This is a genomic window from Kutzneria buriramensis (assembly GCF_003387475.1).
In the GTDB taxonomy this organism is placed as follows: Bacteria; Actinomycetota; Actinomycetes; order Mycobacteriales; family Pseudonocardiaceae; genus Kutzneria; species Kutzneria buriramensis.
This window is the reverse complement of record NZ_QUNO01000013.1, coordinates 170242-225535: the sequence shown is the minus strand read 5'-3', so window position 1 is coordinate 225535 and position 55294 is coordinate 170242. Positions and strand designations below refer to the sequence as shown.

Below are 55294 nucleotides of genomic sequence, written 5' to 3'. Positions count from 1 at the left end.
GCTGGTGTTCTTGCGGACCTGTTCGGCCAGCGCCTGAATGCGGTGGTCGGGATCTTTGTGAGCCAGGGCGTCGGCGATCGCAGGGATCTGCGCGACCGTGTACGCGATGTCAGTGGCGCGCTGCTTGTACTCACCGTCGAGGGTCTTGTCGGTGAGGTTGGCGTAGAGCACGGCGCCGGCCGCGCTCGTCACCAGCAGGATCGCCAGCACACAGAGCAAGATCTGGGTCGCCAGCGGACGGGTACGCCACATGGCCACTCCGATCTGCCACGTCTCGTCGGGGCGTTGGCGCATGACATCACGCTGAAACACCGATGCCAAGCCATCGGTCCGTTTTGCGGCAATCGCGACTGAACGGAATGAGCAAAACCCCTCGAAAAGCACTCCTCGACGGGTATCGAGCTCAATATGTCGGCCCGCCTCCGGCCTGCCTACCGTCCTGCGGCAACCAGAACGAAACACGCCGGCAGTGACGGAGGGAATCCTACCGTGCGCGCAGAGAAATCACCGCCCGCCATCGAGCTTCGGCGGGTGACCAAGCGGTTCACCACCGACAGCGGCGCCCCGTACACGGCGCTGCGCGACCTCGACCTCACCGTGGACGAGGGGGAGTTCTGCGCGGTCGTCGGGCCGACCGGCTGCGGCAAGTCGACGACGCTGACCCTGGTGTCGGGTCTGGAGCGGCCGTCGGCTGGGTCGGTGGCCGTGCACGGCCGACCGGTGGACGGCATCACGCCGGGGGTCGGTTTCATGTTCCAGACCGACGCGATCCTGCCGTGGAAGTCCGTTGTGGACAATGTCTCCGCCGGCCCGCGGTTTCGCGGCGTGCCGAAGAAAGAGGCGTTGGAGTCGGCTCGCGACTGGATCAGGCGGGTGGGCCTGGCCGGGTTCGAGGACCGCTTCCCGCACCAGCTCTCCGGCGGCATGCGCAAGCGCGTCGCGCTGGCCCAGAACCTGATCAACGAGCCGCGGGTCATCCTCATGGACGAGCCGTTCTCCGCGCTGGACGTGCAGACCAGGGCCAAGATGTCCGACGAGCTGCTGGCCCTGTGGGATCTGACCCGGCCGGCGGTCGTGTTCGTCACGCACGACCTGGAGGAGGCCATCGCGCTGGCCGACACGGTGGTCGTGCTGACCGCCGGGCCGGCCGCCACGATCAAGGCCCGGTTCCGGGTGGACCTGCCCCGGCCCCGGGTCGTCCAGGAGATCCGGTTCGATCCGCGGTTCCTGGACATCTACCACCAGATCTGGGACGCCCTGCGCACTGAGGTGGACATCGCCTACTCGCAGAGCACCCGGCTGGACGACGACCGGAGGGCGTCGTGATGACCGCGCAGGAGGCACAGGTTGAGGTGACTGCGGTGGAGTCGGCGCACCGCCGGGCCGCGCGTCGGCATCGGGTTCTGGTGCACCTGACGCAGTTGGCCGTGCTGGTGGTCGTGCTCGGCGGCTGGCAGCTGACCGTCCAGGACAACCCGCGCAGCGTGATCCTCTACGGCGTGCCCTCGGGCATCCTGGGCCGGCTGACGACGTGGGTCACCGAGGGCACCGCGATCGGCTCGCTGGGCGACCAGATCGCGACGACCCTGGAAGAGGCGCTGATCGGGTTCGCGATCGGCACCGCGCTGGGCATCGTGTGCGGTGTGGCGCTGGGGCGGGTGCGGTTTCTGTCCGAGGTGTTCGGCCCGTTCATCAAGGTGCTCAACGCCATCCCGCGCATCGTGCTCGGCGCGGTGTTCGTGCTGGCCTTCGGCCTCGGTATCGAGTCCAAGATCCTGCTGGTGATCGTGCTGGTGTTCTTCGGCGTGTTCTTCAACGCCTTCCAGGGCACCCGCGAGGTGGACCGCAACTTCATCGCCAACGCCGGCATCCTCGGCGCGTCGCGCTGGCAGGTGACCAGCCAGGTGGTGCTGCCCTCGGCGTTCACCTGGATCATCGCCAGCCTGCACGTCAGCTTCGGCTTCGCGCTGATCGGCGCGATCGTCGGCGAGTTCCTCGGCGCCACCTCGGGCCTCGGGGTCCTGATCAAACAGGCCGAGGGCACGTTCGACGCCAACGGCGTCTGGGCGGCGATGGTGATCATGGCCGTCGTCGCGCTGGCCGCCGAGTGGCTCATCACCCGACTGGAGAACCGGCTGTTGCGCTGGCGTCCGGCCCAGCTGGCCGGCCCCGACCTGTGAGCACCCGACCTGTTAACGCTGTCCCGCCGTCAAAGGAGATCGCTGTGTTGAAGAAGTCGTGGGTCGGGCTTGCGGCCGCCGCGCTGGTGCTGGCCGGGTGCGCGAACAACGCGTCGCAGACCGCGAGCGGTGGCTCGTCGTCCGGCGGTCCGGGCGACAAGGTGTCGATCATGGTCGGTGGTCTGAACAAGCAGATCTACCTGCCCTTCATGCTCGCCCAGCGGCTGGGCTACTACAAGGACCAGGGCCTCGACGTCACGCTCCAGGACGAGGGCGCCGGCGTCGACGCCACCACCGACATGGTCGCCGGCAAGGTGGACGGCGTGGGCGGCTTCTACGACCACACGATCGCCATGCAGGGCCTCGGGCAGCAGCTGGAATCGGTGGTGTCCATGCTGACCACGCCTGGCGAGGTCGAGCTGTGCCGCAACGAGGTCAAGGACCAGATCCACTCGCCGGCGGACTGGAAGGGCCACAACCTCGGCATCACCGACGTCGGCTCGTCGACTGACTTCCTGACGCAGTTCCTGGCGCAGAAGAACGGCGTCGACCCGGCCAGCACACACCGCGTCGGTGTCCAGTCCGGCGCCACGCTGATCGGCGCCATGCAGCACGGCAACGTGGACTGCGCCATGACCACCGAGCCGACGGTCTCCACGCTGCTGGCCACCGGTGACGCCTACGTCCTGCTCGACATGCGCACCGCCGCCGGCACCGCCAAGCAGCTCGGCGGCGAGTATCCGGCGACCTCGCTGTACATGACCACCGACTACGTCACCAAGCACCCGGACATCGTGCAGAAGCTGGTCAACGCCTACGTCAAGACGCTCAAGTGGATCCAGGACCACACCGGCGCCGACGTGGCCGCTCAGATGCCGGCGGACTACTACGCCGGCTCCGGAAAGGACGCGTACGTCAAGGCGTTCGACAGCGAGAAGGGCATCTACAACCCGACCGGGATCATGCCGCCCAACGGTCCGAGCACCAACCTGAAGGTGTTGCAGGCGTTCAATCCGGACGTCAAGGGCAAGTCGATCGACCTGAGCAAGACCTACACGGACAAGTTCGTGCAGGCCGCCAAGTGAACGCAGGCGCTGCGCCGTCGTGTCGACGGCGCAGCGCCCCTTTCTCTGCCGCGTGCAGTCAGGCGTCTCGGCGGCGCCGGGCAGACAGGGGTCGATGTTCGTCGCCCACTCGGTCGGCAGGCCCCGATGGTGGTCTCGATGTGGTGCAAGCTCTGCAGGTGCTGGCCGAGGAAGAACGCCACGAACGCCGTCACCGTCGTGACTACCAGCGTGATCACGGCGAACACGGCGGCCTCGGCCACGAGGACCGGCAGCAGCCGGCGTCGGTACCCCCACCAGGCTGCCAAGATCCTGGCCGCCGCGGCCGCGGAGATGGAGGTACGTGTGGAGTGAGAGCCGGTCAGTCGCCGGACGACGCGAATGCGCCGACCGGCTGCTGGGCTCGTCCGCGAAGGGGAGTGCGCCGGGGGACCGTCCTGTGTACCGTCGACTACGGTCGGTGAACGGGGAGGGGACGTGGCGGGGGAGGCCCAGCGGCCAGCGGAAACGGCTGCGTTGGGTGCCCTGGGGGCGCGGCTGAAACGGATCAGGATCGAGCGGGGTCTGTCTCTGCGCGGCATGGCCCGTCGGCTCGGCAGTGTCGGGCACAGCACGTTGGTGGACTTCGAGCACGGCCGGCGACTGATTCCGGCCGACCTGCTCGCCCTGTACCACAGGGTGGCTCCCGAGAACGCCGGTGACCTGACCCGGCTCTGGCAGGCCGTGCTGACGGCTCGCGCCGATGGCCTCGCCATCGATCCATGTCGAGGCGAGGCCGTCGCGCAGCTGCCAGCGGACCTCGTCGACTTCGTGGACCGAGACGACGAGTTGATCGAGGTGCTGGCATGGGTGCGGCGGCCGGCGGGACCGAGGGTCGTGGTGATTTCCGGTCAACCCGGTGTCGGGAAGTCGAGCTTCGCGCTGCGGATCGCCCACCGCATGCGTGCCGACTATCCGGACGGCCAGGTGTTCCTCGAACTGCACGGCGCCGGTCCGGAGCCGGTCGCGCCAGGAGCGGTGGTCGCGCGACTGCTTGGCGCCATGGGGTTTCCAGGTCAGGAGCTGCCCGGCGACCTGGACAGCAGGGCGGCGCTGCTGCGGTCGACCCTGTCCAACCGGCGCGTGCTGATCGTGCTGGACGATGCCTCGGACGAGGCCCAGGTGCGTGCCGCCCTGCCGGGCGACGACACGACACTGGTGCTCATCACCTCGCGCGGACCGCTGGCCGCGCTGGACGGCGTGCGTCACGTTCGGCTCGACGTCTTCGCTCCGGACGCGGCGCTCGAGCTGTTCCGGCGGGTCGCCGGGCCTGATCGCGTCGCCGCGGAGTTGCACGAGAGCCGGCAGGTCGTCGCGTGCTGTGGCTATCTTCCGCTGGCGACGCGACTGGCCGCGGCGAGCGTCGCCACGTGGCCACAGAGCGCCATCCGGGACTGGGCAGACGACCTGGCCGACCGGACCAGGCGCCTGGGCCGGCTGAGGATCGGGGACCGAGGCGTGGACACGGTCTTCGAGTTGAGCTATCGCGCGATGTCCGTGTCCGCGCGGACGATGTTCCGCCGGGTGCCCCTGCTGCCCGGTCCCGACTTCGGCGTGCGGACGGCGGCCTGGGCGGTGCCCGGCGACAGCGTGGACGCAGCACTGGAGGAGCTGCTTCGGCGGGGCATGGTCCAGGTGTCCGACCGCGCGCACCGGTACCGGATGCATGATCTGCTCAGGTTGTTCGCGGAGGACCGCCTCGGGCACGACGATCGTCCGGAGGACCGGACGTCCGCCGAGCGGGCGGTGCTCGGCGGGTTGCTCGGCACGGCCTTCGACGCCGGCGCCGCGCTCGACCCGTCCGGCTACGCGGTGCCCCGGCCCGGCACCCCGTTCACCGGGCGGGATCAGGCAGTACGGTGGTTGGACGCGGAGCACCGGTGCCTGCCGGCGGCGGTCCGGCGCGCCGCCGAACTGGGCTTGACGGACCTGGTGTTCCCGTTGCTGGTGGCGCTGCCGTGGTACTGGGATCTGCGGTGCCGCTGGGACGAATGGCAGGAGATCAACCGCTGCGCGCACGAGCTGGCCGTACGGGTCGACGACGGTCTGCACCAGGTGATCGCGCTGAACGGTCTCTGCATCGCGCTGCGGTCGGTCGGCGATGCCACGGCGGCTATCAGCCACGGCCGGGCGGCGGTCCGGTTGGCGCGCCGAATCGGTTCCGTCGACGAAGAGGCCGGCGCCCTGGACCGCCTGGGCTGCGTGCTCGGCGACACCGGCGAGCACAGGGAGGCCGTGTCCCTGTTCACCGAGGCCATCCGGCTCAACGAAGAGCTGGATGAGCGCTGGTCGTCGGCGACGGCCCGGCGGCATCTCGGAGAGGCGTTGAGTGCTCTGGGCGAATCGGCCGCGGCCGAGGCCGCGTTCGAGCAGGCCATGGCCGAGTTCGCCGAGCTCGGCGCGGTCCGCTCGCGGGCGATGACCCTCTGCGCGCAGGCCGACGTGCTGCTGGCCCGCGGCGACCTGGCCGAGGCGGCCGACCGGTGCCGCTGCGCGATGGAATCCTTCCGTGAGCAGGACGACAGCTGGGGCGTCGCCAACGCCCGGCTCGTGCTTGGACGGGTGCTGACCGCGGCCGGCCGGCAGGAGGACGCCGTCCGGGAACTCACCGTTGCCGTCGATGCCTTCGGAGAGCTCCGGGACAACAGCTTTCAGGCGGCTGCTCTGCGGGCGCTGGCGGCACTGTCGGACCTGCCGGCCGGCTGATGGCCGCGGGCGTCGAGGCCCACGGCCAGCCGCGCTAGAGCCCGTTGATGTGGAGGAAGTGCTCGGGCCACACGATCGGGAGATTCTTGCCGTCGTACGAGTCGGTGATCGTCTGGTGGTGCGGGAAGTACCACGTGCGGTACTCGCCCTCGGCGTGCCCGTTGTAGCCCGACACCAGGATCGAGCCGTCGGGGAAGACCGCGGTCACCACGGCGACGTGTCCGTGCGCCGCGAACCAGCCCTGGTTGCTGACCCACTGGGCGATCGAGCCGACCGTCGGCGAGTCGTCGTTCCGGACCTTGTGGTTGACCGCGTACGCGTACCAGTCCTTGGCGAAGCCCCAGTTGTTGTTGACGTCGATGGAGTGGCTCGCCCAGTCGTTGGGCGCGTTCTGCCCGTTCGGCTGCTGCGTGCCGCCGCTGTTCTCGTAGATCTTCCACGCCGCGAACACGACGCATTCGCGGTTCCAGCCCCACGGATCGACGTAGAACTGGTCGAGCTTGCTGTTGCGCCACAGGGTGGGGAAGTCGTCGTAGCCGGAGACGTACCTGCTGGTGAAGACGAACTTCTCCCATGGGCCGGGGGATGTGCTGCGGGCGCGCAGGGTGCCGTAGTCGTCGCCGGTCCACCCGTTCTCGGCGGATACGTACCACCGGGTGCCGGACGAGTCGTAGACGGCGATGCTGGTGGTTCCGTCGGAGTTGGGCAGGTAGTAGAACGTCTCCCACGGACCGGGTGCGGTCGGGGTCTGCCGAGCTCGTAGGACGCCGCGTTGGTCGCCGGTTCGCGCGAACTCGGCGGAGACGTAGTTCTTGGCCTGGTTGGACCACAGGTAGAACGAGTTGGGGTTGCCGGTCGGCACGAGCGTGAAATGCTCGTACGGTCCGGGTGCGTCGGCGCGGGCGCGGGACGTGCCGAATGCGTCGCCGCTGCGGCCGACCTCGGCGGTGACGAACTTGTGGCTGGCGTTGGACACCAGCATCGTGTCCTGCCCGGTTGCGGCGACGGCGACGGAGTGCCCACCGATGGTGGAACCCGTGACCAGCGCGGCGGCTACGAGCACGGCTCTCAGTGATGAACGCGTCATGCGCCGATTCGACCGGTCCGTCACCGGTGGTCACCACGGTCGAGGCCACTTTCGTACCAAACGCAGACCGGCACCGGCCGGCACGGGTGGTCGCCAGGTCGGACAGCTCCCGCTCGATGGCGGCCAGGTCGCCATGTCGGCGTGTTGGCGACGAGGGGGGCCACCGAGGGCCCACAGCGTGCGCGACACCGATGACTCCGGACGGCTCTGGCCGGCTAGGACTTGTAGTGCTGGAAGGCGATGGGCGCGGGGACGTCGACGTCGGGGCAGGTGGCGGCGCGGGTGAGGGGCCACTGGGTGAGGTAGCGGACGGGGCGGGCGGTGCGGGCTATGGCGAGGTCGATGCCGGTGGCGGCGTCGGGGTCGTCGAACCAGGTCTCGCCGATGATCCAGGGCTGGTGGTAGCCGAGCTGGGTCATGGCGGCGTCGGCGTCGAGGAACTGCTGGTATTCGTCGCCGTGCCAAAGGCTGCTGTAGAGGTGCACGTCGAAGACGGCGGGGGGATGGGGCCCGTAGACGGCCGGGAGCTGGGGAACGCGGTCGGCGAGGGGGACGGTCATGGAGAAGCCGACGGAGTCGGTGGCGCCGAAAGCCTGTGTGTAGGCGGCCCAGAGGGTGTGGGAGTAGCGCAGCAGGACGGGTTCCGAGGGAGTGGGGATGCCCTCGTTGAGAAGGTCGATCCGGTAGGGAATGCCGGCGGCGGCGATGAGGGGGCGCAGGTTCTGGATGACGGACCAGTCCTCCTCGTAGGAGCTCTCCTGCCAGTCGTCCCAGCCGTGGGGGTCGTCGGAGCCGATGGGAAAGAAGGCGACCTCGATCTCGACGAAACCGGCGGCCTTCACGGCGGCGAGTAGCCCGCTGAGCTGGGAACGGTTGGCCGGGGAGAGGTCGCCGGTGCTGGAATCCATGGTGGCGCCGGAATCGGGCGCATGCTGGTGGAAGATGCCGATCCGCAGCCGCCGCTGGCCGTTGGCGTACATGGCGGCCAACTGAGACTCGATGGTGCTGCGGCCCTTGGAGAAGCTGCCGATGACGCCGTACTGCTCACGATCACAGCCGTCCAGGCTGTAGAAGTCGTAGTTGGATCCGCCGGCGGCGAGGGGCTTGCCGAGCAGCGCGGGCAGGGCGTCGGACTGGACGAGCAGCAACAAGGCGACGACTGTGGCGAGGGCCAGCGGGATTCGGACGGTCACGTCGTCTCACGAACGATGAGCCCGGCCGGCGCCAGGTCGTAGATCGTCGCCACCTGATCACCCTATCCGCCGGCGAAGGCCGGCTCCGGGCGGGAGCCGGCCTCGCGAGTCATCAGCAGCCGTTGAGCACGCCTTGCAGCGCGGTCCGCGGACCGGAGCGTCAGCGTGGGCCAGGGCGGCCTCGATCGAGTGGATGACCCGGCTTGGGCCGCGGCGTGACGGCGGGCACGGCAGGGGACGCTGCGGGCAATCGCCGGGCGGGTTACCCTCTGCCGTGGACTTCGACGGCGCGGTCGACCTGCTCTACGGGATGCCCCGGGACCAGTTCATCGCGGAACGCGACAAGCTGGCCAAGGCCGAGCCGACGCTGGCCGACCGGATCCGCAAACTGCGCAAGCCCACCGTCGCGGCCTGGGAGGCCAATCAGCTTGCCCGCAAGCGGGCCGAAGACGTCGGCGCGCTGGTGAAGATCGGCGAGGACCTGCGCGCCGCCCAGCAGGCCCTGGACGGCCAGGAGCTGCGCAGACTGTCTCGTCGACGCGCGGAGGCCCTCGACGAACTCGTCGACGGCGATGCCGCGGCCGGCCTGCGGGAGCTGCTGGAGACGGCGGCGGTGGACGCGCCCGACGACCTGCTCGCCGGCCGGCTGGTGACGGCGCCGGAGGGTGGCGGCTGGGGCTTCGACCTGTCGGCCCCGATGCCGACGCCGAAGCCGAAGCGCGCCTCGAAGCCGGAACCGAAGCCCGAGCCGAAGCGCGACCTCAAGCGGGACGAGGCGCGGAAGAAGGCGCAGGCGGCGGTCGACGAGGCCACGGCGGCGGAGGCCGAGGCCCATCGGGCGCTGTCCGAGGCCGAGGACGGCCTGCGCATGTGGACCGAACGGGTGGAGTTGCTGCAGACGGAGCTGGCCGAGGCACGCGGTGATCGCGATGCCGTCGCCGAGGACGTCAAGCAGGCGAAACGGGAGGCAGAGCGGCGGGGCAAGGCGCTGCGCGATGCCGAGCTGAGGCTCAAGCGCCTGTAGTTTCACCGGTCGCGCCCGGGGAATCCGGGATCATGGCGACTACCGCGCACGCCCATGCGACGCCCGCCGACCTGCCTGGCCACGTATGGTGGGCGGCCCTGAAACGCACGGTCAAGGCCGTGCCGGAGAACGGGATCATGGACTGGGCGGCGTCGCTGACCTACTACGCGGTGCTGTCGGTGTTTCCCGGCCTGATCGTGCTCACGGCGATCGTCGGCCTGCTCGGCCCCGACGCCACGCGCATGCTGACGGACAGCATCAACTCCGTCCAGATCGGGCAGGGCCGCGACCTGCTGGTCGGCGCGATCGAGAACGCGCACACCGCCGCCGGGCCGCTGGCGATCATCGGTCTGCTCGGCGCGTTGTGGGCGGCCACCGGCTACCTCGGCGGCTTCATGCGCGCCAACAACGCCCTCTACGGCGTGACCGAGGACCGTCCACTGTGGAAGACGATCCCGCTCCAGATCGGGCTGACCGTGGCGATGATGCTGATGCTCGCGGCCAGCGCGCTCGGGCTGGCGGTGTCCGGGCCGATCGCCGACCAGGTCGGCCAGTGGGTCGGCATCGGGACCACCGGGCTGCTGATCTGGGGCATCGCCAAGTGGCCGGTGATCATCATCCTGGTCAGCCTGGCGATCTGCCTGCTGTACTGGGCCGCGCCGAACGTGCACGAGCCCAAGCCCCGGTTCCTCTGGATCACCGCCGGCAGCGTGCTGGCCGTGGTGCTGTGGCTGGTGGCGTCGCTGGGCTTCGGCATCTACGTGGCCAACTTCGCCTCGTACAACAAGACCTACGGCTCGCTGGCCGGCATCATCGTGTTCCTCGTGTGGCTGTGGATCAGCAACCTCGCGGTGCTGCTCGGAGCGTCGTTCGACGCCGAGTTGGCCCGCGGCCGGCGGGAGGCGGCCCAGTGAGGCTTCGCCCGGCGCCGCGCGACGCCCGGGTTCTACGACCTGCTCACCGACATCGCGACCACCATCGCCGCGGCCGTCGAGTTCCTCGGCCGGTTCGTACGGGCCGAGGCCGCCGAGCGGGCGTCGCCGGCCGAACAGATGCGCCGGCTGGAGCACGTCGCCCTCGGATGAGGCGTTTTCGGCGGTGTGTCCGGTGGGTATTCCTCCGACAACCAGGAGAGAGGTGGTCTTGTGGACGCCGGAACGATGTACTTCCTCGTCGTCGCGGTGATCGCGGTGGTCATCGTCGGACGGCTGCTCGCGTACAGCGGGAAGCGCTACCTCGCCGGCCCGGAGAGCGGGCCCACCCAGGCCGGATCGGTGGCCGCGCTCGTCGCGGTGCTGTTCCACCTGGTGACGCTGGGCCTGACCGCGCTGCTCGCGGCGATTCCCTTCGGCGGCAGCCAGACGCAGGTGTTCCTGATCCGGATCGGCCTCGTGCTGATCCTCGTCGGCACCGCCTACGCCGTCGCGCTGCGCATGCTGACCAGGCGCAAGGAGGAGGCTGTCGTCACCGATTTCGACGCGCAGGTACGGGAGTTGCGGCACGAGCGGCAGGCAAACGAGTACGAGGTCACCAACGACCCGTCGGCCGGCATGGCGCCGCAGCCGCCGAAGGAGCCGACGCTGGGCGAGCCCCGCCCGTAGGTAGTAACCCCGCAACGTAGTTGTGGGGCATGAGAATGATGCGACTGGCCGTCGCTGTGCCGGCGGCCGTGGGACTCGCCGCCGGGGTCACGGGCACGGCCTCGGCGGCGATTCCGCCACCGTCCGGGCTGACCGGGGTCGTCGACAACTTCATCGACGACCCCGACGAGGGCTTCCCGTGCCTCGACGTGCAGGGCGGATCGCACAGCGCCGGGGCCTTCGTGCAGGTCTTCAAGTGCAACGGCACGCCCGCGCAGCAGTGGCGGTTCGAGCTGACGCGGTTCGGCACGTACGAGATCCTCAACGCCGACAACCTCTGCCTGTCACCGGATCCGAAGACCGGTCCGGTGCCGATGTCGTTCGTCCGGCAGGAGCCGTGCGGGCCGCCCGGCGGCGGGCAGACCTGGATCCTCCAGGGGTTCGACAATCCCGGCGATTCCTTCGAACTCGTGAACGCCGAGAGCAACGGTCAGCTCTGTCTGAGCCGGCGGCTCGGCGGCTCGACCGACGAGATCACCGAGCAGGCCTGCAACCACGTGGAGTTGCAGCGTGCCACCTGGCATTTCTGACGCCTCGCCATCAGCGGGGCAGGAGCGGGGGAGTCGGCGCGCCGGCTCCTTCCGCCAACCCGCGCAGCAGGGCGACGATCGTCTCCTGCGCGGTGTGCTTCGGCTCCCAGCCGAGTTCGTCGGCGGCCCGGGAGGTGCTCATCTCGGGGATGGCCAGCGCCAGGTCGATCCAGCCCGGCTCGGTCGGCTGGAGCCGCAGCCGCCAGCTCGCCGCGGCGAGGGCACGCAGCGCCGAAGCGGGCACCGGCACGTGCAGGCCGCCGAGCAGACGCGCCAGTTTGTACGGGGTGAGCGCCGGTCCGGCGGCCAGGTTGATCGGCCCGGCCACGCCGCCCCGTAGCGCCAGCACGATCGCGTCGGCGACGTCGTCGGCGTGCACGAACTGGAGCCGCATGCCGCTGGGCAGCGGCACCAGCGGTAGGCGACCGCGCGCGGCCCAGTCGAAGACGATGTGCGGCGCCAGGCCGCCGATGAAGTACCGCTGGATCTCGCTGGCGGCATCGTGTTGCAGCACCAGGCCCGGACGGAACCGAGTAACCGTCATTTCCGGGTCACCCGCCGCGATACGGTCGAGCATCCGCTCCACAGTGGCCTTCTGCGTGCTGTACGTCGACGACGGCACGCCGTCCACCGGCCACGTCTCGTCGACGGCGCGGTCCTCGGGCCCGGGGGAGTACGCGCCGATGGACGACAGGTACACCAGATGCGAGACGCCGGCGGCCACCGCGGCCTCGAACACGCGGCGGCTACCGTCCACATTGGTCCGGGCGAGCTTGACGACGTCGTGGCTGGACTGGAGAAGCCAGCCCAGGTGCACCACGGCGTCGGCGCCGGCGAACGCGGCCCGCAACAGCACGTCCGACGCCGGCAGCGAGATGTCGATCTCGTGCCACGGCGTCGCCACGTCCGGCGCGCGCCGGGACACGCCGACGACGTCGATGTCCGGAGTCCTGTCGAGGGCATGTCGCAGGGCGGTCCCGATGTTGCCGGAGCCGCCGACCACCACGACTCGCATGTCCTGTCACTCCTCGCGCGTGAGGCCGTCGTCCGGGCTCAGCCCCAGCATGGACAGCAGCTCGGCGCACTCCTTCGCGTCCCGCGCGCGGCTGGCGATGTGCCGGGCGGCCAGGCGCCGCTGCTCCGGCGGATTGTCGTTCATCACCAGCGACGGCCGGGCGATGTCCCTGGTCAGCGACATGGGTCTTTCCTCCAGTGGTCAGGCCGGGTAGGGGGAGGTCTGCAGCGCCCGCGCGAGGTGCGTGGCGTTGGTCGCGAGGCGCTTGGTGGTCTGGGCGACGGAGTCCGGAACCTCGTCCAGGTCCTTGAAGTCGGTGCCGTGCATGGCCTCGCCGACCCAGTAGGTGGCGCCGCCGGCCGGGATCGTGAAGCCGATGTCGTCCAGCGCCTGGAACAGGTCGGCGCTCACCTTGTGCGCGCCGTCCTCGTTGCCCACCACCGCCACCGTCGCGACCTTGTTGTACATGTGCGGCAGGCCGTTGTCGTCGGTCTCAGACAACTCGCCGTCCAGTCGCTCCAGCACACGCTGGGCGATGCTCGACGGGTGGCCCAGCCAGATCGGCGTGGCCAGCAGCAGGATGTCGGCCTCCAGCAGCTGGGACCGGATGCCCGGCCACGCGTCGCCGCCGCCCATGTCCACCGCGACGCCGGGTTTCACGCTGTGGTCGACCACTTGGACGATGTCGCCCTTGACGTCGTTCGCGGCGAACTGGTCCATCACCTGCTGGGCCAGCAGATCGCTGCTGGAGTCGCCCGGCGAGGGCGTCAGCGTGCACACCAATGCCAGCGCTCGCAGTTGCTTCGCTGAGGTCATGTGGGGACGGCTACCCCGCGGACGGCCGCCCAAACTGGTCGAATGGGGGGTGCGCGGAAGGAGGAGTTGATGGTTTCCGCAAGGATCGACACCGCGCTTGCGGAGTGGGAGAGCTTCGCGCACACGGCGCAGGCCCGCCGGCACCTGGTGCGAGGGCTGGACGGTGCGCGACATCCTGGTCCACCAGGCCGGCAACGCCGAGGATCTGGGCCGGGTGCTCGGCGCTGCTGCTGTGGGGCCGACGTCCGGCCGACGCGCAGCGCTGCCACAGCCAGGCCGGCCAGCAGGCGCCGGGCCGACTTCGAGCGCTGCTGAGCGGATACTGATTGGACTACTGATTGGACGCGGCCGGGACGGGTAATCCGGTGCCATGCTCGATGCCCAGCCATCACCGAGGATCTCCTGGCCCCGAGATGTCGACACGGTCGTCACCGAGCTGCGCACCCTCGCGGCCGTCGGCGATCTGGACCTGCCGCTGCCCGGCGGCGGCGAGACGCCGGAGCGGTGGGCGGCGTTGGCCCGCCTCGGCCGGCGCGACCTGGCGCTGGCCCGGCTGGCCGAGGGCCACACGGACGCGGTCACGATCCTGTGGGAAGCCGGTCGGAAGCCGTTTTCCACGGCCCTGTACGGGGTGTGGGCGGCCCGTTCCGGTGGCACGGGAGCGGAGCTGCGCGACGGCGTGCTGAGTGGAACCGTGCGGTTCTGCTCGGGGGCGCACCGCCTGGACCGGGCGCTGATCGCCGCCCTCGACGAGGAGCGCCGGAGCGTGCTGGTCGAGGTCGACCTCGCCGACGAGCGGGTGGTGACCGTGCCGGGCACGTGGCTGCCGCTGGGCATGGACGCCTCGGACAGCCCGGACATCCTGCTCGGCGACATCGAGGTGACCCCCGACATGATCGTCGGCGAGCCGGGGTTCTACCTGGACCGGCCGGGATTCTGGTTGGGCGGCATCGGCGTCGGGGCGGTCTGGCTGGGCGGCGCGGCCGGCGTGCTGGACGACGTGCTGGCCGGACTGTCCGATCCGGACGACCACCAGCTGGCGCACGTCGGCGCGCTGCACACGGCGATCCGGGCCACCGACGCGCTGTTCGACCAGGCGGCATCCATAGTGGACGAAGATCCGCTGGGGGACAACCACATGCTGGCCTGGATCTGCCGGTCGGCGGCGGAGCGGGCGGCGTGGGAGGTGCTGGACCGGGTGCCGCGGATCACGGGCCCGACGCCGATGTGCCGGGACCCGCGCTTCGCCCAGCGGCTGGCCGACCTCCAGGTGTACGTGCGCCAGCACCACGCCGAGAAGGACCTCGCCGCCATCGGCCGGGAGGTGGTGGCGTGACGTCCCAGGTCGAACGGCGCTGGGCCGACCGGCTGGCAGCGCTGCCCGCCTTCGACACCGACGGTTACCGGCGCGCGGTGGCCGTGGCGGCGCATCCCGACGACGAGACCCTCGGCATCGGCGGCTGCCTGCAAGCGCTGCACGACAACGGATGCCAGGTGGAGCTGGTCGTCGCCAGCGACGGCGAGGCGGCGTTTCCACAGCTGGGGCAGAGGGAACGGGCGGAACTCGGTCGTCGCCGGTGGGACGAGCTCACGGAATCCCTGCGTCGGCAAGGGCTTGGCGACACGGCCGTGCACTGGCTCGGGTTGCCGGACTCGGGACTCACCCAGCACGCCGACGACATCACAGCGGCGCTGCGGGAGCTGCTAGAGGACGCCGATTGCTGCCTGCTGCCCTGGCCGCGCGACCCGCACCCCGATCACAGCACCGTCGGGCACTGCGTCCTGTCGGCCGCGCCGGTCACCGCGCACTGCTGGTCGTACCCGATCTGGATGTGGCACTGGACCGCCGAGAACTCCGCGGAGATCCCATGGCGGCACGCCTACGGTCATGAGCTGACCGCCAACCACCGCCACCGGAAAGCGGCCGGCATCGGGGCTTTCGTGTCCCAGCTGGAGCGCGGCCCGGGCGACTGCGACCCGATCCTGCCGGCCGATGTGCTGGAACACTTCCACCGCGACAGCGAGGTCCTGTTCCGCGAACCGCGCCGGACGAGCACCCCGCTGGCCCGCTTCGAGGCACTGTACGAGGTCTCCAAGGATCCCTGGCACACCGCGGACAGCTGGTACGAACGACGCAAGCGAGCCATCCTGCTCGCGGCGCTGCCTCGTGAGCATTACCGGCTGGCCGTCGAACCCGCCTGCGGCCTCGGCGCCCTCACCGCGGAACTCGCCGCGCGGGCCGACCGCGTGCACGCCTTCGACGCGGTGCCGGCGGCGGTTCGCGCCGCGCGTCGGAGCGGCATCACCGTTACGGAAGCCGTGCTGCCATTGGGATTTCCGGACGAGCCGGCCGATCTGGTGGTGCTGAGCGAGATCCTCTACTACCTGGCCGACGAGGACCTGAACAAGACCGTCGACAACGCGATCACCGGCCTGGAGTCCGGCGGCGATCTGGTGCTGGTGCACTGGCGTCGATGGGCGCCGGAGGCGACCCGCGACGCCGCCGAGGCGCACGAACTCGTCGCCGCCCGACCGGAGCTGCGGACCCTGATCACCCACCGGGACGAGGAGTTCCTGCTGCACGTGTTGAGGCGCCGGTGATCCGGTCGGTGGCAGTGGTCGTGCCGGCCCGTGACGAGGAGGAGACGGTCGGCGAGTGCCTGCGGGCCGTGCACGCGGCGATCTGGGCCCTGCCGCCGTCGATCAGATCCGGCGTGTGCGTGGTGGCGGATCAGTGCTGCGACGACACCGCCGACATCGCCTGGCCGGAGGTGCTCGTGAGCAACGCGAACCGTCCACTCGGCACGGTCAGGGACCTTGGCGTTCGAAGACTCCTGACCGATCCGGCCGAGGAGTGCTGGATTCTCAACACCGATGCCGACTCCGTGGTCCCACGGGACTGGATCCGCGCCCACCTCCGCCTCGCCGACCAGGGCGCGCACGCGGTCGCCGGGGATGTGGAGATCGACGGCTGGGGCCGGGACCACAGTCGCCGCGAACGGATCTACGGCGCGAACCTCGGCGTCCGCGGCGACGTCTACCGCGCGGTCGGCGGCTTCGGGCCGCTGTCCACCGGCGAGGACCAACACCTGTGGGACCGCATCAAACTCGCCGGCTACCGAACCGTGACGACGCCGGACGCGCCGGTGCGGACGAGTGGCCGCGTCCACGGCCGGGCCCGCGGCGGGCTGGCCGACCTGCTCCGTGAGCAACGATCTGCCTGAGGTGGTAACGATGACGGGACCGACACCGGACGCGCCGCGACGGGGCGAAACCCGGACACGCGTGGTGCTGCGGCCCTATGCGAGCCCGCTGCCGCTCGGGTTCTTCGCCTTCGTGATCGGCATGGTGCTGGTCGCCGGCGTCGCGCTGGGCTGGCTCGGCCGCGCCGATCTCACCACCGTGGGCACGATCATGGCGCTGTTCGTGTTCCCGCTGGAACTGATGTCCACCGTGTTCGCCATCCTGACGCGCGACACCGCCGCCGCGACGACCCTCGGCCTGTACTCGACGTCCTGGATGACGCTCGGTGTGCTCTACGCGCTGCATCCGACCCAGCAGACCAGCCACGCCGTCGGGATGTTCCTCGCGGCGTTCGCCGTGGTGCTGATCCCGCTGACGGTCGGCGCGTTCTTCGGCAAGGCGCTGCTGGCGGTGGTGCTCACCGTCTCGGTGATCCGCGCGGTGTTTCAGGCCGTGTACGAGCTCGGCGCGCCGCACTGGACGAACACCGCCAGCGGCGTGTCCGCCCTGCTGCTGGTGGTCCTGGGCTGTTACGCGGGGATCGTGTTCATGGTGGAGGATTTCCGGGGCGGCAGCGGGCTGACGCTGCGGCGCGGCCCCGCCCGGCAGGCGCTGACCGACGAGCCGCACGACCAGTTCGCCGAGGCGCCGCACGAGCCGGGCGTCCGCCGCCAGCTGTGAGCCTCACGTCTTGTATTGGCGGCCATGCGGGTCGGGACGCGGCGAGTCCTGCGCGGGGTCGAAGCCCTCGCGCTGCGTGGCCTCCGTCGCGACCCGTACGCCGTACCGGTACGCGAGCATCCCGCCCAGATATCCCGACACGCCCAGGATCGCCAGCAGCACCACGTCCGACACCACGGTCCAGCTGCGCGAATCGGCGAACTCGCCGTAGTAGCGCAGGTAGAAGCTCACTCCCCAGCAGACCAGCACGAGCGCGTTGAGCACCAGGTGGATCGCGGCGACCCGGAAGGCCGGATCGCCCTGGTGCAGGCGTAGGAAGTCCAGCAGCCCCAGCGCGGCCGCCAGCACGCCGCCGACGAAGCCGATGGCGATCAGCCAGGTCGCGCTGGCCTCCAGGAAGTCCGGTGGCTGCACGAACAGCGCCCCGACGTCGAACACCAGCGCGGACGTCCACGCGCCGATCGGGATCGTCACGGCGATCGGGTGGAAGGGGTGGCCGTACGGGCCGGCCAGGGCGGTGCGGGGACGCTTCGCGTCCTCCATCGAGCGATACACGGCACACCTCCGGTTCAGGAGACGTCGAGCACGGTCTTGAGCCAGCCCTCCTCGCGCCGGTCGAAGGTCCGGTACGCCTCGATCGCGGACTCGGGCTCGGCCCGCCGGGTGATGAACTTCGCCGGGTCGACGGTGCCGGCGGCGACCATGTCGAGCAGCTTCGGCACGTACCGGCGGTGGTTGCAGTTGCCCAGCTTGACGGTGAGGTTCTTGTTCATCGCCTCGCCCAGCGGGAAGTGGTCGAAGCCGGGCGGGTAGACGCCGATCACGCCGATGGAGCCGGCCTTGGCCACCGCCTCGATCGCCCAGCGGGCCGCCAGGCTCGGCGCGTCGCCGGGCACCCACTGTCCGTTGCGCGGCCGGGCTTCCGGCGCCGCCTCGTCGCGCTCCCGGTCGAACTGCTCGGCGGGTTGATCCGCCACCGGGCCGGAGATCGGCCGCTGCGCGTCCACGCCGACGGCGTCGATCACCCGGTCCGCGCCGATGCCGCCGGTGAGCTCGCGGACGGCCTCGACCGGGTCCTCCCGGTTGAAGTCGATCGGCTCGGCGTGCTGTGCGCGGGCGGCGTCCAAACGGGACTCGACGCCGTCCACGACGAGCACCCGGCTCGCGCCCTGCTGCCGGGCCGACAGCGCCGCGAACTGGCCGACGATGCCGGCGCCCATCACCAGCACCGTGTCGCCGTCGCCGATCTCGGCCAGCCGGGCCCCGAACCAGGCGGTGGGGTAGATGTCCGACACCAGGACGGCCTGGTCGTCGGTGACGTTCTCCGGCACCGGGACCAGGGTGGTCATGGCGTGCGGGATCCGCGCGTACTCGGCCTGCAACCCGTCGACCGGGCCGGTGGTCTCCGGTCCGCCGAAGAAACTGGTGCCGGCCGCCGGGCCGTTCGGGTTGGCGGTGTCGCACTGCGCGTAGTAACCGGCCCGGCAGTAGGAACACGTGCCGCACCCGATGGTGGAGCACACCACCACCCGGTCGCCCGGCGTGAACCCCCGCACGGCGGATCCGACCTCCGTCACGACGCCGACCGCCTCGTGGCCCAGCACCGTGCCCGGGCGCATGCCCGGCATCGTGCCGCGGACCAGGTGCAGGTCGGTGCCGCAGATCGCGCCGCGGGTCACCCGGATCACCGCGTCCGTCGGTTCCTCGATCTTGGGATCGTCCACGGTGTCGAGGCGGATGTCGCCGGTGCCGTGCCACACGATCGCCTTCATCATCGGCTCCCCAGCTCGGAAATGGCGGTCGAGGCGCGTGTACCCGGGGTGTCGCCGGACAAACGCGTCTCAGGCATCCCCCGACGAGTTCAGCACCGGCGACCGCACCAGGCTCAGCGTGCCGAGGCCGATGAGCGCCGCGCCGACCAGCTCGCCGGCCACCCAGCCGCCGCCGCGGGCGTGCTCGCCGAACAGTGTGAAGCCCCAGACCATCGCCAGCAGCGGGTTGCTCAGCGTCATGCCCGGCTGGGACGCGACGAGCGTGCCGGCCTGCAAGGCGTTCTGGAGCAGGAAGAACGACAGCGGACCGATCACCACGATGGCGTACGTCTGCCAGGTGTGCAGCATCGTCCCCAGGCCCTGGTCGGCAGCCGTGCCGGCGGCGGCCACCAGCACCGCCGTCGTGCCGAACCCGACGCCGGTGGCCAGCCCGAACAGCCCGGCCCGCCGGCCGCCCTTCGCGCGCCGGCCGGCGGCGACCAGGGCGCCCATGATGGCCACGCAGGCCGCCAGACCCACGATCCATGCCCACAACGGCCGCTGCAGCGGGTGACCGCCGCTGGGTTGTAGGCAGAACGAGAACACCGCCAGGCCGAGGGCCATCGCCGCCACCGCCCGCCAGTCCCGGGCGGCGATCGGCCGATGGAACACGAGCGAGGCCAGCAACAGGGTCAGCGGCAGCTCGCTGACGAGCAGCGGCTGCACGACCGAGATGGCGCTGACGGCCAGCGCGACGGCCTGGAGCACGAAGCCGACCACCACCGCGCCGATGCCGGCCAGCCACGCCGGCCGCCGGACCAGGTCGAAGAACATGCGGAACGAGAAGGCCAGACGGGTCGGCTCGTCGCGGTCGGCCTTGCGCTGCAACACCGACGCCGCCGCGTTCATGGCGGCCGCCGCGACCGCCAACAGGACACCGAGCATGCGATCGGATACCCGCAAACCCGGAGATTGCGCGTGCAACTGCGGGGTACTCGATGCCATGACACCGAAGCGTTCTGAGGAGAACCGCCCGCGTGCGGCGGCCCGGAGACCGGTTCCCCGGCCCATCGAGGAGCCGTCAGGCGTCGACGACACGCGCATGACCGCTGGCGACGTGCTCGTCTACTTCGACCCCAGCCCCGACGGCCCGGCGTCGTTCCAGCGCGGGGTCGCGACCGGTCCCGAGATCATCGACCCGCGCACGGGGGACTGGTGGGCGCCGGTGCTGCGTCCCGACCGGACCGTCGACCTGCTGCCGGGGGCGCTGGTCGTCGGTGTCGGCACGGCCGACGGCACGCTGCACTGACCCTCAGCTGCGGTTCTCCTCCAGTACGAGGATCGCGCCCTCGGTCGCGCCGTCGCGGCCCTTGAGCGGGCTGGCCACGACCCGCACCGAGACGGTGCGGCCCTTGCGGTTCACGGCGGCGAGCGTGGTCTCGCGCATCGGATCCGCGTCGACCAGCGCGCTGCGCACCAGCGGCCGCAGCTCGGCCAGCGGCAGGCCGATGTCGAGGTTGAGCAGGTGCTGCCCGTCGGCCTCGTCCCGCCGTAGCCCCCACAGCTCCTCCGAGCCCCGGTTCCACACGATGACCCGCATCTCCGGGTCCACCACGATCACCCCGGAGCGCAGCGAGGTGAGGATCGACTCCAGGAAGTTGTTCAGGTCGTCCAACTCCACCGACCGCTCGCTGAGCCGGTCGTTGATCGTCTGGAGCTCGTCGTTGGTGGACTGGAGCTCCTCGTTCATCGTCTCCAGTTCCTCGTTGGTGGACTGGAGTTCCTCGTTGGTGGTCTCCAGCTCCTCCACCGTGGACTGGAGTTCCTCGTTGGTCGTCTCCAGTTCCTCGTTGGTGGACTGGAGCTCCTCGTACGCCGACTCCAGCCGGCGGTTGGCGTGCTCCAGCTCGTCCAGCAGCCGCCGGGCCGCGCTCACGTCGTGGAACACCACCGAGACGCCCAGCAGGTCGCGTTCGTTGGTGAGCGGGTTGAGGTGCACGTCCAGCCACACCGTGTCGTTCGGACCGCGCTGCCACTCGATGTCCCGCAGCCGCAACGTCCGCCGTTCGAGCTTGACCCGCTCGACCTGGGCCCGCAGCTCCACCGGCCGGTAGGACAGCTCCAGGTCCCGCAGCGGCCGGCCGACGTCGCGGGGGCCGAGCCCGAACATCGCCTCGGCCTGCTGGTTGATCAGCGAGACCTGGTCGTCGCTGTTGATCACCACCTGCGCCACCGGCGCCGCCGAGAACGCGTGCTCGCGCAGCTCGTCGGTGGTGTTCGGCTCGGGGCGGCGGTCGGCGTGCACCGGGTGCGCGAACAGGGCGCCCGGCGCGACCGCCGGGCTCGACACCTTGCGGAACAGCCGCCGCTTGAGGTCGACCGGCGTGAACAGGTTGTCGTAGCTGAGCAGCATCTCGGCCTTGCCGAGGAACAGCACGCCATGCGGCAGCAGCGCGAAGTGCAGCCGGGCCAGGATCTTGCCCTGGGTCTCGGCGTTGAAGTACATCAGCGTGTTGCGGCAGACCAGCAGGTGGATCCGCGAGATCGGCGCGTCCTGCACGAGGTCGTTGCGGCCGAAGATCACCGAGCGGCGCAGGTCCTGCCGGAACACGTACCGGGTGGCGTGGTGCTCGAAGTAGCGCTCCAGCAGCTCCGGCGGCACGCCCTCGACCTCGCGCTCCCCGTAGCCGGCCTGCCGGGCCTGGGCCAGCGCCTCCTCGTCGACGTCGGTGGCGTAGATCTTCACCCGCTGCCGGAACGCGTCCACGCCCAGCGCCTCGGTGAGCAGGATGGCCAGGCTGTAGGCCTCCTGGCCGGAGGCGCAGCCGGCACTCCACACCCGGATCGGCCCGTCCGGCCCGACCTCGTCGAGCAGCTTGGGCAGCACCTCGTCGCGCAGGTGCTGCCACGCCTCGGGGTCGCGCAGGAAGCTCGTCACGTTGATCAGCAGCACGTTGAACAGCGCGGCGAACTCGTCCGCGTTGACCTGGAGGAAGTCGATGTACTCGGCGTAGTCGTCGATGCCGACCTGGCTCATCCGCCGGCGCACGCGCCGGGACAGGCTGGTCCGCTTGTACCCGGTGAAGTCGAAGCCCCGGGCCTCCTTGAGGTACAGCAGAACCGCCTCGAAGCCCACGTCCACGCTGTCGCCGGAGGTCTTGTCCACCACAGCACGGAACCGTACTCGGCCCAGCGCCTCAGGCACCGGCCGCCACGGCGAGCGCGGCCCACACCACCTTGCCGCCGTCCCACGTCGGGGTCGTGCCCCACGCCTTGGACAGGGTGTCGACGATGAAGATGCCGCGACCGCCGTTCACCACGGCGCCCGGCTCCAGCCGCGCCGGCCTCGCGGCGCTGGCGTCACGCACCGCGACGGTGAGCAGGCCGCGGCGCAGCTCCAGCCGCACCTTCGCCACCGAGCGGGCGTGCTCGACGGCGTTCTCCACCAGCTCGGACGCGATCAGGCAGGCGTCCTCCACCAGGGCGTCGAGTCCCCAGCCGGTCAGGGTGTCGGTGACGAAGCGGCGGGCGGCGGCGGCACTGCCGGCGGCCGGCGGGAGTTCGAGCGTGGCGAGCTGGCGCGCCGGGGTGTCGTGCAGCGCCCGAACCGCCTCCGCGACCAGGGCGAACGTCGGCACGAAGCGGTCGACGGCGCCGCGGCGCAGCAGCTCCCGGGTGTGGCCGGGCCGGGCGACGAGCACGACCTGCACACCGGGCCAGTCGCTGGCCTTGCGCGCCACCACCCCGAAGACGCTCAGCGCCAGCGGGGTGAGGACCGTCGTCCGGTCGAGCTGGACGATGACCCCGGACGGCTCGTCCGCCACGCACTTGAGCAGCGCGTTGCGCACGTCGGTGACGGTCGCCAGGCCCAGGTCGCCCACCAACCGGACCAGCAGCGCCTTGCCCCGCGGGCTGACGTCGATGTCCAGGTTCGTACGGATGGTCACCGCGCCGTCCCCTCCTGGGCGAGGACGTCGTCGCGGATGAAGTGCCGCAGCACGTCCGCGGCCTGCGTCGCCTCGGCGACCGACGCGGCGTACCAGCGGGCGCCGTAGCCGTTGCCGCGCTGCATGGCCGTCTGCTCCATCCGGTGGCCCAGGCTGATCTTCTCGTCCAGGGTACGCAGTGCCGTCCACAGCGCGCGCTCCAGCGCGTCGTCCTTCCGCACGGCCAGTGCCTCCTCGGTCCAGTCGTGGCCGACCGGCTGGCCACCGACCCGTTCGGCGGTGAGCTCGGTGATCACGTCGGCCAGCTGCGCGATCGGCGCGACGCGGGCCGTCGGCACCTCGCGCAGCGCGTTCGCCGGCATGCCCGCGCAGATCGCGTCGACCGGCTCCTGCACCACCGCCGCCCCGCCATGGGCGGCGATCGACATCAGGCCGGCGGCGCCGTCGTCGAGGCTGCCGGACAACACGACGCCGATGGCGCGCGGGCCGACCGTGTGCGCCGCCGACCGGAACAGCACGTCCACCGCCGGCCGGTGCCCGTTCTCGGTAAGACCCCGCGACAGCGCCATCACGTCGCCCACCACCAGCAGGTGGTGATCGGGCACCGCCGTGTACACGTGGCCATGCCGCAGCGACGCCCCGTTCGCGGCCGGCTGCACATGCAGACGGCCGGCTCGGCGCAGGATCGCCGGCAGCGCACTTGTGCCGCCGGTGGGCATGTGCAACACCACCAGCACGGCGGCGGGCAGGTCCGCGGGCAGTGCCGACAGCAGTTCGCGCAACGCCTCGACTCCGCCGGCGGATGCGCCGACCACGACCACGTCGCGGTGCTGCGGCATTCCGTCACCTTCTTCGACGGATCGGTTCTCTGTATTGGAGGCTACCCCTCGGAGCCCGAATCACACGTCCTGCACCATGCGGCCTAGTTCGATCGAGCGGCGGGCCTGCCGGCGCCGCCGGACGATGATCTGCCGGCGCTCGTCCTCGTCCTGGCCGCCCCACACGCCGTAGGGCTCCTCGGCGGCGATCGCGTGCCGCCGGCACTCCAGGATCACCGGACAGCCGGCGCACACCGCCTTGGCCTTCGCGTCGCGGGCCCGCCGCGCCGAGCCGCGCTCCAGGTCGGGGTGGAAGAACATCGTCTCCGGCACGCCGCGGCAGGCGGCGCGCCGCTGCCACGCCCAGGCGGCGGCGTCGGGGAGAATCCTCCTGCTGGTCATCGCTGCCTGCCCTCCTCGTGTCGGATCGGGGACGGCAGCGGGCTGCCCGTTCGGGGACGGGCGAAACGGATTCGGCGGGCCAGCCGCCGAACGGTCAGGCCGAGACCGCCTCGGTGACGGAGGCGTAGACCGGGAAGGCCGCCGTCATTCCGGTGATCTCCAAGGGCCGCAACACTTTCCGGCTGCTGGCGACCAGCCGCAGCGTCACCCGGTTGGCGGCGGCGTGGGACCGCGCCTCGGCCAGCATCTGCAATCCGGACGAGCCGAAGAAGGTGACGTCGGACAGGTCGATGACCACCGTGTCGGGCCGGCCGTCGACCGTTCGGGTGAGCACCCGCTCGACGGCGTCGCGGCTGGTCATGTCGATCTCGCCGCTGACGTGGATGACGGCGACCGGTCCCAGGATGTCGACCGCGGCCAGGGCCGGTGGCGTCGCGTCCGCGGGCGTCGGGAAATCTCGATCAGCGCCCATGAACCCGACCATAGCCAGCCCCACCGGGGCCGGCAACCGCGGGCGGGAGCGTGAATTCGACGCGCGTGCCGGCGGCCGAGCCGTGCACGTCCGAACGGGTGGAGGCGGCCCGGATCATGGACAGGCCGCGACCCCGGCTGCCGTTGTCGGCGGGCGGCGGACGCCAGCAGCCGTTGTCGCTGACCACGCCGGCGATGCCGCCGTCGGGCGTGCAGCGCAGGTCGTAGCTGAACTCGCCGGGCGGGCGGTCCCGGTAGGCGTGCTCGATGGCGTTCGCCGTGGCCTCACCGGAGATCAGCAGCAGGTCCTCGGTCAGCGGGCCGGGCAGCCCGATCCGCCGCGCCCACTCGGCGATGTCGGCCCGGGACACGGCCAGTTGGTCGGGCCGGGCCGGCAGCGTGCGGAGCAGCGGCTCGGGCATCAGCCGCGCGACCACCAGCGCCACGTCGTCGCTGGGGCCCTCGTCGGTCAGCAGGTGGTCGACCAGCCAGACCGCGAGGTCCTCGGGCGGCAGGTCCGTCGCCGTCTCGGCCAGTCGCGCGAGGTCGGCGTCCAGGTCGGCGTCCCGCCGCTCGACCAGGCCGTCCGTGTACAGCACGATGCCGGCGCGCGGCGACAGCGAGCAGCGTTCCTCGGTGAACTTCATGCCGGTGCCCAGACCCAGCACCGGTCCGCGAGCACCGCTCAGGAACTCGGTGCGACCGTCCATGATGACCAACGGCGGCAGGTGCCCGGCGCGCGCCCAGCGCAGCTCCGCCGCCGCGCAGTCGACCACCACGCACACCACCGTGGACGCCAGGGCGTCGGGGATGCGGGCGGCGAACTCGTCCAGCCGCGCCAGGGCGCTGGCCGGCGGGTGCCCCTCCAGCAGGTACGCGGCGAGCGTGCTGCGCAGCTGGCCCATGGCGGCGGCCGCCCGCGGCCCCTGGCCGACGACGTCCCCGACGATCAGCGCGACCCGGTCGTCGTCCAGCGGAAGCACGTCGTACCAGTCGCCGCCGGCCTGGCTGAAGGCCGCCCCGGCGAGGTAGCGGGCGGCCAGCGCGAGACGGTCCAGCACCGGCAGCCGCGCCGGCAGCAGACTCCGTTGCAACGTCTCGGCGATCTCGTGCTCGGCCTGGTACAGGCGGGCCCGGTCCAGCGCCTGCGCGCACTGCTCGGCCAACGCCAGCGCGGCGCGCTTGTCGCCGTCGGTCAGCGGGAACTCGCGGCGGCTGGCCAGCGCCAGCACGCCGATGCACTTTCCGTTGGCCAGCAACGGAATCACCGCGCCGGAGCGGAAGCCGGCGGACATCGCCTCGTCGATGAAACCCGGGTAGGAGTCCCGCAGGTCCGCGAGGCGATCCAGCCAGATCGGCGACCGGCAGGCGATCGCCTCCGCGACGGGGGAGGGCTCGCTCAGGTCCACCCGGTTGCGTCCGTGCCGCTGGCCGCGCACGGCCAGCGGCTCCAGCCGCTGCGGGTCGCGCTGCTCGAAGACGGCGTACTCGTGGTCCAGCAGCAGCCGCTTCCCGTGCGCCACGGCGGTTTCCGCGACGCGGTGCGGCGTCGTGGCGGCGGAGAAGTCGGAAGTGGCTTCCTGCAACAGGGCCAGCCGGCGCGCGGTGGCCTGCTCCTCCGCCAGCAGCAATGCGTTGTCCAGCGCCACGCCGGCCCGGTCGGCGATCTTCGCCGCCGTCAGCAGGTCGTTCTCCTGGTACGGCGGGCCGTCCGCCGAGCGGTGCATGCTCAGCACGCCGAGCAACTCGCCGCGAGCGCGCAGCGGCAGCACCATCATGCCGCCGTCGACCAGGGTCGGCTCGTCGATCGACGCCACGGTGGGCGGAATCTCCGGCGCGCCGGCGCTGGCCAGCACCGCCGGCAGGCCGGCGTCGGTGATGTGGCTGACCGTGCACGTGTCGGCCAGCCGGGCGTCGATCAGCAGCGCGGTGAGCCGTTCCATCCGGTGCCGCACACCGGGTTCGGCGTCCAACGCCAGGCCGACCTGGGCCAACAGCCGCTGCCGCTCGGCCTCCCGGTAGCGCTCGTTCACGTCCACGCAACTGGCCACGTGGCCGTTGAACTCCTCGCCGCTGCCGATCGGCACCGCGTGTTCCAGCACCCAGTGGTACGCCCCGTCGGCGCGGCGCAGCCGGTACTCGATGTCGAACGGCTCGCCGGTCTCGGTGGCCCGCCGCAACGTGCCCAGGTAGCGGTCGCGGTCGTCGGTGTGCAGCGCCGCCTGCCACTGCTCGCCCAGCCCGTCCTGGCCGGTGAACTCGTGCCAGCCGCGGTTGGTCAGCACCCGCCGGCCGTCCCGGTCCGACGCCCAGATCAGCGCCGGCGCGACGTCGGCCATGGTGCGGAACCGCTCCTCGCCCTGGCGGCGGACCCGGCCCAGCCGGACGTGCGTGTTCACGCGGGCCAGCAGCTCACCGGCGGCGAACGGCTTGACCAGGTAGTCGTCGGCTCCGGCCCGCAGCCCCTCGGCGGCGGCCTCCTGACCGGCCCGGGCCGACAGCAGCAGCACCGGCAGGCGGGCCGTCCGCGGATCCGACCGCAGCTCCCGCACCAGGCTGATCCCGTCCAGACCCGGCATCATCACGTCGCTGATCAGCAGGTCCGGCGGGTCCGATCGGACCAGGTCCAGCGCGCGGGCGCCGTCGCCGACCGTCTGCACGGTGTGCCTGGCGCCCAGCAGCCGGGCCAGGTAGTCGCGCATGTCGGCGTTGTCGTCGGCGACGAGCACGTAACCGGGACCCTGGTCGAACGGCCCGCCCGACGGCACGTCCGGCGGCAGCCAGCGCAGCGCCTCCTCCAGGTACGGCGTGGCGGCCTCGGCCGACGGCGCGACCTTCGCCGCCGGCAGGTGCCCGTCGCCGAACGGGATCCTCACGGTGAAACAGGTTCCCTCGTCGGCGACGCTCTCGGCCTCGATCGAACCGCCGTGCAGGCGCACGAGTTCCCGTACGAGCGCGAGGCCGATGCCGCTGCCCTCGGTCGACCGCGCGCGGGGCTGCTCGATCCGGTGGAACCGCTCGAACAGCCGCGCCATCTCCGGCTCCGGGATGCCCACGCCGGTGTCGCGCACGCACAACACCGCATGGTCGCCGTCGGCCCGCAGCGTGACCGTCACGGAACCGGCGAGGGTGAACTTGAAGGCGTTGCTCAGCAGGTTGAGCACCACCTTCTCCCACATCTCGCGGTCCACGTGCACCGGCCGGTCCAGCGTGCCGCAGTCCACGCGCAGGTCCAGGCCGGCCTTCTCCATCGCGGCCCGGAACACGCTGGCCAGCTCGGTCGTGAGCGCGCCGAGGTCGACCGGCTCGTAGCGGGCCTGCACGCGGCCGGCCTCGATGCGGGAGAAGTCCAGCAGCGCGTTCACCAGCTTGCCCAGCCGCATCGCGTTGCGCTCGATCATGGACAGCTGTTCGTCCACGGCCGGCGGCGCGGTTTCCCGCAGCTCCCGCAGCGGCCCGGCGATCAGGGTCAGCGGCGTGCGGAACTCGTGACTGATGTTGGAGAAGAACACCGTCTTGCTGCGGTCGAGCTCGGCCAGCTCCTCCGCCCGGCGTTGCTGCGCCTGGTAGGCCATCGCGCCGTTGACCAGCGCCGCGATCTGGTCGGCGACCAGCCGCAGGAACGCCTGATAGTCCTCGTCCAGGGCCCGGCCACCGCTGGCCGCCAGCACGACGGCCCCCAGCGGCTCGTCGCCGGCGTCGTTGCGCAGCGGCAGCACCATCGCCTCGGTCGGCGGCGTCGCCCAGCCGCCCGTCGGCAGGCCGGTCACGTCGCCGACCACCAGCGGTTCGCCGTCACGGATCACCTGCGCGAGCGGCCAGCGGTCGTCACCCGTTCGGCCCAGCGCTATCTGCACGTGGGGGACGTCCGCCCCGTGCCGGGCGGCCCAGCCCTGGATGCGGTCGCACGCCTCGGCCACGGTCGTCCCGCCGGCCTGCGCGCTCAGGTCCTGGAGCGCGGCCATCCGCCGGCCGCCGACCACCCGGGCGGTGGTGTCGGCAACGGCCGTGAACACGCCGACCACCGCGCCGGCCTCGTCCAGCAGCGGGCTGTAGGAGTACGTCCAGTACGTCTCCTCCCAGTACCCGTGCCGGTTCATCGGCAGCAGCAGGTCGTCGGACCAGGTCGCCTCGCCGGTGGCCAGCACGCTGTCCAGCATCGGCCCGATGATGTGCCAGATCTCCGACCACACCTGGCGGCCGGGTTTGTCCAGCGCCGGGTGCTTCGAGCCCAGCAGCGGCAGGTACGCGTCGTTGTAGAGGAAGCGCAGTTCCGGGCCCCACCACAGGATCATCGGGAACCGCGAGGTCAGGCAGATGCGGACGGCGGCGCGCATCGTCTCCGGCCAGTCCGCCGGCTCGCCGAGCGCGGACGCGGCCCAGTCGAAGGCGCGCATGCGCGTGGCCATCTCGCTGCTGCCCGGGAAGACGTCGCTCACCGACCGTGCCGGCCTCTCTGCCACTGGACTGGAGGACTCCAGCTTGCTTCAGGTTCGGCCGTCCGGCAACGCAGCGGTCGTCTCGTTTGACGGAGTCGGGCAGCGGGTATGAAAAGACACCCTTGCACAGGAGGTGTCTCATGCTCGGTCTGATCGGACTGCTGCTGGTGATCTGGCTCGTCTGCGCCGTCGTCGGCGCGGTCGTGAAGGGCTTGGTGTGGCTGCTGATCCTCGGCGTCGTGTTGTTCGTGGCCACCGCCGTGGTCGGCTGGGTCAAGCGGGAGGCGTTGCGGCGTTGAGGTTCCTCACGGCGTGCGCCAGTCGTCGCTCGTCAGGTGCGAGCCGGCCTGTGGCCCCATCTGGAGCATCCCCCCGTCGACCACCAGCGAGGCGCCGGTGACGTAGCCCGCGGCGGGCGTGGCGAGGAACGCGACCGCGGCCGCGACCTCCCTCGCCGCGCCCGGGCGGCCCAGCGGGATGCCGGGTCGGCGCTGCGTGTGCGGATCCACGTCCTCCTGGCCCGTCATCGCCGTGGCGATCTCGCCCGGCGCCACGGCGTTGACCGTGATGCCGTGTTCGGCCAGTTCCAGGGCCAGCACCCGGGTCAGCATGCCGACGCCCGCGTTGGCCGCGCAGTACGGGCCGGTGCCGACCCGCGGCGCGTGCTCGTGCACGCTGGTGATCGTGATGATCCGCCCGCCGCGGATCGTGTGCTTGGCGGCCCGTTGCGCGCAGACGAAGACGCCGTCCAGGTCCACCGACAGCACCTGCCGCCAGGTGTCGAAGTCCAGCTCCATGGCGAGCCGGCGGATGCCCGTGCCGGAGCAGTTCACCAGCACGTCGACGCCGCGAACCCCCGCGAGTCGCGCTCTGGGGCATACCGAATGTAGGTTTCGGGCAGATCCGAGACCGAGGTCCTGGATCTGCCCGAAACCTGCATTCGGTGTGTCTGTGAGCGCGACTCACGGGGGTTCGGTCAGCGGGACCGGGCGGTTTTGCGGGTGTTGGCCTTCTGGATGGCCTGCACCAGTTGCTGCTTGGTCATGGACGAGCGTCCCGGCACGTCCAGCTTCTTGGCCACGTCGTACAGGTGGCTCTTGCTGGCGTTCGCGTCGACGCCGCCGGCCGTCTTCCGCGGCTTGGCGCGGTTGCTCTGCGCGGCCTGTCGATCCGACGGGCCCTTGTTCCTCTTGGCCTCCCAGTGGTCGCCGACCTTCTCGAAGCCGTGCTTGAGCGCCGCGAACGCGGTCTGGTGCGAGCGCCGGCCCTCGCCGTACTCGTCGACGGCCGAGTCGTGCGCCTTGATCCAGGTGCGCTGGGCCTTCTGCGAGGAGCGCTTGAGCGTGCTGGGGAGTTCCTTGGCGCCGGGCATGGTCTTTCCTCCACTGTCGATATCGGACACACCCGGTGTACCTCGCCGGGGCCGGTCCGAAAACCGCGTTTGTCGCAGGTGGGGACGGGTATCCGTGGGTGTCTCGTGTTGTCCGTGCCGGGAGGAGTGACCCCGTGTCGACCGACGCCATCGTGCTGCTGAAGGAAGACCACAAGACCGTCGAGCAGTTGTTCAAGAAGTTCGAGCGGACCGGCGACCGGGCCCACGCCACCAGGCGGCGACTGGTCGAGTCGATCATCAAGGAGCTGACCACGCACGCCTACATCGAGGAGGCGATCTTCTACCCGGAGGCGCGCGAGGCGGTGCCGCAGACCGAGGACCACGTGCTGGAGAGCGTCGAGGAGCACCACGTCGTGATGTGGATGCTGTCCGAGCTGGCCAAGCTGGAGCCGACGGCGGAGAACTTCGAGGCGAAGGTGACGGTGCTCATCGAGAACGTCCGCCACCATGTCGAGGAGGAGGAACAGGAGTGGTTCCCGCAGGTCCGCAAGGCCATGGGCCGCAAGCGGCTGCAGGAGCTGGGGGAACGGATGGCCGCGGCCAAGAAGGACGCGCCGAGCGACCCGCTGGCCGTGCAGAGCGCGCACGCCTGAAAACAGCCGTTTGACCGGTCGAACGGCGGGTATCACTGCGCCATGTCGCGGAAGTGGCAGGTGACTCCCTGGGGTCACCGTTCCATTCCTTCGTTCGAGAAGGTCGACATGACGCACAAATCCGACGCCGTCAACGGCGGCCGCGTCCTCGACGAGGGTGCGGACCTGTCCTACTGGCGGACGCACACACAGATCTCGCTCCAACCGGTCGCCGCCCCGTCCATCCTCGGCCTGTTCGGCTTCGCGGCCTCCACCTTCATGGTCGCGGCGCACCTGGCCGGCTGGTACGGCGACGACAGCACCACGCCGCTCGTGCTGTTCCCGTTCGCGGTGATGTTCGGCGGCGTGGCGCAGTTCCTGGCCGGCATGTGGTCCTACCGCGCCCGGGACGGCCTGGCCACCGCCATGCACGGCATGTGGGGCTCGTTCTGGCTGGCCTACGGCCTGTACAACCTGCTGATCGCGACCAAGGTGGTGCCGGCGCCGGCGGCGTCGCACGCGGCCCAGGTGACGTTCGGCTACTGGTTCATCGTGCTCGGCGCCATCACCTGGGTGGGCGCGCTGGCGGCGATGGCCGCGAACGCCGCCCTGACCTCGGTGCTGGTGACCCTGGCCGGCGGCGTGACGCTGCTGGCCATCGGCTGGGTGGCGTCGATGAAGTTCCTGGTGCCGATCGGCGGCATCGTGCTGGTGGCCTCGGCCGCGCTGGCGTTCTACACCGCCTCGGCGATGATGCTGCACAGCACGTTCGGCCGCCCGGTCCTGCCGGTGGGCAAGCCGCGCAAGGAGGTCCGGTCCGGCATCCAGTACGAGTTCGGCGAGCCCGGGGTCAAGGTCGGGCAGTAGATGTCCACTGTCGCACCGAAGCGGGCGGTGGCGGGGTTCGACTCCGCCACCGCCCTGCTGCGCGCGGTCTCGCTCGCCTTGCGGGGCAAGAGGTTCGAGGTGCTGGGCCAGGGTCGGCTGGCGGCCGTGCCGCTGCGCCTGTCGCGCCTGCTGCCGGAGGGGCTGCGCACGCAGCTGTACCGCATTTCCGGCGCCGCCGAGGGCGTGACGCCGGAGATGCTGGCGTCCATCGACATGCAGCAGGTGGCGGCGTGGATGGTCGGCCACTACGGCGAATGGCCGCCGCAGTACCCGGCCGCGGTGATCGGCTCCAGCAACGGCGCGATGGCGCATCTGTGCGCGGCGGGGGGAATTCCCTGGCTGCCGCAGACGATGCTGGTGCCGGTCCGGTGGGCCGGCAACGACCCCGACCGTCCCGCGCGGGCGGCCGACTTCGGGGCCGCCGCGGCGCAACCGTTGCTGGCCAACAACCCTGACGTCGTCCTGCACCATATGCACGACGGCAACCAGGACCGCCTGATGATCGACCTGATGACGTACTTCCGGCTCAAGTGGCGGCAGCTGCCCCGGGCGTACGAGGAGTTCCTGGCCACCCGGGTGATGCCCGGCGGACCGATCATCGTCGTGGACTGCGGGCTGTCCTGGCCGGTGACGCGCATCGGCGACCGCCACGTGTTCCAGACCGGCGCCTACGGCGGCCTCCGGCCCGACGAGTACCTCGGCGGCAGCCCACGCGTGGCGGAGTTCCTGGCCGCACAGGGCTCGCCGCTGAGCGCCTTCGATGCCCCGGCCGCGGACTCCCACGCGCCGGAGGCCGAGTGGGGGTTCGCGCCGGCACTGGGGGATTCGATCGACCGCTGGGCGGCGGCGCACGGGCATCCGGTGTACCGGATCAGATTTCCGGACCCGCACGGGCTGTCCGCCACGGTCGCCGACATGCACCGGGGCTGGCTGCGCGCCGCCGACCGGCCGGCCCGTCGGCTGCTGGTGGAGTCGTTCGTGCTGGTGGATCCCGTCGGCGTCAACGAGGGGGGGATCGTGCCGTTCTGGACGGCCTTCCCGGTCCGGGACGCGCTGCGCGCCGTGACCGAGTACCTCCAGGACCGGCACTACACCGACGTCGACGTGCTGCTGTTCCCGCACGGCGTGAACTCGGCCGGCATCGCCGGCCCCGACGACTGGCTCGGCCTGCGCGAGTACGGCCGCAGCGTGCGCCTGCCCGCCACCGACACCGCCCGCTATCCGGCGGATTTCGCCGCCTTAGCAACGTATTCGTCGGCCATCCCGACCGGCGACCGGCAGTTGCGGGTCAGCGTGCGGAAGATCCTCGAGCAACTCGGCCATGCGCGCACCGCCTGACGTCATCGTCGTGCCGGGCCTCGCCGTGGCGCGGTACCTGGAGCCGACCGTCCGGTGCGTCGTGCACGCAGGGGCGGACTGCGAGCTCGTCCGCCTGCCGACCACGGGGCCGCTGCTGACGGTCCCGCAGTACGCCACGCTGGTGGCCGATCGTGTCCGTGGCCGTGACGTCGTGCTGGTGGGCCATTCGTCCGGCACGCAGGTCGCCGCCATGGCGGCTCGCGAGGCGCCCGTGACACGGCTGGTGCTCGGCAGCCCGACCATCGATCCCGCGTACCGCTCCGTGCCGCGGGTGGTGGCGCGGTGGCTCATCGACAGCACGCGAGAGCCGTCCTCCCTGGGGCGGCAGGAGTTTCCCGAGTGGCGGCGGGCCGGCCTCCGGCGGATCTGGGTGCTGCTGCGCTCGATGCTGCGGCATCCGCTGGAGGATCTCCTCGCCGGCGTGACGTGCCCGGTCACGGTGGTGCGCGGCGAGCGGGACCCGATGTGCACACCGGCCTGGGCGGCCTCGCTCGGCGATGAGCTGGTCACCGTCCCCGGCCTGCCGCACGCGTTCCCGTACCAGGTGCCCGACGCCTTCGCGCGCCTCGCGCTGGGCGCGTTTGAACCGCCCAGACGAAGGGGCATATTCCCGATATGAGTGGCAGATCGGCGTTGACGCTGGGCGTCGAGGAGGAGTTCCTGCTGGTCGACGGGGACGGCCGGCTCGCGGCCGCGGGGCCGGAGATCTCCGAGCAGGTGTCCGACGAGGACGGGCAGGTCGAGCACGAGTTGCGACGCTGCCAGGTGGAATCGGCCACCGACGTGTGCGAGACGGCCGAGGAGGTGGTCGACGGCCTGCGCGGGCTGCGCGACCGGCTGGCCGCGGAGGCGGCCGAGCAGGGCCTGCGGCTGCTGGCCAGCGGCACCGCGCCGATGGCCGACGACCGCCCGGCGCGGTTCACCCCGGACGTCCGCTACCACCGGATGGCGCGGGAGTTCGGGGCGATCGCCTTGGCGTCGCTGACGTGCGCCTGCCACGTGCACGTGGGGATCCCCGACGCGGCGACCGGGCTGCACATCAGCAACCACGTCCGGCCCTGGCTGCCGGTGCTGCTGGCGCTGACCGCCAACTCCCCGTACCGCAACGGCGAGGACACCGCCTACGCGAGTGCGCGGCACCTGTTGTGGCAGCGTTGGCCGTCGGCCGGCCCGCCGCCGCACTTCGATTCCGTGGACGAGTACGAGTCGCGGGTCGATGCCCTGACCGTCGCCGGTGCCGCCTTCGATCGGGGCATGATCTATTGGGACGTAAGGCTTTCCGCCCACCAGCCCACGGTCGAGGTGCGCATCGCCGACGTCCTCCCGACCCCGACCGAGGCCGCCCTGCTCGCCGTCCTGGTACGGGGCCTGGCCGCGCAGGCCCTGGACACCGACACCCCGGCCGCGATCCCGCCGCCGGAGGTGCTGCGGGCCTGGTTGTGGCGTTCCGCCCGTGACGGCCTGACCGGGCGCTGCGTGGCCCCGCGCACGGGAAGACTCGTGCCGGCCTGGCAGGTCGTGAACGATCTCGTGGCGGACCTGGAACCCTGGCTGCGGGCCAACGACGATGCCGACTTCGCGGCGCATGCCCTGGACCAGGTGCGAGCGGCGGGCAACGGCGCGCAGCGCCAGCGGGCCGCCCACGACGGGGCCGCCCGAATGGCGGACGTGCTGGACCTGCTGGCCTGGCCGACGTGAGTTTCGTCGGTGGCACGAAGGGAAACCGTCCGCATGGACCACAGCAAGGCACCTGTGCTCGAAGCCCTGGCCGAGTTCCACGAGCAGGGCATCGTGCCGTTCACTCCGCCCGGCCACAAGCAGGGGCGCGGGGCGGACCCCAGGGTCGTCGACGTGGTGGGCGAGGGCGTGTTCACCAGCGACGTGCTGGGGCCGAACGGCCTGGACGACCGGCTGCTGCGCCACGGCGTGCTCCAGCAGGCCCAGGAGTTGATGGCCGACGCGGTTGGCGCGGACCACACGTTCTTCTCCACCTGTGGCAGCTCGCTGTCGGTCAAGTCCGCGATGCTGGCGGTGGCTGGGCCGCACGAGAAGCTGATCGTGGTGCGGCACGCGCACAAGTCGGTGATCTCCGGCCTGATCATCAGCGGCGTGTCGCCGGTCTGGGTGCATCCGCACTGGGACGGGGAGCGGCACCTGTCGCACCCACCCGGCCCGGACGAGGTGCGCCGGGCGTTCGAGGCAGAGCCCGAGGCCAAGGGCATGCTGCTGGTGACGCCGACCGACTACGGGACCTGTGGCGACATCAAGGCGATCGCCGAGGTGTGCCACGAGTTCGACAAGCCTCTCATCGTGGACGAGGCGTGGGGCGCGCACCTGCCGTTCCATCCGGACCTGCCGCCGTGGGCGATGGACGCCGACGCCGATCTGTGCGTGACGAGCGTGCACAAGATGGGCGTGGCCGTGGAGCAGAGCTCGGTGTTCCACCTCCAGGGCAGCCGGGTCGACCCGGCGGTGCTGAAGGCCCGTGAGGACATCCTCGGCACGACCAGCGCGTCGTCGCTGGTCTATGCCACTGTGGACGGTTGGCGCCGGCAGATGGTCGAGCAGGGCGACAAGCTGCTGTCGACCGCGCTGTCGCTGGCCGAGCGCGTGCGGACCGAGATCGACGGCCTGCCGGGGCTGCGGGTGATGGGGGAGCGCGAGTTCGTCGGCCCCGACCTGGCGGCGTCCTTCGACCCGCTCAAGGTCGTCGTCGACCTGGCCGAGCTGGGCATCAGCGGCTACCAGGCGTCGGACTGGCTGCGCTCGAGCCGGCGGGTGACCGTCGGCCTGTCCGACCACCGGCGGATCGTTGCGATGATCACCGTCGCCGACGACGAGCAGACCGCCTCGGCGCTGGTGTCGGCGCTGCGGGACCTCGTCGCGGCCGCCAAGGGCATGGAGCGGCCGCCGCAGGTCGACCTGCCCCGCCCGGGCGACCTGGAGCTGCGCACGGTGATGCTGCCGCGCGACGCGTTCTTCGGCGAGACCGAGCAGGTGGCCGCGGACAAGGCGGTCGGCCGGGTGGCGGCCGAGATGATCAGCCCCTACCCGCCCGGCGCGCCCGCGCTGGTGCCCGGCGAGGTGATCACCAGGGAGATGCTGGAGTACCTGCGCAGCGGCCTGGCCGCCGGCATGCAGCTGCCCGATCCGGCCGACTCCCAGCTGGACTCGGTCCGGGTGGTCAAGGATCCGGCGTGAGCGGCTACGACCGGACGCGTGCGGTGGGCAGCCGCTCCTCGAAGGCGGTCACGGCTGCGGATAACCCGGCCGGACCGTCCGAACCGGAAGGAGCCGCTAGTCGGCGTCGACGCGCCCCAGCAGCCGCGCGACCGCCCGCTCCACCCGTTCCAGGTCGGTCGACGGTCGGATCGTCCGATCCTCCTCGAACGCGTCGACCACCCGTGGATCCACATAGGACTTTCGGGCGATGGCCGGCGTGTTGCCCAGGTGGTGCGCCACCTCCTTGAACATCTCCCGGACCGCCACCCGTTTGCCGCCCGTGCTGCCGGCCAGGATCACCGCCGCCAGCACGGTCGCGTTCCAGGTGCGGAGATCCTTCACGGTGTAGTCGTCGCCGACGAGCTCGTGCAGGCGCTCGTTCACGTCCTGGGCGTCCAGCGGCCGCCACTCCCGCCCGCTCCGGTACATCAGCAGCCGGTCGCTGCCGGTGCGGGACCGCTTCAGCGAGGTCACCGCCTTGGCCAGCTCCGGATCCGACAGCGCCACCCGCCGCTCCTTCTGCCCCTTGGCCGGAAAGCGGAACTCCACCCGGTCGCGGCGGACCGTGACGTGCTCACGCAGCAGCGTCGAGACCCCGTACGTGCCGTTGGACTCCACGTACTCGTCGTTGCCGACGCGGAAGACCCCCTGCTCCAGCATGCGCAGGGCGACCCCGGTCACCCGCTGCTTGGCCAGCCCGCGGCTGGTCACGTCGGTGGCCACCTCACGTCGGAACGCCGGCAGCTTTCGGGCCAGTTTGCGGACCCGCTCGAACTTCGCGCGGTCCCGGTCCTCCCGCCACTGTGCGTGGTACAGGTACTGCTTGCGGCCCGCGTCGTCGGTGCCGGTGGCCTGGATGTGGCCGTTGGGCCACGGGCAGATCCACACGTCCCGCCACGCCGGCGGAATCGCGAGCGCCCGGATCCGGTCCACGGTCGCCGCGTCGGTCACCGGCGACCCGTCGTCGTGGTGGTAGGCGAAACCCCGGCCGCGCCGGCGCCGCGTGATGCACTCGCCGGCCAGCCGGCTCCGTCTCAACCGCATGCCGCCGGAATACCCCGTTCCGCGGGATCGATTCCGGCATAACCGTCGCGAGGCTGGGTAATGCCGAAGGTGGACCCGCGTCCGGACCGAAGGAGGAGACGTGAGCACACCCCTCAACCCGCTCGCCGTGGTGACCGGAGCGTCCGGCGGCATCGGGCTGGAGCTCGCTCACCAGCTCGCCGAGAACGGCTTCGACCTGGTCGTCAGCGCGGAGGACGACGGGCTCCCGCTGGCCGCCGACGCGCTGCGCGCCAGCAACGTCGCCGTGGAGGCCGTGCGCGGCGATCTCTCCCGGCCGGAACGCGTGGAGCAGCTCGTCGGCCGCGTGACCATGACCGGACGGCCGGTCGAGGCGCTGGTGGTCAACACCGGCGGCGCAGTGCCCGGGCCGTTCGTCGCCGAGTCGACGCTGGACGAGCAGCTCACCGCGGTCGACCTGAACGTGCGCTCCGCGGTGCACCTGACCAAGCGCCTGGTGCCCACCATGACCGCCCGTGGCAGCGGCCGGGTCCTGTTCACGTCCTCGATCGCCGCCGGCCCGTTCCGGACGGTCGGCAATGCCGCCACAGCGTTCCTGCGGGCGTTCGCGGAGTCGCTGCGCGAGGAGCTGTGGGACAGCGGCGTCACCGTCACCGCCCTGATACCCGAAACGGACGACCCGGAGGCGGTGGCCAAACAGGGCTACGAGGCGATGATGGCCGACGAGAAGGTCGCGGGTTCCGTCGAGTGATGCCCGTCGACGAGACGGTGTCGCTGCTGACCGAGGGCTACGCCTGGCTCCCGGACCGCCGTCGCCGCACGCCCACCGTCCGCACCCGGCTGCTGGGGCGCCGCGCCTGGTGCATCGGGGGAGTGGGCGCCGCGCGGTACTTCTACGACGAGGAGAACGTCCGTCGGCACGGCGCGCTGCCGGAGCCGGTGCTGAGCACGCTGTTCGGCCGCGGCGCCGTGCACACTCTGGACGGCGAGGAACACCGCTCCCGCAAGGAGATGTTCCTGTCCATCATGGACCCGGCCGGCGTCGCCGACCTGACCGAGCGGGTGGTCGACGTCTGGGACCAGACGCTGCGACCCGGTCGGATGGTCCTGTTCGACGAGGCCGGCCGGGTGCTGACCGAAGCGGTGTGCGACTGGGCCGGCATCCGGGTCGCGCCCGCCGACCTGCCGGCGCTGGCCGCGGACCTGATCGCAATGGTCGACGGCTTCGCCACCGCCGGCCCGCGGCACCTCAAGGCCCGCATCGCCCGGCGGCGGCGGGAGAAGTGGCTCGCCCGCGTCGCCGATGGGGCGGTGGTTGACGTGGTGGCAAAGCACATCGAGGACCCGCACGTGCGGGCGGTCGAGCTGCTCAACGTGATCCGGCCGACGGCGGCGCTGAGCTGGTTCGTCACCTTCGCGGCGCACGCCCTGCACCGCTGGCCCGAACACCGCGAGAGCCTTGCCGCCGGCGGGGACTACGCCGTGGCGTTCGCGCACGAGGTGCGGCGGTTCTACCCGTTCGTGCCGTTCCTCGCGGGCCTGGCCGCCCGGGACCTGGACTGGCTGGGGGAGGAGATCCCCGAGGGCAGCCTGGTGCTGCTGGACATCCACGGGCACAACCATGACCCCGAGCTGTGGCCCGACCCGTACGCGTTCTCGCCGGGGCGGTTCCTCGACCGCGCGATCGGCCCGTTCGAACTCGTGCCGCAGGGCGCGGGCTGGGCCGACGACGGGCACCGCTGCCCGGGCGAGGGCATCGCCGTCTCCGTGCTGGCTGCCCTGTCGGAACGGTTGGCGCGGCTGGACTACGAGGTGCCGCACCAGGATCTGACGATCTCGCTGCGCCGCGTGCCGGCCCGGCCGCGGAGCGGATTCGTGCTCGTCGTGCCGGAGAAGCCGGTGTGACACCCCCGGTTCTGGTGGCGCTGGTGGTCGGCGCCCTCGCGGTGCGGACCGTCGCCTCGAAGCTGAGGCTGCCGCCGCAGTTGACGCTGCTGGCGGTCGGCCTGTGCGTGTCGCTGCTGCCGGGTCTGCCGGATTTCGGCCTGGAACCGGAGTTCGTGCTGGCCTTCGTGCTGCCGCCGCTGGTGTACTCGGCCGCCCTGGACAGCTCGTACGTCAACATCAGGGCGATGCTGCGCCCGATCGGGTTGTTCTCGGTCGGGCCGGTCGTCGCCACGATGGCGGCGGTCGGCGTCGCGGCTCATGTCCTGCTGCCGCAGTTCCCGCTGGCGTCGGCGCTGGTGCTGGGCGCGGTGATCGCGCCGACGGACGCGGTGGCGGCGGTGTCGATCTGCCGCCGCCTGCACGTGCCGCGCCGGGCGATGGTGCTGCTGGCCGGCGAGAGCCTCGGCAACGACGCGGCCGCCCTGACGCTGTGGAAGCTGGCGATCGTGGTCGCCACCGGCGCCACTTTGACGTGGTGGCAAGGGATCCTGGCCTTCCTGTACGCCGCGGTGGTCGGCGGCCTGATCGGCGCGGTCGCCGGTTTCGTCGTGCACGCGGTCCGGGTGCGCATCGGCGACGGCGTGCTGGAGAGCGCGATGGGCGTCGTGACGCCGTTCGCCTGCTACCTGCTCGCCGAGCAGGCGCAGGCCTCCGGCGTGCTGGCCGTCGCGGTCGCCGGCGTCCTCATGGGACACCAGGCGCCGTACGGCCGACACACCACCCGGCTGCGCGAGAACGCCGTCTGGCGGTCGGTGGACGTCCTGCTCGAGTCGGTGGTGTTCGCCGTGATCGGGCTCCAGCTGCGAACGATCGCCGCCGCGGTGGGCGTGAGCTGGGGCCTGGTCGGCGCGGCCGCCGCGCTGCTGGCCGTGACCGTGGTGGTGCGGGTGCTGTGGGTTTTCCTGGTCAGGAACCGAGATCTGGACCTGAAGGGGACCACGATCGTCGGCTGGGCCGGGATGCGCGGTGTGATCTCGCTGGCCGTCGCCTACGCCACGCCGCCGTCGATGCCCGGCCGGGAGCTGGTGCTGTTCGCCACCTTCGCGATCACCGTCGGCACCCTGCTGCTGCACGGGTCGACCCTCGCGCTGCTGATCCGCCTGCTGCGGGTGCCCGCCGACGAGGAGCGGGAGAACGCCGACGACGAGGCCCGCGTGCGCCACGACGCCGTGGCGGCCGCCAGCGAGGAGCTCGACCGGAAGGTCGCCGACCGGGGCGAGACCACGCCGGAGCACGTCGTGGAGCTGCTGCGGTCGCTGGCCGAGCACCACCAGGGCGCGGCCAGGGAGTGGATGGAGGACCAGGAGGGCGGCCGGGCCGAGGCGTACCAGCGGCTGCTCGCCACGATGCTGGACGTGGAGCGCAAGGTCTTCGTCGCGGCGCGCGACGCCGGCGAGATCGACGACGAGGTGCTGCGGCGGGTGCTGCGGGAGCTGGACCTCCGCCAGGCCAGCGTCGACACGCCGTGACGGGCCTCAGCTGATCTGCCGCGCCTGGTTGCCCTCGTCGGTGGCGGTGGCGATCTTGTCGGCCAGCGCCGGATGGCTCGCGTGCAGGTGCGGGTGGGCCTCGGTGAGCGGGCCGAGCAGTGCGGCGCTGTCGGACTCGCCCAATGCCGCCGTCACGGTGTCGACGTGGTGCTGAGCGTCGCCGACCAGCGTCGCGTCGCCGTCGAGGGCGCTGACCTGTGCGGCCAGCTGGCGCAGGCCGATCGCGTGGTCACGCGCCCACTTGGCGGCCGCCCGGTCGCCGGCGCGCCGGTCGCGCGCGGCCCGGACCCGCTGCTCGCCGGTGGTGGCGCCGGTGTCGTCGGGCCGCAGCCGCAGGTAGCGGCGCTCGGCCGCCTGCCGGCTGGCCACGCCCAGCGCCGGCGCCAGCTGGATCCAGCTGGCGCCGTGGGCGCGAGCGGCGGCGATGAGCCGCGGCTCCCACTCGGCCAGCTCCTCGCGGAGGTGCCGGAGCAGGGTCAGCGCGGCGAGCGCGTCGGTGACGCCGTTCTCGTTCCCGGCAGGCTGGCCGAGCCGGTGGTGCGCGATCTCGTCGATCAGGGCGAGATCGGTCAGTGCCCGGTCGCCGGCGCGGGTGTCGTCGGCGCCGGCCTGCCGGTCCCGCAGCCACTGCCGGGCCAGGTCGCGTTCGCTGCCCTCCATCGTGTCGCCCTTCCGATGACATGTGTCCAGTCGTCGTAAAGACGACATGGTAGCTCCGATGCCGGCAATTTCGCCAGGTGGAGGCAATGTCGTCCTATGGATGACAGAGCACTTGTCATCGTTTGGATGACGTGTTAGAACTGTGGTGCGCGTTGACACCAAGACGAGGGACATGGAGGTGGAACGATGTTGATGCGCACCGACCCGTTCCGGGAGTTCGACCGGCTGACCCAGCAGGTGTTCGGCGCGCCGGGGACGTGGTCCCGCCCGACGGCGATGCCGATGGACGCCTACCGCACCGGCGACGAGTTCGTCGTGCACTTCGACCTGCCGGGCATCGACCCCGGCGCGATCGACCTGGACGTCGAGCGCAACGTGCTGACCGTGAAGGCGGAGCGCCGCCCGGTCGAGCGCGGCGAGAGCGTCGAGATGCAGGTCGCCGAGCGTCCGCTGGGGGTGTTCTCCCGCCAGTTGTTCCTGGGCGACGCGCTCGACGCCGACCGCATCTCCGCCCAGTACGAGCAGGGCGTGCTGACGCTGCGGATCCCGGTCGCCGAGAAGGCCAAGCCGCGCAAGATCGCCATCGACGCCGGCAGCGCCGAGCCCAAGCAGATCGACGCCTGACCCCTCCACCCCGGCGCCGCACTTCCGAGAGGAGGTGGGAGAGCGGCGTTCCTCGACTCGGATGCGAGGAACGCCGCTTTCACATCGCTTTGTGCGTGGCGCCGGGCCCGGCCATGGAAGGAAACGCAGGGTGCGAGGCGCACCGTTGCTGACCGGCGCCGCCGCCCGGTCCGAGATCACCTGGTACGACGACGACACCTTCGACCGGGGGCTGCGGGCCTACATCACCGCGGTGGCCCGCGCGCTGGGCGTCGGCGCGGAGTCGACCACAGTGGACACCACCGCCCCGGCCTCGGCGTATCTGGCGCTGGACGGAACGCTGCCGGTCTACCCCGGCCGCGAGTTGGCGCTGCTGTGGGACGAGGGCCACGGCTGGTCCGCCGCCGTCGAGACGGCGTCCGGCGAGGACCTCGTCGTCATTCGGCACCTCGACCCGGCCCACGGCGCCGTGCCCGCGCCGCGCGTGCTGGCCCGCTTCGTCGAGGCGCTGCGCATGGGCCGCCCCGTCGGCCGCACCGACCCGCCGGACCTGTCCGGCCTCGACCGCCGCCACGTCGGCGAACGGCTCGCCGAGTTGTACCTGGACCGCTAGCGAGGGAAGGAGGAACGCACCGCCATGACGGTGGTGGCCGAGGAGATCGTGCCGCTGGCAGTCGACTTCGACGTCGTGATGCGGGGCTACGACCGATACCAGGTGCAGCGCCACCTGCACGCCGTGGACGCCGACCTGCGACTGCTGACGACCGATCGGGACGCGGCGGTGCAGCGCGCCGACGACCTCGCCCGGCAGGTGGAGACGTTGCGCCGCGAGATCGCCGTGCTGAAGTCGCGCCTGGACCGCGTCTGCCGCACGCCGGTGAGCCCCGAGGGGCTGACCGAGCGACTGCGGCGGATGGTGGAGCTGGCCCGTGACGAGGCCGCGGAGATCACCTCCTCGGCTCGGGCCGCGGCCGAGCAGAGCTGGCGCAACACCCGACTCGCCACGGACCGCCTGCGGGAGCGCTGCGACCGGCTCGCCGCCGATCTCGACACCCGGCGGCAGCAGATGGAGAACGAACACGGCGAGCTGATGCGCAAGGCCCAGGCCGACGTCAAGGCCCTCACCGAGCAGGCCGCCGCGCGCCGCGCGGAGCTCGACGAGCGGGCGGCGGCGCAGCGCCGGCTCGCCGAAGAGGACTTTCAGGCCGCGATGGCCGCGCGCCGCCGGGAGACCATGGCGGAACTGGACGCGCTGAGGGCGTCCACCCGTGCCGAGGCGGACGCGCTGGTCGCCGACGCCCGGCGGCGGGTGGATGCCCTGGAGACGGTGCGCAGGCGGACCGCCGAGCGGCTGCGGGCGGCGCTGGAGCTGCTGGACCGGTCGCGGGAGATCCTCGAGGCGCCGTGCGAGGAGGCGGATAGCTCACCGCACACCGGGTAGCCGTCGCAGGACGACATCCGGGAGGAAACGATGAAGGCAGTGACCTGGCACGGCCGGCGGGACGTCCGCGTGGACACCGTGCCGGACCCGCGGATCGAGGACCCGACCGACATCGTCGTCGGCATCACGTCCAGCGGCATCTGCGGCTCCGACCTGCACCTGTACGAGGTGCTGGGGCCGTTCCTGGACGAGGGCGACATCCTGGGCCACGAGCCGATGGGCGTGGTGGAGGAGGTCGGGCCCGAGGTGACGGCCGTCCGCCCCGGCGACCGCGTGGTGATCCCGTTCAACGTGTCCTGCGGGACGTGCTTCATGTGCGGCCAGGGCCTGCACTCGCAGTGCGAGACGACCCAGGTGCACGCGCAGGGCAACGGCGCCGCGCTGTTCGGCTACACCAAGCTGTACGGCCAGGTGCCCGGCGGCCAGGCGGAGTTCCTGCGGGTGCCGTTCGGCAACACGTTGCCGATCAAGGTGCCGGACGGCCCGCCGGACGACCGGTTCGTCTACCTGTCCGACGTGCTGCCGACCGCGTGGCAGGCCGTCGACTACGCCGCGGTGCCCGACGGCGGCAGCCTGGTGGTGCTGGGCCTCGGGCCGATCGGCGACATGTCGTGCCGGGTCGCCCAGCACCGCGGGGCCGGCCAGGTGATCGGCGTCGACCTCGTGCCGGAGCGGCTGGAGCGGGCGCGGGCCAACGGGGTGGACGTGGTGGACCTGCGCGATCCCGATCTGGTGCGGGTGATCCGGGACAAGACCGGCGGCCGCGGTCCGGACTCGGTGATCGACGCCGTCGGCATGGAGGCGCACGGCTCGCCGGCGGCGCAGCTCACCCAGCAGATGACCGCGATGCTGCCGGACGCCATGCAGAGCTGGCTCATGAAACGCGTCGGCGTGGACCGCCTGCACGCGCTGTACCTGGCGATCGAGATCGTCCGTCGCGGCGGCACCGTCTCGCTGTCCGGCGTGTACGGCGGCATGGCCGACCCGATGCCGATGCTCCGCATGTTCGACAAGCAGATCCAGCTGCGGATGGGGCAGGCCAACGTGCACCGCTGGGTCGACGACCTGTTGCCGCTGGTCGTCGACGGCGACCCGCTCGGCCTGGAGAGCTTCGCCACCCACCGGGTCCAACTGGACCGGGCCCCGGCCGCGTACCAGATGTTCCAGCAGAAACGCGACGGCGCGGTGAAGGTCCTGCTGCAGCCGTAGTCGAGGTTTCGGCCCCGCTCCGACCGGTTATCCCGTCGTTCGGTCGCATCTGCGCTGCCTCCCGCCACGGCGGGAGGCATGATGTCCGTGTGACCGGTTTGAGCGGGGATGAACCGAGCAATGCGGAGGTGGGGGTGGCGACCGTCGCCGTTGAGCGTCCGGCTGACGACATCGCTGTGGTGCACGTGGACGGCGAGGTGGACATGGTCACCGCGCCGGCGCTGGAGAGCCAGGTGGTGACCCTGCTGGGCGAGCGGCCCCGCGTTCTGGTCATCGACCTGACCGACGTCCGGTTCTTCTCCTCGGCCGGGCTCGCGGTGCTGGCGCTGGCCCACCGGGCCTCCGACGAGAGCACCGAGCTACGGGTGGTCGCCAGCGACCCGGCCGTGCTGCGGCCCATGGAGCTCACCGGCCTGACCGAGGACCTGCTGATCAGGCCCACGCTGAAAGCCGCGATCGAGGGATGAGCGGGCTCGAACCGCCGCTGCGGTGGCACGGGCTGGCCAAGGCCGAGCAGCTCAGCGGCATCCGCAAGTCGATCGAGGCCTGGACCGAGCGCGCCGGGCTGTCCACGGACCTGTCGCAGATGGTGGGGCTGGCCGTCTACGAGGCCATGGCGAACGTCGTCGAGCACGCGTACCGCGACGACGGCATCGGCAATCTCGACGTCGAGCTGTACCACGACGGCGAGGCCGTGGTGGCGGTCGTGGCCGATGAGGGGCACTGGCACGTGAGCACGCCCGAGGAGCAGCAGCACCGCGGGCGTGGGCTGGCGCTGATCGAGCGCCTCGCCGCGCAGGTGACCGTGCTGCCGTCGCCCACGGGCACACGCGTCCGCATGCGCTGGCCCGCGAGCGCGCCGCCGGACACCCGGCTGCGGTTCCTGGACGCCGTCACGGATGCCGCCCTGTCCCGGATGGGGGCCGAGGCCGTGCAGCGGGACCTGCTCACGCGCATCCACGACCTGTTGAGGGTCGACACCGTCACGGTCCTGCTCTATGACCGGTCCGGCGAGCACCTCGTCGCCGGGCCCGCGGTCGGCGTCGAGCAGCACGTCAGCCGGCCGGTGCGGATCGAGGTCGGCGCCGGGCTGGCCGGGCGGGTGGCCCTGAACCAGAAGACGACTGTCGCCGACCGGGTTGACGCGGCGTCCGTCGAGACCCCGTTGTGGGAGAACGGCATCACCGCGCTGGTCGCGGTGCCCATGGTCGCCGCCGGCACGTTCGTCGGCGTGCTGCGGGTGGGCGCCGGTGGCGACCGCACGTTCGACGACGAGGACCTCCACCTGCTCCAGGTCGCCGCCGACCGGCTGGCGCTCGCCGTGCAGGCCCACACCACCAACGCCGAGAGCAGCGCGACCACCGCGTTGCAGCGCAGCCTGCTGCCCAGCCGCCTGCCCGCCGTCGCCGGCCTCGACTTCGCCGGCCGCTACGCCCCCGGCGCCGATCTCGGCGTCGGCGGCGACTGGTACGACGTGTTCGAGCTGTCCGGCGGCCGTATCGGCATCGTCATCGGCGACGTCGCCGGGCACGGCTTCCCCGCCGCCGTCGTCATGGGACGCCTGCGCAGCGCCCTGCGCGCCTACGCCCTCGACAACGACGCCCCCGAGATCGTGTTGGACAAGCTCGACCGCAAGGCGAGTCACTTCGAGGCCGGCGTCATGGCCACCGTCGCGTACGCCGTGGTCGAGCCCACCGCCGGTCGGCTCACCCTCTGCCTCGCCGGCCACCTGCGGCCCGTGCTGGCCGTCCCCGGCCGTCCGAGCCAGTTCGTCGACGCCGTCGTCGACCCGCCCATCGGTTTCGCGCTCCGTGGCCGGCAGCGCCGCAGCACCGTCATCGAGGTCGCGCCCGGCGCCACCGTGTGCTTCTACACCGACGGTCTCGTCGAGCGGCGCGGGCGGCCCATCGACGCCGGTCTGGACGAGCTGCTGCGGGCCGTCGCCGCCGTGCCGTCCGAGACCGTGTGCACCGAGCTCATGGCCGAGTTCGTCGAGGGCCAGTCCACCGCCGACGACGTCGCGCTGCTGGTGGTGCACCGGACCGAGTCGGCCTAGCGGAATCCCTCGACGACCAGCGTCAACAGGCTCTCCGCGCGGTTCCGGTCGCTCGACTCCGTCACGATGGCGATCGCGTTGGCCAGCGTGAGCACGTCATCGAGCTCGAGGTCCGCGCGGACTCGGTTGGACCGCTTCGCGTCGTCGAGCAGCGCATTCGCCACCTCACCGACCGCCGCTCGACACGTCGCCACGAAGGTGGAGTCCCGGCTGTCCGCGAATGCCGCCCCGAGGCCGCGTCTGGTGCGGATGTGCTCGACGTAGGCGCGCAGCCACGCCTCCAGCGCACCTTCCCGTGGCCGCAGTTCGCCGCCGATCGCGCACAGCTTTTCGACGTCGTCGACGCACACCGCCACGAGCAGGTCGCGGCGTGTGGGGAAGTGCCGGTACAGCGTCGCATTGCCCACCCCCGCGCGGCGGGCGATCTCGTCCAGTGACGCCTCCGGCCCGTCCGCCTCGAACACCCTCGCGGCCGCCGCCAACACCGCCTCGTAGTTGCGTCGTGCGTCCGCGCGCAGCGGCGGGTGGGTCAGGCGGGCCAGCTCCTCCCGTGTCGAACTCGCGAGCACGCGCCCTCCCTTGCCAATCGGGGACCTCCCCGCTTAGCCTACAATCGAGTGAACCGGGGAACTCCCCGGTTACGTTTCGGGAGGTCGGATGTACAAGAAGCTCTCGCTCCTGCGGAAGCGGTCCGGGATGACCACCGCCGAGTTCGTCGACTACTATGAGCACCACCACGTGCCCCTGATTCTCGCCCTGGCCCCGACGCCGGACGTCTACAAGCGGCACTACGTCGAGCGCGGCGACCCCCTCAACATCCGCGAGGACCACGTCGACTTCGACGTCATGACCGAGATCGCCTTCCGGGACCGTGCCGCCTTCGACCGCTGGCTGGCCGCCCTCGCCGCCGCCGGCGCCCGCGTCCCCGACGACGAGGCCAGGTTCCTCGACCGCTCCTACCTGACTTCCTTCGCCGCCGACGAGCACGTCACGGCCGACTCGACCACGCGATAGTCGGCGGGATCGAACCGGCTCAGCTGCGAGACCATTCGGTCGGTGGCCCACGGCCAGGAGAAACTGTTACGCCCGTTGGCATCGATGTAATAGCTGCGGCAGTTGCCGGCGTGGTAGGCGGTTGACGGCAGCGCGGCCTGGACGCGGGCGTTGAAAGCGTCCTGAACGTCTTGGCGCACCTCGATGCTGTCGGCGGTCCGCAGCAGCCGCAGCGCACGCATGATGTGCGCCAGCTGCGCCTCGACGACGACGAACGCCGAGTTGATGGTGCCCAGGCTCGGCCCGAGAACCAGGAACAGGTTGGGAAAGCCGGCCACGGTGGTGCCGAGATACGCCTGCGGACTGCCCTGCCAGTGGTCGGCGAGGCTCGCGCCCGCAGCGTCGAAAACCCGCCCGGCGACGGGGAGATCGAGGATGCGGAACCCGGTGCCGAGGATGATCGCGTCGACCTCGGCGGCGGTCCCGTCGTCGCCGATGACGGTGTTGCCGCGGACCTCCGTCACGCCGGTGGCGTGCACATCGACGTTGGGACGGGCCAGCGCGGGGTAGTAGTCGTTGGACACCAGCGGCCGGGTGCAGCCGACGGGATAGTCCGGGGTGACCTTGCGCCGCAGCCGCGGGTCGCGGATGGCGCGCCGGATGTTCATGGTGGCGATGGCCCGAAGTAGCGGCTGCGTGCGCGGACGCCGGAAGGCGTATCCGAGCGCCTCCAGCGACCGGTACTCCAAGCCGCGTAACGATGTCAGCGCGCGGGACCAGCGGAGCAGCCGGCGTTCCGCCTGCGGGACGTGGTGGTCGGGCTTGGGCAGAACCCATTGCGGCGTCCGCTGGAACAGGTGCAGCCGTCGCACGGCGGGCGCGATCGCCGGCACGAACTGCACGGCCGACGCGCCGCTGCCGACCACCGCGACGCGTTTGCCGGTGAGGTCGACGTCGTGGTCCCACCGCGAGGAGTGGAACACCGGGCCGTCGAATCCGGCCAGGCCGGGGATGTCCGGCAGGTTGGGCGTGTGCCACGGGCCGGCGGCCGCGATCACCGCCCGCGCCGTGACGTCGCCGTCGCTTGTGGACAGTCGCCAGCGCGCCGTCGCCGGGTCCCATTGGGCACGCAGGACTTCGACGCCGAATCGCACGTGGTCGGTGACGCCGTGCCGGGTGGCGGTGTCCCGCAGGTAGTCCAGGATCTCGGCCTGCTTGGCGAACACCCGGGTCCACTCCGGATTCGGCGCGAACGTGTAGGAGTACAGCCGGGACGGCACGTCGCACCCGCAGCCTGGGTAGATGTTGTCCCGCCATGTGCCGCCGAGCGCGTCGCCTTTCTCCAGCACCACGAAGTTTCGCACGCCCTGCTGGATCAGCCGCGCCGCCGCGCCGATGCCGGACACGCCGGCTCCGATCACCGCCACCTCGTAGTCGGTCATCGCCGTGCTCCTAGTCCTGCCGGATTTGAGATAACGACGCTATCCAAGTAAGCACGGTATCTTGATAGTGTCAACAGGTAGGATCACCGCCGTGCCGCGACTGACCCGGGCCGAGTCCCAGACCCGCAACCGCGAGCAGGTGCTCCAGGCCGCGCGGGACCTGTTCCTGCGCGAGGGCTACCGGGCCACCTCGCTCGCGGCGGTCGCCGACGCCGCCGGCTTCTCCACCGGGGTCGTGTACTCGAACTTCACCGGCAAGCCCGAGCTGGCGCTGCTGGTGCTGCAAGGGATCCAGGCCGAGCACACCGAGGCGCTCGGGCCGGTGCTCGATCCGGGCAGGCCGCCGGGGGAACTGGCCGCCGGCCTGCGCGCGTGGGCCGAGGTCGCGCTCGCCTCCGGCTGGCCCCGATTCGAGCTGGAGTTCGCGCTCGACACCCGTGACGACCCGCGGATGGTTGCCGCGTTCGTCGAGCGGCAGCGCTACGGCGCCGGCCTCGTCTCGACGGTCATCCGCGACCGGTTCCCCGCCGAGCTCGTCGAGGCGCTGCCGGTGGACGCGATCGCCGACGCCATCGTCGACCTGCTCATCGGCTTCGCGGTCCGCCGGCTGATCGATCCGAACGCGTCACTCGACCAACTGGAGGGCCTGATCCGAGGAGTCCTCACCTTCCAGGCCTGATCACCAGTACTGGTGCCGTTTTCCGTCGGTGCCGGCGACGAAGACGACCGCGTCGGAAGCCTCCAGGTCGGCCGGGTCGAGCGGGAGGTGGCCGGGCAGGATCGGCCTGCCGGCGCGGATCGACCGGGGGAGCGCGGCGCGCAGGGCCGGCGTCGGGAACAGGGCGCGGCGGGTGGTGGCTGTGGCCAGCGCGTGCTGGAAAGTGCCGGCCTCACTGGACGGATCGGCGTCGGTCGTCACGACCACGTACCGCTCGCCGAGGCCGAGCGCGATGAGCGCGCCGGCGCTGGCCCAGGTCGCCTCGCCGTGGGTCCGTTGCAGGATCTGGTTGTGCGCGAAGACCAGGCTCGGGCTGCTCTCCTGAGCCACGATGGCGAGCAGGTTGTCGGCCATCATCTCCGCACGCAGGCTGAACAGGGTGCCCATACGATCGGGCGAGGGGCTGGCCATCGCGGCGTGATAGCGCAGCAGGCCGAGGGCAGTGCGGGCGTGTGCCAGGGCGAGGTCGTGGCGGGACGGGTCGGCGGCGCGTAGGGCGGGCGCCGCGCGGCGCAGCTCGCTGGCGACGTCGTCGGCGATGATGCGCAGGGCGCGAGCGCGGTCGGAGCCGCCGATCGACGCGGCCGGGTCGTACATGGCGGCCTCGTTCGTCCAGTCGCCGTCGTCGCCGAGCAACGCGTCGAGGTCCGGCACCGAGGCCGACAGGTAGTCGATGACGAAGGACAGCGCGCGCCGCGGACTAGGGGCGAAGGCGTACTCCGTCGGCGCGTCGAAGCCACGAAAGCGGACCTGGTCGCGCGGTGCGCTGCCAGAGTTGTGTTCGCGCAGCCATTCGACGAGTTCACGGTTGCCCGGCACGGCCCCGAAACCGTGGCTGAAGCCGGTCGCGAGCACGGTGTCGAGGTCAAGGGCCGCCCCGGTCACGTAGTCGTCGACGATCGAGGCTGCGAAGTAGTCGGTCTCCAGGACGACCGAGCGGAAGCCCCGTTCGACCAGGTGAGCGAGGATGTCGTTGCGCAGCAAGGGAAACGCGGCGATGCCGTGGGTCGGCTCGCCGAGGGCGAGCACCGTCGGCCGGGCGGTGAGCAGGTCGTCCAGGACGGTGTCGTCGAGTTCGCGGGCGATGGCGCGCAGCGGGGTGGACATGCCCTCGACGGTATCGTTGAAGGTTCGAATGAGACTTCCACGACGTCGACCTGCGTTCGATAGGCTCCAAGCCTCAAAGGGAGGTGTAGCTTGCGGCCCGTCGACCTCGCGCGAGAGCACGGATTGTCCGCCCAGGCGATCCGCAACTACGACGACGCCGGCATCCTCCCGCCGGCCGAGCGCAGCCCGACCGGCTACCGGCGCTACACGCCCCTCCATGCCCAGGCGCTCCGCACGTTCCTCGCCCTGCGCGGCGGCCACGGACACCAGCCGGCGCTGGAGATCATGCGTGCGGTCAACCGTGGCGACGTCGATTCCGCCTACCGCCTCATCGACGCCGCTCACGTCGCGCTGCTCGCCGAACGCGACACCAGCACCGAGGTCGCGGCGGCCCTGGACACCCTGTCCACCGCGCCCGCCCGCTTCACCGGCCGGCTCAGCGTCGGTGAACTCGCGCGCCGGCTCGGATTGCACCCGGCAACCCTGCGGACCTGGGAGGTCGAGGGCATCCTCCGCCCCGAACGCGACCGTGCCACCGGCTACCGTCGGTACGGCCCCGACGCCGTACGCGACGCCGAGATCGCCCGCCAGCTTCGCCGGGGCGGCTACCGGCTGTCCCAGGTCGCCCAGTTCCTCCAGTCGCTACGCGAAGCCGGCGGCGCGGACGCCCTCACCGCCTTTCTCCACTCCTGGCGGGACCGCCTCACCGCCCGCAGCCGCAACCTCATCGCCGGCTCCGCCCGGCTGGATGGCTACCTCACGATGCTCGACCGGGATGGCGACCTCATTCGGATGCCATGACAATCCGCAAGGCGCGCTCGCGGACATCGGGGTCGGCGTTCTCCCGCAGGGCCAGCACGAGATCGCGCCACGGCGCCGACCAACCCGCGCGTGGCCCGGCCTTGTCGGCGATGCCGACGGCCAGCAGCGCGCCGGCGGCGGTCGGAGAAAGATCACGCGCCGTGTCCAGCAACGACGGCCGTTCCGTGCCGTGTGCGGCCAGCCAGCCCGCCAACCGATCCGTGACCCGCCACGCCAACACCGGCCGATCCGCGACGGCGGCGATCCCGCGCAGCGCGGGCAACAAGTCGCCCCGCCGGGGCAGCGCGGCCACGGCGAGTGCGAGCCCGTCCGCACGGTGATCGGCGAAACCGACCAGCACCTCGGACAACGCCTGTGTGACAAGGCGAAGTGCCTCACCTGACATGCCGACGCGTGATACGAGGCTCTCCGCGACGTAGCGCAGACGCTGGTGAGCGGGCAGATCCCGATCCGGACCCGCCACGTCGTCCACGCCGGCCAACGTCGTGGCCACTGCCCGCAGCGGCGCCGCGTCACCGGTGAGCGCGGAGATGGTGATCAGCCCGTCGACCGCCACCCGCCAGGTGGCGGTGCTGTCCAGGTCGCAGCTCACTGTCACCAGCGACGCCGCGCCGTCGCGATCCCAGGCCGCCCACGCCGGCCACGCGGTCAACCCCGCCCTGGCCGTATCGGGATCGGGGTGACCGGCGACAGTCCGGACCAGTACGCCGTACCGGGCCCGGTACGGCTCCGCGACAGTGAAGGTCCGGGCGTCGGTCAGCGCGGCGGCAACTGCGGGTTCCGCCGTGGCGGCGTCCGCCAGCACCGTCCACATGCGACTGTCGTCCAGCAGCCAACGGGCCGCCGACACGATGCCGCGCCGGACGTCGCGGTGCAGGTCGGGGTCGGCCCACAACGCCGTCAACTCGTCCACCGCGCCCGGCACCCGGTGCTCGGCGACCAGCCGCACGGCTTCCTTGCGGGAAGTCACCTTCCGGCCGGCGAGCACCGGCCGCAGCGCGGCCAGCAACGCCGCCGGCGCGACGGAGCGAGCGCAGCGAGTCGCCGCGTACACGGCGACCCGGGCCCGATCGGTGTCGGCGTAGCCGAGCAACTCGCCCAGCACCCGGTCGGGCCGATCGGTCCAGGCCAGCGCGGCCAGGGCGGTCTCGACCACCGCCACCTCGCCGTCGGCGAGGAACGGCCGCACGGCATCGGCACCGACGCCGGGCAGGCTGCCCAGCCGCCGCACGGCGGCGGTCCGCTCCCAGACCGACTTTCCCGGCGCGGTGGCCAGGTCGGCCAGCAGCGTGGCGTACAGCGCTGTCTGGCGGGGCAGCCAGTTCCGCAACGAGCCGGGGAAGATCGGCACGAGCTGCACGCCGCGATTGACGAATCGGCCGTGCAGCGGCCGGCCCAGCACCCGGTCCAGCAGGTCGGTGCGGCGGCCGCTGATCGCGTTCGACACCGAGTGCACGGTGATCGTCGACGGGTCACGGTCGAACACCGCCTCGACCCGTTCGGACCGGGTCGCCGGCGGCGCCAGCCAGAGGTCGATCGCCTGTCGGACCGTGTGGTCCGCCGCCGCGGTGACGGCCGCGGCGAGGTAGTCCTGAAGGTCCGGCATGGCCCAGGCGCGCCGGTGCAGGCCCTGGGCGAGAGCCAGCGCGAGGTCGTGGCGGTCCACCCGCGCGTCGGCGGCGATCCGCGGCCGCAACACCTCGAACACGGCGTGTTCCGCGCCGCGCGGCAGGTTCCGGTTCAGGTCGCGCAGGTTGAGCGTGCGGTTGTGGCCGCCGGCCAGCTCAAGGATCCGCAGGCCGCAGTCGACCACCGCGGAGTCGGTGGTCACCGCGCCGTGCCGGACCAGGCCCATGGCCACGGATTCCACCGCCCGGCGGGTGATCCAGGACGTGTCACGGGCATCGAGGGCGTCGGTGGCGATCTTCTCCAGTTGCGGCAGGTCGGACGCGGCGAGCAGCCACAACGGGATGGCGGCGATCGCCTGCATCGCCGTGCGGCGGACCGGATCCTGTTCATTGGGCAGCCGGGTCAGCGACGCCAACGCCCGCCCGACCGTGGCCGGATCACGGGTGGCCGCCGCCGCGCCGATCAGCAGCGGGTACGCGTGCTCGCGTTCGGCGGCGACCGGGCGAGCCGTCCGCGCTCGCAGCACCGGTTCGGCCTCCGCCCACGGCAGCCTGGCGGTGACCTCCAGCAGGAGCTGGGGGTCGTCCGCCACCCGCCGGGTGGTCAGCAGCCGGCGGGCGTGGGCGTGCCGCGCCGGCCACGGCAGGAGATCCAGCACCGAGACGGGCAGTCCGGCGGCGACGATGTCGCGGCCGCCCAACGCGCCGTCCAGCAGCTCCGCCCGCTGGGACGGCGGGAACCGGCGCAGCAGCGTCGTCAGGCGGACGTCGCCGATCGCCGCCCGCACCAGCGCCGCCAGGGCCGTGTCCGACGCCTGCCGCAACGCCTGGCACAGGCCTCGGCTGGGGTCGAACCGGATGCGCCGACCGGGGTCGCCGAGGATCGCCGCCGCCCGCTCCGGCTCGGCCTTGGCCAGCATGACCAGCCAGCGGCCGGCCCCCGGCGGCAGCCCGGTCACCGGGCCCCGCTGCTCCAGCAGTTCGAGGACCTGCCCGACGTCGTGCCGGAGCAGACTGCGGACGGCCGCGCCGTATCGCGTCCACACGTCGGCGCGTTCGGTCTCGCCGGCCTCGGTCAGCCGGCGCCGCAGGTGATCCAGCACCACGGTCGGGTGACGGAGGGCGAGCGCCTCCATGTTCGGCACCGCGAAGTCCAGCTCGGGCAGCAGCGCCGCGACCGTCTCCGTGTCGCAGGCCGGGAGCACGGCCGCTGCCTCGTGATCGCCGAACCGCTCGCGCACCGACGACAGCACGCTGTCCCCCCACGCGAGGCTCTTGCTGCCGCGCAGCGCCCGATAGAACGCCGTCCGCCACGCCATCGGCGCGGTCGGCAACGCCTCCGCGATCACGTCGAGGTGCAGGCCCCGCCGAACGCAGTGGTTCAGCGCCACGCCGGCCACTGCCATGTCCGGTGAGGTCAGGCAGCCGCGTACATAGGTCTGGTCGCCGGCGACGATCGCCATCGTGATCGCCCACATGCGGGCGACGCCGGGCTGGGCGTCCAGTTCCGCCAGCAGCGCGGTCAGCGCCGGCGACCCGGCCAGCGAACGCGCGGTGTCGGCGAGAACTCGCTGGCGCGCCGGATAGTCCAACGCGTCGAGCCGTGCCGACAACTCCTCCAGATCCATGGGGGAGGATTGTTCCCGATCGTCGCCCGGGCACAACCGGGATTTCT

The 55294-nt window shown here is 71.7% G+C and carries 58 protein-coding genes (2 of these 58 running past the window's edge); 34 read left to right on the top strand and 24 right to left on the bottom strand.

Annotated elements, in window-relative coordinates; all coding sequences use genetic code 11:
* A protein-coding gene (locus BCF44_RS34770) for an ATP-binding protein (RefSeq protein ID WP_246015920.1) crosses the window boundary here: on the bottom strand, window positions 1–294 show its start. It extends 1341 nt beyond the left edge of the window; the window shows 294 of its 1635 coding nt (coding positions 1–294); the start codon lies at window positions 292–294; its stop codon lies beyond the left edge, outside the window.
* A 237-nt stretch (window positions 295–531) separates the two neighbouring features.
* On the opposite strand from BCF44_RS34770, the gene BCF44_RS34765 reads away from it, so the two are divergent.
* From BCF44_RS34765 to BCF44_RS34745, 5 genes are all read left to right on the top strand, one after another.
* Window positions 532–1326: an ABC transporter ATP-binding protein gene (locus BCF44_RS34765; RefSeq protein WP_246015918.1), complete on the top strand. Its 795-nt coding sequence runs from the start codon at window positions 532–534 to the stop codon at window positions 1324–1326.
* Window positions 1326–2180 (top strand): ABC transporter permease, encoded by an 855-nt coding sequence (locus BCF44_RS34760; RefSeq protein ID WP_116178679.1) that lies wholly within the window; start codon window positions 1326–1328, stop codon window positions 2178–2180. The genes BCF44_RS34765 and BCF44_RS34760 overlap by 1 nt, the downstream gene beginning before the upstream one ends.
* 44 nt (window positions 2181–2224) lie before the next feature.
* Window positions 2225–3265 (top strand): ABC transporter substrate-binding protein, encoded by a 1041-nt coding sequence (locus BCF44_RS34755; RefSeq protein ID WP_211353342.1) that lies wholly within the window; start codon window positions 2225–2227, stop codon window positions 3263–3265.
* A gap of 198 nt (window positions 3266–3463) precedes the next feature.
* Window positions 3464–3598 (top strand): hypothetical protein, encoded by a 135-nt coding sequence (locus BCF44_RS58685; protein ID WP_281283171.1) that lies wholly within the window; start codon window positions 3464–3466, stop codon window positions 3596–3598.
* A gap of 123 nt (window positions 3599–3721) precedes the next feature.
* Window positions 3722–5989, top strand: coding sequence for an ATP-binding protein (locus BCF44_RS34745; RefSeq protein WP_170217903.1), 2268 nt, complete (start codon window positions 3722–3724; stop codon window positions 5987–5989).
* Between the two features lie 34 nt (window positions 5990–6023).
* On the opposite strand, the gene BCF44_RS34740 is transcribed toward BCF44_RS34745, so the two are convergent.
* The gene (locus BCF44_RS34740; protein ID WP_116178676.1) at window positions 6024–7076 is read right to left on the bottom strand and encodes a CHAP domain-containing protein; all 1053 of its coding nucleotides are present in this window, start codon (window positions 7074–7076) and stop codon (window positions 6024–6026) included.
* Between the two features lie 215 nt (window positions 7077–7291).
* Window positions 7292–8269: a hypothetical protein gene (locus BCF44_RS34735; protein ID WP_116178675.1), complete on the bottom strand. Its 978-nt coding sequence runs from the start codon at window positions 8267–8269 to the stop codon at window positions 7292–7294.
* 274 nt (window positions 8270–8543) lie between these two features.
* Here BCF44_RS34735 and BCF44_RS34730 point away from each other — a divergent pair, with 274 nt between their 5' ends.
* The 4 genes from BCF44_RS34730 to BCF44_RS34715 all read left to right on the top strand — a co-directional run bounded on the left by BCF44_RS34730 (window position 8544) and on the right by BCF44_RS34715 (window position 11463).
* Window positions 8544–9293: a hypothetical protein gene (locus BCF44_RS34730; RefSeq protein WP_116178674.1), complete on the top strand. Its 750-nt coding sequence runs from the start codon at window positions 8544–8546 to the stop codon at window positions 9291–9293.
* Between the two features lie 32 nt (window positions 9294–9325).
* The gene (locus BCF44_RS34725; protein WP_116178673.1) at window positions 9326–10207 is read left to right on the top strand and encodes a YihY/virulence factor BrkB family protein; all 882 of its coding nucleotides are present in this window, start codon (window positions 9326–9328) and stop codon (window positions 10205–10207) included.
* A 231-nt stretch (window positions 10208–10438) separates the two neighbouring features.
* Window positions 10439–10894 (top strand): hypothetical protein, encoded by a 456-nt coding sequence (locus BCF44_RS34720; protein WP_147328738.1) that lies wholly within the window; start codon window positions 10439–10441, stop codon window positions 10892–10894.
* 29 nt (window positions 10895–10923) lie between these two features.
* A complete protein-coding gene (locus BCF44_RS34715) occupies window positions 10924–11463 on the top strand; it encodes an RICIN domain-containing protein (RefSeq protein ID WP_116178671.1) in 540 nt (179 codons plus the stop codon).
* A gap of 10 nt (window positions 11464–11473) precedes the next feature.
* Here BCF44_RS34715 and BCF44_RS34710 read toward each other — a convergent pair whose 3' ends face one another.
* Genes BCF44_RS34710 through BCF44_RS34705 form a run of 3 tightly spaced genes read right to left on the bottom strand, consistent with a single transcriptional unit; the run spans window position 11474 to window position 13294 of the window.
* Window positions 11474–12478 carry an NAD-dependent epimerase/dehydratase family protein gene (locus BCF44_RS34710; protein ID WP_116178670.1) on the bottom strand — a complete coding sequence of 335 codons (1005 nt, stop codon included), beginning with the start codon at window positions 12476–12478 and terminating at the stop codon, window positions 11474–11476.
* Window positions 12479–12484: 6 nt separating this feature from the next.
* Window positions 12485–12661: a hypothetical protein gene (locus tag BCF44_RS55885; protein ID WP_170217902.1), complete on the bottom strand. Its 177-nt coding sequence runs from the start codon at window positions 12659–12661 to the stop codon at window positions 12485–12487.
* An 18-nt stretch (window positions 12662–12679) separates the two neighbouring features.
* Complete coding sequence (locus BCF44_RS34705; protein ID WP_170217901.1) at window positions 12680–13294, bottom strand: flavodoxin family protein; 615 nt, start codon at window positions 13292–13294, stop codon at window positions 12680–12682.
* Window positions 13295–13391: 97 nt separating this feature from the next.
* Here BCF44_RS34705 and BCF44_RS59325 point away from each other — a divergent pair, with 97 nt between their 5' ends.
* The 5 genes from BCF44_RS59325 to BCF44_RS34680 are packed head-to-tail and all read left to right on the top strand — an operon-like array spanning window position 13392 to window position 17218.
* Window positions 13392–13655, top strand: a complete 264-nt coding sequence (locus BCF44_RS59325) for a maleylpyruvate isomerase N-terminal domain-containing protein (protein WP_379801622.1) — start codon at window positions 13392–13394, stop codon at window positions 13653–13655.
* Window positions 13656–13664: 9 nt separating this feature from the next.
* Complete coding sequence (locus BCF44_RS34695) at window positions 13665–14630, top strand: acyl-CoA dehydrogenase family protein (protein WP_116178668.1); 966 nt, start codon at window positions 13665–13667, stop codon at window positions 14628–14630.
* Complete coding sequence (locus tag BCF44_RS34690; RefSeq protein WP_116178667.1) at window positions 14627–15895, top strand: bifunctional PIG-L family deacetylase/class I SAM-dependent methyltransferase; 1269 nt, start codon at window positions 14627–14629, stop codon at window positions 15893–15895. Before BCF44_RS34695 ends, BCF44_RS34690 begins: the two co-directional genes overlap by 4 nt.
* Window positions 15892–16518, top strand: coding sequence for a glycosyltransferase family 2 protein (locus tag BCF44_RS34685; protein ID WP_116178666.1), 627 nt, complete (start codon window positions 15892–15894; stop codon window positions 16516–16518). Before BCF44_RS34690 ends, BCF44_RS34685 begins: the two co-directional genes overlap by 4 nt.
* Before the next feature lie 10 nt (window positions 16519–16528).
* Window positions 16529–17218, top strand: coding sequence for an acetate uptake transporter family protein (locus tag BCF44_RS34680; RefSeq protein WP_116178828.1), 690 nt, complete (start codon window positions 16529–16531; stop codon window positions 17216–17218).
* A 3-nt stretch (window positions 17219–17221) separates the two neighbouring features.
* On the opposite strand, the gene BCF44_RS34675 is transcribed toward BCF44_RS34680, so the two are convergent.
* The 3 genes from BCF44_RS34675 to BCF44_RS34665 all read right to left on the bottom strand — a co-directional run bounded on the left by BCF44_RS34675 (window position 17222) and on the right by BCF44_RS34665 (window position 19932).
* Window positions 17222–17773, bottom strand: coding sequence for a DUF2231 domain-containing protein (locus tag BCF44_RS34675; protein WP_246015916.1), 552 nt, complete (start codon window positions 17771–17773; stop codon window positions 17222–17224).
* Window positions 17774–17787: 14 nt separating this feature from the next.
* A complete protein-coding gene (locus BCF44_RS34670) occupies window positions 17788–18990 on the bottom strand; it encodes a zinc-dependent alcohol dehydrogenase (protein ID WP_116178826.1) in 1203 nt (400 codons plus the stop codon).
* Window positions 18991–19059: 69 nt separating this feature from the next.
* The gene (locus tag BCF44_RS34665) at window positions 19060–19932 is read right to left on the bottom strand and encodes a DMT family transporter (protein WP_147328737.1); all 873 of its coding nucleotides are present in this window, start codon (window positions 19930–19932) and stop codon (window positions 19060–19062) included.
* Window positions 19933–20071: 139 nt separating this feature from the next.
* On the opposite strand from BCF44_RS34665, the gene BCF44_RS34660 reads away from it, so the two are divergent.
* A complete protein-coding gene (locus BCF44_RS34660; protein ID WP_116178664.1) occupies window positions 20072–20278 on the top strand; it encodes a hypothetical protein in 207 nt (68 codons plus the stop codon).
* Between the two features lie 3 nt (window positions 20279–20281).
* Here BCF44_RS34660 and BCF44_RS34655 read toward each other — a convergent pair whose 3' ends face one another.
* The 6 genes from BCF44_RS34655 to BCF44_RS34630 all read right to left on the bottom strand — a co-directional run bounded on the left by BCF44_RS34655 (window position 20282) and on the right by BCF44_RS34630 (window position 29046).
* A complete protein-coding gene (locus BCF44_RS34655; protein ID WP_116178825.1) occupies window positions 20282–22135 on the bottom strand; it encodes a CheR family methyltransferase in 1854 nt (617 codons plus the stop codon).
* A 31-nt stretch (window positions 22136–22166) separates the two neighbouring features.
* Window positions 22167–22916, bottom strand: a complete 750-nt coding sequence (locus tag BCF44_RS34650; protein ID WP_116178663.1) for an ATP-binding protein — start codon at window positions 22914–22916, stop codon at window positions 22167–22169.
* Window positions 22913–23755: a chemotaxis protein CheB gene (locus BCF44_RS34645; protein ID WP_116178662.1), complete on the bottom strand. Its 843-nt coding sequence runs from the start codon at window positions 23753–23755 to the stop codon at window positions 22913–22915. The genes BCF44_RS34650 and BCF44_RS34645 overlap by 4 nt, the downstream gene beginning before the upstream one ends.
* A 60-nt stretch (window positions 23756–23815) precedes the next feature.
* Window positions 23816–24136, bottom strand: a complete 321-nt coding sequence (locus BCF44_RS34640) for a WhiB family transcriptional regulator (protein ID WP_116178661.1) — start codon at window positions 24134–24136, stop codon at window positions 23816–23818.
* A gap of 94 nt (window positions 24137–24230) precedes the next feature.
* Window positions 24231–24608, bottom strand: coding sequence for an STAS domain-containing protein (locus BCF44_RS34635; protein ID WP_170217900.1), 378 nt, complete (start codon window positions 24606–24608; stop codon window positions 24231–24233).
* A complete protein-coding gene (locus BCF44_RS34630; RefSeq protein ID WP_147328735.1) occupies window positions 24598–29046 on the bottom strand; it encodes a SpoIIE family protein phosphatase in 4449 nt (1482 codons plus the stop codon). The genes BCF44_RS34635 and BCF44_RS34630 overlap by 11 nt, the downstream gene beginning before the upstream one ends.
* Window positions 29047–29186: 140 nt before the next feature.
* Here BCF44_RS34630 and BCF44_RS55880 point away from each other — a divergent pair, with 140 nt between their 5' ends.
* The gene (locus tag BCF44_RS55880; protein WP_170217899.1) at window positions 29187–29345 is read left to right on the top strand and encodes a hypothetical protein; all 159 of its coding nucleotides are present in this window, start codon (window positions 29187–29189) and stop codon (window positions 29343–29345) included.
* A 6-nt stretch (window positions 29346–29351) separates the two neighbouring features.
* On the opposite strand, the gene BCF44_RS34625 is transcribed toward BCF44_RS55880, so the two are convergent.
* On the bottom strand, window positions 29352–29969 hold the full coding sequence (locus BCF44_RS34625) for an SDR family oxidoreductase (RefSeq protein ID WP_116178658.1): 618 nt from the start codon (window positions 29967–29969) through the stop codon (window positions 29352–29354).
* Window positions 29970–30022: 53 nt separating this feature from the next.
* Window positions 30023–30418 carry a ChaB family protein gene (locus BCF44_RS34620; RefSeq protein WP_116178657.1) on the bottom strand — a complete coding sequence of 132 codons (396 nt, stop codon included), beginning with the start codon at window positions 30416–30418 and terminating at the stop codon, window positions 30023–30025.
* A 134-nt stretch (window positions 30419–30552) separates the two neighbouring features.
* On the opposite strand from BCF44_RS34620, the gene BCF44_RS34615 reads away from it, so the two are divergent.
* The 6 genes from BCF44_RS34615 to BCF44_RS34590 all read left to right on the top strand — a co-directional run bounded on the left by BCF44_RS34615 (window position 30553) and on the right by BCF44_RS34590 (window position 36459).
* Window positions 30553–31032, top strand: a complete 480-nt coding sequence (locus BCF44_RS34615; RefSeq protein ID WP_116178656.1) for a hemerythrin domain-containing protein — start codon at window positions 30553–30555, stop codon at window positions 31030–31032.
* A gap of 108 nt (window positions 31033–31140) precedes the next feature.
* The gene (locus BCF44_RS34610) at window positions 31141–31878 is read left to right on the top strand and encodes an acetate uptake transporter (RefSeq protein ID WP_116178824.1); all 738 of its coding nucleotides are present in this window, start codon (window positions 31141–31143) and stop codon (window positions 31876–31878) included.
* Window positions 31879–33237 (top strand): hypothetical protein, encoded by a 1359-nt coding sequence (locus tag BCF44_RS34605; RefSeq protein WP_116178655.1) that lies wholly within the window; start codon window positions 31879–31881, stop codon window positions 33235–33237.
* Window positions 33221–33877 (top strand): alpha/beta fold hydrolase, encoded by a 657-nt coding sequence (locus BCF44_RS34600; protein WP_116178654.1) that lies wholly within the window; start codon window positions 33221–33223, stop codon window positions 33875–33877. Before BCF44_RS34605 ends, BCF44_RS34600 begins: the two co-directional genes overlap by 17 nt.
* Complete coding sequence (locus tag BCF44_RS34595) at window positions 33874–34956, top strand: carboxylate-amine ligase (protein ID WP_116178653.1); 1083 nt, start codon at window positions 33874–33876, stop codon at window positions 34954–34956. Before BCF44_RS34600 ends, BCF44_RS34595 begins: the two co-directional genes overlap by 4 nt.
* Window positions 34957–34989: 33 nt before the next feature.
* Window positions 34990–36459, top strand: a complete 1470-nt coding sequence (locus BCF44_RS34590) for an aminotransferase class I/II-fold pyridoxal phosphate-dependent enzyme (RefSeq protein ID WP_116178652.1) — start codon at window positions 34990–34992, stop codon at window positions 36457–36459.
* A 96-nt stretch (window positions 36460–36555) separates the two neighbouring features.
* Here BCF44_RS34590 and BCF44_RS34585 read toward each other — a convergent pair whose 3' ends face one another.
* Complete coding sequence (locus BCF44_RS34585; protein ID WP_116178651.1) at window positions 36556–37524, bottom strand: DNA topoisomerase IB; 969 nt, start codon at window positions 37522–37524, stop codon at window positions 36556–36558.
* A 100-nt stretch (window positions 37525–37624) separates the two neighbouring features.
* On the opposite strand from BCF44_RS34585, the gene BCF44_RS34580 reads away from it, so the two are divergent.
* From BCF44_RS34580 to BCF44_RS34570, 3 genes are read left to right on the top strand one after another with little or no spacing between them, the layout of a single operon-like run.
* The gene (locus BCF44_RS34580) at window positions 37625–38254 is read left to right on the top strand and encodes an SDR family NAD(P)-dependent oxidoreductase (RefSeq protein WP_116178650.1); all 630 of its coding nucleotides are present in this window, start codon (window positions 37625–37627) and stop codon (window positions 38252–38254) included.
* Window positions 38254–39408, top strand: a complete 1155-nt coding sequence (locus BCF44_RS34575) for a cytochrome P450 (protein ID WP_116178649.1) — start codon at window positions 38254–38256, stop codon at window positions 39406–39408. The genes BCF44_RS34580 and BCF44_RS34575 overlap by 1 nt, the downstream gene beginning before the upstream one ends.
* Window positions 39405–40919, top strand: coding sequence for a cation:proton antiporter (locus tag BCF44_RS34570; RefSeq protein WP_116178648.1), 1515 nt, complete (start codon window positions 39405–39407; stop codon window positions 40917–40919). The genes BCF44_RS34575 and BCF44_RS34570 overlap by 4 nt, the downstream gene beginning before the upstream one ends.
* Window positions 40920–40925: 6 nt before the next feature.
* Here the strand turns inward: BCF44_RS34570 and BCF44_RS34565 are convergent, their stop codons facing one another.
* On the bottom strand, window positions 40926–41600 hold the full coding sequence (locus BCF44_RS34565; RefSeq protein WP_116178647.1) for an HSP18 transcriptional regulator: 675 nt from the start codon (window positions 41598–41600) through the stop codon (window positions 40926–40928).
* A 186-nt stretch (window positions 41601–41786) separates the two neighbouring features.
* Between BCF44_RS34565 and BCF44_RS34560 the strand changes: the two genes are divergently transcribed.
* The 6 genes from BCF44_RS34560 (at window position 41787) to BCF44_RS34535 (ending at window position 46909) form a co-directional block, all read left to right on the top strand.
* Window positions 41787–42224 (top strand): Hsp20/alpha crystallin family protein, encoded by a 438-nt coding sequence (locus BCF44_RS34560; protein ID WP_116178646.1) that lies wholly within the window; start codon window positions 41787–41789, stop codon window positions 42222–42224.
* A 130-nt stretch (window positions 42225–42354) separates the two neighbouring features.
* On the top strand, window positions 42355–42816 hold the full coding sequence (locus tag BCF44_RS34555; protein ID WP_170217898.1) for a DUF6292 family protein: 462 nt from the start codon (window positions 42355–42357) through the stop codon (window positions 42814–42816).
* Window positions 42817–42840: 24 nt separating this feature from the next.
* Window positions 42841–43644 (top strand): cellulose-binding protein, encoded by an 804-nt coding sequence (locus BCF44_RS34550; protein ID WP_147328734.1) that lies wholly within the window; start codon window positions 42841–42843, stop codon window positions 43642–43644.
* 30 nt (window positions 43645–43674) lie between these two features.
* The gene (locus BCF44_RS34545; protein ID WP_116178644.1) at window positions 43675–44853 is read left to right on the top strand and encodes a zinc-dependent alcohol dehydrogenase; all 1179 of its coding nucleotides are present in this window, start codon (window positions 43675–43677) and stop codon (window positions 44851–44853) included.
* A 134-nt stretch (window positions 44854–44987) separates the two neighbouring features.
* Complete coding sequence (locus BCF44_RS34540) at window positions 44988–45320, top strand: STAS domain-containing protein (protein ID WP_170217897.1); 333 nt, start codon at window positions 44988–44990, stop codon at window positions 45318–45320.
* Window positions 45317–46909, top strand: a complete 1593-nt coding sequence (locus BCF44_RS34535) for a SpoIIE family protein phosphatase (protein WP_170217896.1) — start codon at window positions 45317–45319, stop codon at window positions 46907–46909. Before BCF44_RS34540 ends, BCF44_RS34535 begins: the two co-directional genes overlap by 4 nt.
* Here the strand turns inward: BCF44_RS34535 and BCF44_RS34530 are convergent.
* On the bottom strand, window positions 46906–47478 hold the full coding sequence (locus BCF44_RS34530) for a TetR/AcrR family transcriptional regulator (protein ID WP_211353341.1): 573 nt from the start codon (window positions 47476–47478) through the stop codon (window positions 46906–46908). The two genes, BCF44_RS34535 and BCF44_RS34530, sit on opposite strands and share 4 nt — an antisense overlap.
* Window positions 47479–47566: 88 nt before the next feature.
* Between BCF44_RS34530 and BCF44_RS34525 the strand changes: the two genes are divergently transcribed.
* Complete coding sequence (locus tag BCF44_RS34525) at window positions 47567–47923, top strand: EthD domain-containing protein (RefSeq protein ID WP_116178642.1); 357 nt, start codon at window positions 47567–47569, stop codon at window positions 47921–47923.
* Here the strand turns inward: BCF44_RS34525 and BCF44_RS34520 are convergent.
* Window positions 47866–49344, bottom strand: a complete 1479-nt coding sequence (locus BCF44_RS34520) for a flavin-containing monooxygenase (protein ID WP_116178641.1) — start codon at window positions 49342–49344, stop codon at window positions 47866–47868. The two genes, BCF44_RS34525 and BCF44_RS34520, sit on opposite strands and share 58 nt — an antisense overlap.
* A 91-nt stretch (window positions 49345–49435) precedes the next feature.
* Here BCF44_RS34520 and BCF44_RS34515 point away from each other — a divergent pair, with 91 nt between their 5' ends.
* Window positions 49436–50023 carry a TetR/AcrR family transcriptional regulator gene (locus BCF44_RS34515; RefSeq protein WP_147328732.1) on the top strand — a complete coding sequence of 196 codons (588 nt, stop codon included), beginning with the start codon at window positions 49436–49438 and terminating at the stop codon, window positions 50021–50023.
* On the opposite strand, the gene BCF44_RS34510 is transcribed toward BCF44_RS34515, so the two are convergent.
* Complete coding sequence (locus BCF44_RS34510) at window positions 50024–51169, bottom strand: erythromycin esterase family protein (protein ID WP_116178639.1); 1146 nt, start codon at window positions 51167–51169, stop codon at window positions 50024–50026.
* A gap of 90 nt (window positions 51170–51259) precedes the next feature.
* Here BCF44_RS34510 and BCF44_RS34505 point away from each other — a divergent pair, with 90 nt between their 5' ends.
* Window positions 51260–51970, top strand: coding sequence for a MerR family transcriptional regulator (locus tag BCF44_RS34505; protein WP_116178638.1), 711 nt, complete (start codon window positions 51260–51262; stop codon window positions 51968–51970).
* Here BCF44_RS34505 and BCF44_RS34500 read toward each other — a convergent pair.
* Both BCF44_RS34500 and BCF44_RS34495 read right to left on the bottom strand, forming a co-directional pair.
* Window positions 51954–55247 (bottom strand): hypothetical protein, encoded by a 3294-nt coding sequence (locus BCF44_RS34500; protein WP_116178637.1) that lies wholly within the window; start codon window positions 55245–55247, stop codon window positions 51954–51956. The genes BCF44_RS34505 and BCF44_RS34500 overlap by 17 nt on opposite strands.
* 46 nt (window positions 55248–55293) lie before the next feature.
* On the bottom strand, window position 55294 holds a 1-nt sliver of the coding sequence (locus tag BCF44_RS34495; protein ID WP_116178636.1) for a MarR family transcriptional regulator. 425 nt of this gene lie beyond the right edge of the window; just 1 of its 426 coding nucleotides falls inside the window; the start codon falls outside the window, past its right edge — the gene reads right to left on this strand; its stop codon straddles the right edge of the window (only 1 of its three bases is visible, at window position 55294).

Bases quoted from the DNA above. Each gene is read 5' to 3' on its own strand.
- BCF44_RS34565 (WP_116178647.1), bottom strand. From the start codon at position 41,600: ATGGAGGGCAGCGAACGCGACCTGGCCCGGCAGTGGCTGCGGGACCGG.
- BCF44_RS34595 (WP_116178653.1), top strand. From the start codon at position 33,874: ATGAGTGGCAGATCGGCGTTGACGCTGGGCGTCGAGGAGGAGTTCCTG.
- BCF44_RS34535 (WP_170217896.1), top strand. From the start codon at position 45,317: ATGAGCGGGCTCGAACCGCCGCTGCGGTGGCACGGGCTGGCCAAGGCC.
- BCF44_RS34500 (WP_116178637.1), bottom strand. From the start codon at position 55,247: ATGGATCTGGAGGAGTTGTCGGCACGGCTCGACGCGTTGGACTATCCG.
- BCF44_RS34610 (WP_116178824.1), top strand. From the start codon at position 31,141: ATGACGCACAAATCCGACGCCGTCAACGGCGGCCGCGTCCTCGACGAG.
- BCF44_RS34635 (WP_170217900.1), bottom strand. From the start codon at position 24,608: ATGGGCGCTGATCGAGATTTCCCGACGCCCGCGGACGCGACGCCACCG.
- BCF44_RS34510 (WP_116178639.1), bottom strand. From the start codon at position 51,169: ATGTCCACCCCGCTGCGCGCCATCGCCCGCGAACTCGACGACACCGTC.
- BCF44_RS34550 (WP_147328734.1), top strand. From the start codon at position 42,841: ATGACGGTGGTGGCCGAGGAGATCGTGCCGCTGGCAGTCGACTTCGAC.
- BCF44_RS34545 (WP_116178644.1), top strand. From the start codon at position 43,675: ATGAAGGCAGTGACCTGGCACGGCCGGCGGGACGTCCGCGTGGACACC.
- BCF44_RS34670 (WP_116178826.1), bottom strand. From the start codon at position 18,990: ATGAAGGCGATCGTGTGGCACGGCACCGGCGACATCCGCCTCGACACC.
- BCF44_RS55880 (WP_170217899.1), top strand. From the start codon at position 29,187: ATGCTCGGTCTGATCGGACTGCTGCTGGTGATCTGGCTCGTCTGCGCC.
- BCF44_RS34590 (WP_116178652.1), top strand. From the start codon at position 34,990: ATGGACCACAGCAAGGCACCTGTGCTCGAAGCCCTGGCCGAGTTCCAC.
- BCF44_RS34715 (WP_116178671.1), top strand. From the start codon at position 10,924: ATGAGAATGATGCGACTGGCCGTCGCTGTGCCGGCGGCCGTGGGACTC.
- BCF44_RS34600 (WP_116178654.1), top strand. From the start codon at position 33,221: ATGCGCGCACCGCCTGACGTCATCGTCGTGCCGGGCCTCGCCGTGGCG.
- BCF44_RS34605 (WP_116178655.1), top strand. From the start codon at position 31,879: ATGTCCACTGTCGCACCGAAGCGGGCGGTGGCGGGGTTCGACTCCGCC.
- BCF44_RS34575 (WP_116178649.1), top strand. From the start codon at position 38,254: ATGCCCGTCGACGAGACGGTGTCGCTGCTGACCGAGGGCTACGCCTGG.
- BCF44_RS34710 (WP_116178670.1), bottom strand. From the start codon at position 12,478: ATGCGAGTCGTGGTGGTCGGCGGCTCCGGCAACATCGGGACCGCCCTG.
- BCF44_RS34560 (WP_116178646.1), top strand. From the start codon at position 41,787: ATGTTGATGCGCACCGACCCGTTCCGGGAGTTCGACCGGCTGACCCAG.
- BCF44_RS34645 (WP_116178662.1), bottom strand. From the start codon at position 23,755: ATGCCGCAGCACCGCGACGTGGTCGTGGTCGGCGCATCCGCCGGCGGA.
- BCF44_RS34680 (WP_116178828.1), top strand. From the start codon at position 16,529: ATGACGGGACCGACACCGGACGCGCCGCGACGGGGCGAAACCCGGACA.
- BCF44_RS34760 (WP_116178679.1), top strand. From the start codon at position 1,326: ATGACCGCGCAGGAGGCACAGGTTGAGGTGACTGCGGTGGAGTCGGCG.
- BCF44_RS34640 (WP_116178661.1), bottom strand. From the start codon at position 24,136: ATGACCAGCAGGAGGATTCTCCCCGACGCCGCCGCCTGGGCGTGGCAG.
- BCF44_RS34740 (WP_116178676.1), bottom strand. From the start codon at position 7,076: ATGACGCGTTCATCACTGAGAGCCGTGCTCGTAGCCGCCGCGCTGGTC.
- BCF44_RS34525 (WP_116178642.1), top strand. From the start codon at position 47,567: ATGTACAAGAAGCTCTCGCTCCTGCGGAAGCGGTCCGGGATGACCACC.
- BCF44_RS34705 (WP_170217901.1), bottom strand. From the start codon at position 13,294: ATGACCTCAGCGAAGCAACTGCGAGCGCTGGCATTGGTGTGCACGCTG.
- BCF44_RS34620 (WP_116178657.1), bottom strand. From the start codon at position 30,418: ATGCCCGGCGCCAAGGAACTCCCCAGCACGCTCAAGCGCTCCTCGCAG.
- BCF44_RS34725 (WP_116178673.1), top strand. From the start codon at position 9,326: ATGGCGACTACCGCGCACGCCCATGCGACGCCCGCCGACCTGCCTGGC.
- BCF44_RS34695 (WP_116178668.1), top strand. From the start codon at position 13,665: ATGCTCGATGCCCAGCCATCACCGAGGATCTCCTGGCCCCGAGATGTC.
- BCF44_RS55885 (WP_170217902.1), bottom strand. From the start codon at position 12,661: ATGTCGCTGACCAGGGACATCGCCCGGCCGTCGCTGGTGATGAACGAC.
- BCF44_RS34520 (WP_116178641.1), bottom strand. From the start codon at position 49,344: ATGACCGACTACGAGGTGGCGGTGATCGGAGCCGGCGTGTCCGGCATC.
- BCF44_RS34585 (WP_116178651.1), bottom strand. From the start codon at position 37,524: ATGCGGTTGAGACGGAGCCGGCTGGCCGGCGAGTGCATCACGCGGCGC.
- BCF44_RS34660 (WP_116178664.1), top strand. From the start codon at position 20,072: ATGACCGCTGGCGACGTGCTCGTCTACTTCGACCCCAGCCCCGACGGC.